The 57671-nt window shown below is 34.8% G+C and carries 39 protein-coding genes (2 of these 39 cut by a window edge); 18 read left to right on the top strand and 21 right to left on the bottom strand.

The window, feature by feature from the left end:
• Positions 1-356, top strand: partial view of a 4-hydroxyphenylpyruvate dioxygenase gene (hppD, locus tag T367_RS0120490; protein ID WP_027421498.1) — the final stretch only. The gene continues 808 nt to the left of window position 1, outside the view; the window shows 356 of its 1164 coding nt (coding positions 809-1164); the start codon falls outside the window, past its left edge; the stop codon is at positions 354-356.
• A gap of 75 nt (positions 357-431) precedes the next feature.
• Here the strand turns inward: hppD and T367_RS24400 are convergent, their stop codons facing one another.
• On the bottom strand, positions 432-1070 hold the full coding sequence (locus T367_RS24400; RefSeq protein WP_027421497.1) for a YceI family protein: 639 nt from the start codon (positions 1068-1070) through the stop codon (positions 432-434).
• Between the two features lie 116 nt (positions 1071-1186).
• On the opposite strand from T367_RS24400, the gene T367_RS0120480 reads away from it, so the two are divergent.
• The 7 genes from T367_RS0120480 (at position 1187) to T367_RS0120450 (ending at position 9388) form a co-directional block, all read left to right on the top strand.
• Entirely contained in the window at positions 1187-2071 is an 885-nt protein-coding gene (locus tag T367_RS0120480) for a cell division protein FtsX (RefSeq protein WP_027421496.1), read from the top strand.
• 19 nt (positions 2072-2090) lie between these two features.
• Complete coding sequence (locus tag T367_RS0120475) at positions 2091-2327, top strand: DUF3098 domain-containing protein (RefSeq protein WP_027421495.1); 237 nt, start codon at positions 2091-2093, stop codon at positions 2325-2327.
• Between the two features lie 6 nt (positions 2328-2333).
• A complete protein-coding gene (locus tag T367_RS0120470) occupies positions 2334-3128 on the top strand; it encodes an undecaprenyl-diphosphate phosphatase (protein WP_027421494.1) in 795 nt (264 codons plus the stop codon).
• Positions 3129-3131: 3 nt separating this feature from the next.
• The gene (truB, locus tag T367_RS0120465) at positions 3132-3845 is read left to right on the top strand and encodes a tRNA pseudouridine(55) synthase TruB (RefSeq protein ID WP_027421493.1); all 714 of its coding nucleotides are present in this window, start codon (positions 3132-3134) and stop codon (positions 3843-3845) included.
• Between the two features lie 54 nt (positions 3846-3899).
• A complete protein-coding gene (locus T367_RS0120460; RefSeq protein ID WP_027421492.1) occupies positions 3900-4877 on the top strand; it encodes a polyprenyl synthetase family protein in 978 nt (325 codons plus the stop codon).
• A 6-nt stretch (positions 4878-4883) separates the two neighbouring features.
• Positions 4884-5300 carry a toxin-antitoxin system YwqK family antitoxin gene (locus T367_RS0120455; RefSeq protein WP_027421491.1) on the top strand — a complete coding sequence of 139 codons (417 nt, stop codon included), beginning with the start codon at positions 4884-4886 and terminating at the stop codon, positions 5298-5300.
• Positions 5301-5578: 278 nt separating this feature from the next.
• Complete coding sequence (locus T367_RS0120450; protein WP_211252740.1) at positions 5579-9388, top strand: DUF7948 domain-containing protein; 3810 nt, start codon at positions 5579-5581, stop codon at positions 9386-9388.
• A gap of 941 nt (positions 9389-10329) precedes the next feature.
• On the opposite strand, the gene T367_RS0120440 is transcribed toward T367_RS0120450, so the two are convergent.
• From T367_RS0120440 to T367_RS0120425, 4 genes are all read right to left on the bottom strand, one after another.
• Positions 10330-10863 carry a 3-hydroxyanthranilate 3,4-dioxygenase gene (locus T367_RS0120440; protein ID WP_027421488.1) on the bottom strand — a complete coding sequence of 178 codons (534 nt, stop codon included), beginning with the start codon at positions 10861-10863 and terminating at the stop codon, positions 10330-10332.
• Between the two features lie 108 nt (positions 10864-10971).
• Positions 10972-12966, bottom strand: a complete 1995-nt coding sequence (locus T367_RS0120435) for a T9SS type A sorting domain-containing protein (protein WP_027421487.1) — start codon at positions 12964-12966, stop codon at positions 10972-10974.
• 420 nt (positions 12967-13386) lie between these two features.
• Positions 13387-14139, bottom strand: coding sequence for a hypothetical protein (locus T367_RS0120430; RefSeq protein WP_027421486.1), 753 nt, complete (start codon positions 14137-14139; stop codon positions 13387-13389).
• 116 nt (positions 14140-14255) lie between these two features.
• Positions 14256-17600: a VCBS repeat-containing protein gene (locus T367_RS0120425; protein ID WP_027421485.1), complete on the bottom strand. Its 3345-nt coding sequence runs from the start codon at positions 17598-17600 to the stop codon at positions 14256-14258.
• A gap of 62 nt (positions 17601-17662) precedes the next feature.
• Between T367_RS0120425 and T367_RS0120420 the strand changes: the two genes are divergently transcribed.
• Positions 17663-18448, top strand: coding sequence for an SDR family oxidoreductase (locus T367_RS0120420; RefSeq protein ID WP_027421484.1), 786 nt, complete (start codon positions 17663-17665; stop codon positions 18446-18448).
• A gap of 177 nt (positions 18449-18625) precedes the next feature.
• Here the strand turns inward: T367_RS0120420 and T367_RS24395 are convergent, their stop codons facing one another.
• Positions 18626-21265 (bottom strand): serine hydrolase domain-containing protein, encoded by a 2640-nt coding sequence (locus T367_RS24395; RefSeq protein ID WP_157454339.1) that lies wholly within the window; start codon positions 21263-21265, stop codon positions 18626-18628.
• Positions 21266-21299: 34 nt separating this feature from the next.
• Complete coding sequence (locus T367_RS0120410) at positions 21300-23711, bottom strand: choice-of-anchor L domain-containing protein (protein WP_084274509.1); 2412 nt, start codon at positions 23709-23711, stop codon at positions 21300-21302.
• A 210-nt stretch (positions 23712-23921) separates the two neighbouring features.
• On the opposite strand from T367_RS0120410, the gene T367_RS0120405 reads away from it, so the two are divergent.
• The 3 genes from T367_RS0120405 to T367_RS0120395 all read left to right on the top strand — a co-directional run bounded on the left by T367_RS0120405 (position 23922) and on the right by T367_RS0120395 (position 28475).
• Positions 23922-24782 carry a M23 family metallopeptidase gene (locus T367_RS0120405; protein ID WP_027421481.1) on the top strand — a complete coding sequence of 287 codons (861 nt, stop codon included), beginning with the start codon at positions 23922-23924 and terminating at the stop codon, positions 24780-24782.
• Positions 24783-24857: 75 nt separating this feature from the next.
• Complete coding sequence (locus T367_RS0120400; RefSeq protein ID WP_027421480.1) at positions 24858-27479, top strand: efflux RND transporter permease subunit; 2622 nt, start codon at positions 24858-24860, stop codon at positions 27477-27479.
• A gap of 24 nt (positions 27480-27503) precedes the next feature.
• Complete coding sequence (locus T367_RS0120395; protein ID WP_245593083.1) at positions 27504-28475, top strand: polyprenyl synthetase family protein; 972 nt, start codon at positions 27504-27506, stop codon at positions 28473-28475.
• On the opposite strand, the gene T367_RS0120390 is transcribed toward T367_RS0120395, so the two are convergent.
• Genes T367_RS0120390 through T367_RS0120375 form a run of 4 tightly spaced genes read right to left on the bottom strand, consistent with a single transcriptional unit; the run spans position 28472 to position 39176 of the window.
• The gene (locus T367_RS0120390) at positions 28472-28942 is read right to left on the bottom strand and encodes a GNAT family N-acetyltransferase (protein ID WP_027421478.1); all 471 of its coding nucleotides are present in this window, start codon (positions 28940-28942) and stop codon (positions 28472-28474) included. The genes T367_RS0120395 and T367_RS0120390 overlap by 4 nt on opposite strands.
• Positions 28943-28951: 9 nt before the next feature.
• Entirely contained in the window at positions 28952-36325 is a 7374-nt protein-coding gene (gene sov, locus T367_RS23405) for a T9SS outer membrane translocon Sov/SprA (protein WP_051568712.1), read from the bottom strand.
• Positions 36326-36330: 5 nt separating this feature from the next.
• Positions 36331-36906 carry a Holliday junction branch migration protein RuvA gene (gene ruvA, locus T367_RS0120380; protein WP_027421477.1) on the bottom strand — a complete coding sequence of 192 codons (576 nt, stop codon included), beginning with the start codon at positions 36904-36906 and terminating at the stop codon, positions 36331-36333.
• Between the two features lie 2 nt (positions 36907-36908).
• Positions 36909-39176: an NADP-dependent malic enzyme gene (locus T367_RS0120375; protein ID WP_027421476.1), complete on the bottom strand. Its 2268-nt coding sequence runs from the start codon at positions 39174-39176 to the stop codon at positions 36909-36911.
• Positions 39177-39266: 90 nt separating this feature from the next.
• On the opposite strand from T367_RS0120375, the gene T367_RS0120370 reads away from it, so the two are divergent.
• Positions 39267-39974, top strand: a complete 708-nt coding sequence (locus tag T367_RS0120370; RefSeq protein WP_035846879.1) for a Sir2 family NAD-dependent protein deacetylase — start codon at positions 39267-39269, stop codon at positions 39972-39974.
• A gap of 75 nt (positions 39975-40049) precedes the next feature.
• On the opposite strand, the gene T367_RS0120365 is transcribed toward T367_RS0120370, so the two are convergent.
• Complete coding sequence (locus tag T367_RS0120365) at positions 40050-40796, bottom strand: T9SS type A sorting domain-containing protein (RefSeq protein ID WP_169736097.1); 747 nt, start codon at positions 40794-40796, stop codon at positions 40050-40052.
• Positions 40797-41029: 233 nt separating this feature from the next.
• Here T367_RS0120365 and T367_RS0120360 point away from each other — a divergent pair, with 233 nt between their 5' ends.
• The 5 genes from T367_RS0120360 to T367_RS0120340 all read left to right on the top strand — a co-directional run bounded on the left by T367_RS0120360 (position 41030) and on the right by T367_RS0120340 (position 46729).
• Positions 41030-42892 carry a T9SS-dependent choice-of-anchor J family protein gene (locus tag T367_RS0120360; RefSeq protein ID WP_027421473.1) on the top strand — a complete coding sequence of 621 codons (1863 nt, stop codon included), beginning with the start codon at positions 41030-41032 and terminating at the stop codon, positions 42890-42892.
• Between the two features lie 202 nt (positions 42893-43094).
• Positions 43095-43610 carry a TlpA family protein disulfide reductase gene (locus tag T367_RS0120355; RefSeq protein WP_027421472.1) on the top strand — a complete coding sequence of 172 codons (516 nt, stop codon included), beginning with the start codon at positions 43095-43097 and terminating at the stop codon, positions 43608-43610.
• Between the two features lie 35 nt (positions 43611-43645).
• Positions 43646-45298, top strand: coding sequence for a DUF6029 family protein (locus T367_RS0120350; protein WP_157454338.1), 1653 nt, complete (start codon positions 43646-43648; stop codon positions 45296-45298).
• Between the two features lie 15 nt (positions 45299-45313).
• On the top strand, positions 45314-46237 hold the full coding sequence (locus tag T367_RS0120345; RefSeq protein ID WP_084274508.1) for an Omp28-related outer membrane protein: 924 nt from the start codon (positions 45314-45316) through the stop codon (positions 46235-46237).
• 303 nt (positions 46238-46540) lie between these two features.
• Entirely contained in the window at positions 46541-46729 is a 189-nt protein-coding gene (locus T367_RS0120340) for a hypothetical protein (protein WP_027421469.1), read from the top strand.
• A 36-nt stretch (positions 46730-46765) separates the two neighbouring features.
• Here T367_RS0120340 and queG read toward each other — a convergent pair whose 3' ends face one another.
• The 9 genes from queG to T367_RS23380 all read right to left on the bottom strand — a co-directional run.
• Positions 46766-47689, bottom strand: a complete 924-nt coding sequence (gene queG / locus T367_RS0120335; RefSeq protein WP_394331582.1) for a tRNA epoxyqueuosine(34) reductase QueG — start codon at positions 47687-47689, stop codon at positions 46766-46768.
• Entirely contained in the window at positions 47686-48705 is a 1020-nt protein-coding gene (gene ruvB, locus T367_RS0120330; protein WP_027421467.1) for a Holliday junction branch migration DNA helicase RuvB, read from the bottom strand. Before ruvB ends, queG begins: the two co-directional genes overlap by 4 nt.
• Before the next feature lie 245 nt (positions 48706-48950).
• The gene (locus tag T367_RS0120325) at positions 48951-50741 is read right to left on the bottom strand and encodes a cytochrome c oxidase subunit I (protein WP_027421466.1); all 1791 of its coding nucleotides are present in this window, start codon (positions 50739-50741) and stop codon (positions 48951-48953) included.
• Positions 50742-50783: 42 nt separating this feature from the next.
• Positions 50784-52079: a cytochrome c oxidase subunit II gene (locus T367_RS24390; RefSeq protein WP_169736096.1), complete on the bottom strand. Its 1296-nt coding sequence runs from the start codon at positions 52077-52079 to the stop codon at positions 50784-50786.
• Between the two features lie 34 nt (positions 52080-52113).
• Positions 52114-53340, bottom strand: coding sequence for a quinol:cytochrome C oxidoreductase (locus T367_RS0120315; protein ID WP_245593082.1), 1227 nt, complete (start codon positions 53338-53340; stop codon positions 52114-52116).
• A 23-nt stretch (positions 53341-53363) separates the two neighbouring features.
• The gene (locus T367_RS24385; RefSeq protein ID WP_051568711.1) at positions 53364-54500 is read right to left on the bottom strand and encodes an OmpA family protein; all 1137 of its coding nucleotides are present in this window, start codon (positions 54498-54500) and stop codon (positions 53364-53366) included.
• 66 nt (positions 54501-54566) lie between these two features.
• Positions 54567-55112, bottom strand: a complete 546-nt coding sequence (locus T367_RS0120305; RefSeq protein ID WP_027421463.1) for a DUF3341 domain-containing protein — start codon at positions 55110-55112, stop codon at positions 54567-54569.
• Between the two features lie 8 nt (positions 55113-55120).
• Complete coding sequence (nrfD, locus tag T367_RS23385) at positions 55121-56893, bottom strand: NrfD/PsrC family molybdoenzyme membrane anchor subunit (protein WP_084274507.1); 1773 nt, start codon at positions 56891-56893, stop codon at positions 55121-55123.
• Positions 56894-56932: 39 nt separating this feature from the next.
• A protein-coding gene (locus tag T367_RS23380) for a TAT-variant-translocated molybdopterin oxidoreductase (protein ID WP_051568710.1) crosses the window boundary here: on the bottom strand, positions 56933-57671 show its 3' end. The gene runs 2630 nt beyond the window's last position; 739 of the gene's 3369 nt are visible here — the last part of the coding sequence; its start codon lies off the right edge, out of view; it ends in the stop codon at positions 56933-56935.

Here is a 57671-nt window from a genome sequence, read left to right as displayed (position 1 = left end):
AACACATTGCCATGGCAACAGATGATATCATTACTACTGTTGCTAAAATGAAAGCTAGAGGAATTGAATTCTTGTCTACACCTCCTGAAGAGTATTATAATGCTGTTCCTGGTAGACTTGAAGAACATAGCCATGAATTAAAAGAAGATATCGAGAAATTAAAAGGCCTTGGTATTATGATTGATGCGGATGAAGAGGGATATTTACTCCAAATTTTCACGAAGCCAGTTGAAGATCGTCCAACATTATTCTTTGAAATCATTCAACGAATGGGAGCAAGAGGATTTGGAGCTGGTAACTTTAAAGCATTATTCGAATCAATAGAAAGAGAGCAAGAAAAGAGAGGAACGCTTTAGTTCTCTTTAAAATACAAAACAAAAAAATCCCGTCTCGGCTAAGCCAAGACGGGATTTTTTATTTAATACTATATACTATTGAGGTTCTGTAGCCTTAATAGTTGCAGAAAATTGAATTGATGCATTGTGCCATTCAGCTTCTGGTTTTTCAGCTTTTTCAGTAACAAAGAAAGGCATTTCTAAAGCACCAAAATCAGCTTTAAATTCACCAACATTAACAGTTAACGCACCTTCAGTAACAATAACTTCAGCAGGAGCTTCAACAGCCAAATCTTTACCTAAAACATTTACTGATCCGTAAATCATTCCATTTTCATGTCTATCAAATGTGAAAGATGAAGTTGGGTATGTTTCCAATGCAAAGAAATCAGGAGAACCTAAATGTCCAACTAATTTTTCACTTTCTTCTGAGATTGAATTCATGTCAATTACTAACGTAGCTGCAGTAATAACCGCTTCTTCTCCTGTAATTGTAACTTCAGCAGTACCATTTAATGCACTTACTGTTCCTTGGTGATCAACTTCTCCTTCAGAAAAATTTGCCCATGTAATAACTGTTGCAGCAGTATCAACGTTAAACGTTTTTACAATTGACTCAACAACAACTTCAACTTCTGTTGAATCTACTGCTACTTCAGAACCTTCGCTAGCTCCACCACATGATGCGAATAAAAGTGCTACTGCACCTAAACCTAATACTATTGACTTTTTCATTGTTTTTCTCCTTTTATTTGTTAAAACATGCAAATGTAAATATTTCCTAAAAACTATCACTTCAATTCCTAAAATTTAATGAATTAAAAATTATTATACCTACTTTTAGCGATTGAATGGCAAAGACCAAAACAAATACTAAAAAAGGACTCCGAACGGCTTATATTGCTACGATAATTGGCATCGTAATGGTGCTTTTTATAATCGGTATCATTGCATGGTTATTATTAGGCCTGAACAACATTAAAAACTCAAAAATAGAGAGCTTTGAAATTGATCTATTTTTTGACAATGATGTTAATACGCTTGAATTGGGTTTAATTGAGGAAGAATTACAACATCAAACGTATGTTCACAGTGCTTTTTATCGTTCTTCGGATGAAGCTTGGGATATAATAAAGGATGATATCGGTGGCGACTCAGCACTTTCAGTTTTAGAGAATGAAAATCCATTGAATCAATCAGTCATTATTACTTTAGAGAGAAATTACTTTAACCTCGATAGTATGCGTATTATTGAGCAAGAATTAAAAACGGCTTATGGTGAGCGTTTAATAGAGGTGTCTTACCAAGACGAACTATTTGCCGACTATAACACAGGCATTCAAAAGCTTGTTTATTTTGTGTTATTCTTAGCCGCTTTATTATTATTTATCGCCATCGCTATGATCAATAACACCATTCGTTTAGCCCTGTTTTCTAAAAGATTTTTAATTAAAACGATGCAGCTTGTTGGTGCAACACCACGTTTTATTCGTAGACCATTTTTTTGGAGCGCGGTTGGACAAGGAATTTTATCTGGCATTATAGCGGGAATAATGATACTTGGTTTGATCGCTGTTCTAGAAAGATACTATCCCGTCTTTTTAAATATGACGGATTTAAAACTCTATTTTATTGTGCTGATTGGTATTATTATATTTGGCATTTTAATCACGGTCACATCAACCTACTTTGCATTGCGCAAATATTTAAGGTTAAATTTAGATCGACTTTATTAAATTAATAACAAATTCAAAAATGAGTAATAAAGAAAAATTTGTATTCGGCACAGAGAATTATAAACTAATCATCGCTGGAGTTGTACTTTCGTTAGTTGGTTTCTTTTTAATGATTGGTGGTGGATCAGAAGATCCTAATGTATTCAATGAAGAAGCACTTTTCAGTCACCGACGAATTACATTGGCTCCTTTGTTGGTAATAGCAGGTTATGGTGTCGTTATTTTCGGCATTATGAAAAAAAGAAAAGCCAAATAAATTTAAATGAGCATTATAGAAGCGATCATTCTTGGAATAATTCAAGGATTGACAGAGTTTTTACCAGTCAGTAGTAGCGGTCATTTAGAATTAGCTAAATTCATAATGGGGGACGATTCTGTTCCGAAAGAAAGTATGCTAATGACAGTTGTCTTGCACTTTGCCACTGCTTTGAGTACCGTTGTTATATTCAGAAAAGATATTCTTGAAATTATAAAAGGTCTGTTCCAGTTTAAGTGGAACGACGAGTTTAAATTTTCATTAAAAATAGTCCTATCTATGATTCCAGCAGCAATTGTTGGCATCGTATTTAACGACCAAATCGAAGCCTTTTTTAGTGGGAATATTTTATTGGTTGGATGTATGCTTATTCTTACTGCATTCCTCCTATTATTTGCAGATCGCGCTAAAAACACCAATCAATCAGTAGGTTTTGGACATTCAATTATCATAGGTATATCACAGGCTATTGCAATTCTGCCTGGTATATCTAGATCAGGCGCTACTATTTCAACTTCGGTTTTACTTGGAATTGATAGGGAAAAAGCTGCTAGATTCTCCTTCCTTATGGTTGTGCCACTAATTTTTGGTAAAATGGCAAAAGATGTCATGAGTGATGAATTTGCCGCATCATCTGTAAGTTCAGCCGCTTTAATTATAGGCTTTATTTTCGCTTTCTTAGCTGGACTTGTCGCATGTAAATGGATGATTGCACTCGTAAAAAAAGCTAAATTAACTTATTTCGCAATATACTGTTCCGTTATAGGTGTTGCCGCTATTATATATTCATTGAACCAATAATTCATGAGCCTCGTTCCTACTCCCGAAGACTTTAAAGAAGGTCAATTAATTCTAGTAAATAAACCATTACATTGGACCTCGTTTGATGTGGTGAATAAATTGCGATACGAATTAAAACAACAATTAGGCATTAAGAAAATTAAAGTTGGTCATGCGGGAACGTTGGATCCTTTAGCTGATGGATTATTGATTATTTGCACAGGTAAAAAAACCAAAGAAATAAACGACTATATGGGTTTGCCGAAAACCTATTCAGGCACGATCACAATAGGCGCTACTACCCCTTCATTCGATTTAGAAACGGAGATTGACAAGGAATTTGATATCAGTCATATTTCTGAAGATGATATTCGCAAAACAGCTGCGAGTATGATCGGAGAGTTTGATCAGCAGCCACCCATTTTTTCAGCAAAAAAAGTCAATGGTAAAAAGGCATATGATTTAGCTCGCGCAGGAGAAGAAGTCATTCTAAAGACAAAAAGGGTAACAATCTCTCAGTTTGACATAACTGCAATAGACTTTCCCAATATTACATTCGAAATTACTTGTTCTTCTGGTACATATATTAGAAGTATAGCCAATGATTTTGGTGAATCATTGAACAATGGAGGATATTTATCATCCTTACGACGAGACAAAATTGGAGATTTTGATCTTAAAAATGCCAAATCTGTTGAAGAATGGATCGCGGTAATTAGAGATGGAAAAATTAGTTAAAAATTGATCCAAAATAATGCGATAATAATCAATCAAACCGTATCTTTGTAAAACATGCTAAATGTCAAGGAAATAAAGGCTAATGTAGCTGAAGAAATGAAAATTTTTGAGGTTAAATTCAAAGATGCGCTCAAATCTGATGTGGCCTTACTTGATAAGATCACCAATTATGTTGTAAAACGTAAAGGCAAGCAGATGCGACCAATGTTCGTTTTCTTAACTGCAAAAATGATCAACGGAAGTGTTGAGGAATCGAGTTATACAGCTGCTTCATTAATTGAACTATCTCATACAGCATCATTAGTGCACGATGATGTAGTAGATGATGCCAACGAACGTCGCGGTGTTTTCTCTGTAAACGCTTTATGGAAAAATAAAATTGCTGTATTGGTTGGTGATTATTTATTGGCACAAGGATTAAGACTTTCTGTTGATACACAACAATTTACTTTACTGAAAATAGTTTCCGACGCCGTAAAAGAAATGGCAGAGGGAGAATTATTACAGATTGAGAAAGCGAGAAGACTAGATATTACCGAGGAGATTTATTATGACATTATTCGTCAAAAAACAGCTTCATTAATTGCTTCTTGCTGTGCTGCAGGTGCTGCTTCTGTAACACAAGATGAAAAAACAGTTGCGGTGTTTAAAAAATTCGGTGAATTGGTTGGTATGGCATTCCAAATAAAGGATGATATTTTTGATTATGGAGATGGGGATAAAATTGGCAAACCAACCGGGAATGACATTCGCGAAAGGAAAATGACTTTACCTTTAATTTATGCACTCAATTTAGGGGATGTACAACTTAAAAGGACATTAATTAATATTGTTAAGAATCACAACGAGAATCCTAAAAAAATTAAAGAGGCAATAGATTTAGTAGTGAAAAGTGGCGGCGTAAAATATGCGCATACCAAAATGTTAGGAATTAAAGAAGAGGCTTTAAAACTTATTGAGGATTTCCCTGAAAATGATGCTAAAAAAGCGCTAATTGGACTCGTAGAATATACCGTAAATAGAGATAAATAAATCAATATGAAAACAATTTATATTTTTATTTTTTCAACTTTATGTTTAATCAGTTGTAATTCCAAGCAAAGCACAGTTGAAAAATCAGAGGAAACTACAATTCCTAATCAACAAACAACTTCAAAAGAAAATCCTGCATCTAGTGATCCAAATAAATATAAAGAGTATCACGATAATGGTACTTTAAGTATAGAAGGTCAGTTTGATGAAAACAAATTGAGACACGGACTTTGGACATCTTACTATGAAAATGGAATTAAATGGAGTGAAATGTATTATATCCATGGTAAAAAACACGGCCATTCATTAGCTTTCTATCCAAATGGAAAACCTCGCTATATCGGTGAATATCAAAATGATAAAAAAATCGGAGATTGGACTTTTTACAATGAAAAAGGTGAGAAAATAAACGAAAATAAGTAAACAAGCATTATTCCAATAAATAGGATCCTCATATTTTTATTTTTCTCAGACCACCTTTTGCCCTTCAGAAACGTCTATAATTAACTGGACTTTATCTTGTAACGGATAATAAAGGAAATACTTCAACAATATTAACCCTTTTCAGTATATTTAAATGTTGATTATTTTCAAACCAGTTGAAACCTCGAATTATTTTCGGGAATTATATGACAAGAAAATTGCTCACATACATTCTTTTACTTTCCAGCTTTTATAGCTTGGGACAGAATGAAATTTGGATGCGTCCCAACAAAGGGCAGTGGCATGAAAATATTGAATACAAAATTGACATTCCAGGTGGTAGAATGTACCTCGAAAAAAATGGTTTCACTTACTCTTTCGATAATGCCGGCGAAGTATATGACGAAGCACATGGACATAATCATCAAGCGCCTGCAGAAGGACATGCCGTTAAAGTTAATTTTTTCAACTCGAACGGAACGGTAGATTTTAATTCACTCAACCCTTCCCCATTCTATGAGAATTATTTCTTAGGAAATGATACTACTAAATGGGCTAGTAACATTCGAGCGTATACAGAGGTTGTCTACCAAAATCTATATGACAATATTAATTTGCGGATGTATGAGTCGAACAATACACTCAAATACGATTTAATTTTAAGTCCAGGTGCCAATCTTAGCCAATTTGTAGCCATTTATAATGGTCAAGAAAGCATTACACTTGAAGATGGTATGCTACAAGTAAATACGCCATTTGGTAACATTACAGAGTCAAAACCTATTGCTTATCAAATTATCGGTGGTATTCGACGTGAAGTGAATTGTGAATATCGATTAGTTGAAAATAGAATGTCCTTCGTAATGCCTGATGGATATGACGAATCAAGCATCTTATATATTGATCCAGAATTAACGTTCTCAACATTTACAGGCTCTACTTCTGACAATTGGGGAATGACAGCATGCCCAGATATAGATAAAAAATTAATTGCTGGAGGTGTTGTATTCGGTTCAGGTTATCCCACTTCTCCAGGTGCTTTTGAATTAGATTTTAATGGAGGAACAGTAGATGTAGGGATTACAAAATTCAATGAAGATGGTGGTGCAATTGTGTACTCGACCTATATTGGAGGGAACAGTAGTGAAACGCCTCACAGTATTATTGTCAATGAAGCTAATGAGCTCTATTTAATGGGCGCAACATCATCAAGTGATTTTCCCATTCGACCAGAAGGCTACCAAACAGTATATAGAGGAGGGCCGGCATTGGCAAGTGTTGATGGTATGGCTTTTAATAATGGATCGGATATTTACGTTTTAAAATTATCTGCTGATGGTACAACGCTAGAAGGCGGTACTTTTATTGGTGGTGATGGAAACGATGGCATTTCTGAAGCAGGTGTTGACGATGATGATTTAACCGTTGCCTATAATTACGGTGATTTATTGCGTGGTGAAATTATGTTAGATGCAGAATCTAATGCTTATATAACTTCTGTAACGCGTAGTTCAAACTTCCCAATTGTTGGAGGTTTTGATGCTACCTTAGGCGGCGCTCAAGATGCTGTAGTATTTAAAATGAATCCTGATTTAACAGAATTATTGTGGAGTACTTATTTAGGTGGTGACAATTTAGAAACCGGTAATTCGGTACAATTATCTTCAACTGGTGATATTTTTGTTGCTGGTGGAACGAGCAGTTTAAACTTTCCAAATACGACAGGTGGTATGAAATCTACATATAGTGGAGGAACAGTTGACGGCTATCTAATGAAATTTCCGGCACCTACTTATGCTGCCCCAAATGGAACATACTTAGGAACAAATGAATACGACCAAGCCTATATGGTTCAACTCGATCCTGATGATTATGTATATACTTATGGTAATACCAATGGCAATTACGAAATTGTTGGAAGTGCGTATATCAACGTGAACAGTGGTCAATTTATTCATAAACTGAGCAATGATTTATCAACAACACAATGGTCGACAGTTTTTGGTGCAAGCACAGGAAACTCTGAAATTTCACCAACTGCATTCCTTGTTTCTGACTGTTTTGAGATTTATATCGCCGGTTGGGGAGGTAGAATTAATAATGACTCTGGCCATCCATCATTCGGAAGTACAACTTCTGGTTTTCCAGTTACATTTGATGCATACCAGCCGACCACTAGCGGAAGTAATTTTTATCTAGCAGTATTTACAGCCAATATGGCGGCATTAAAATATGCAACATTTATGGGTAATACTGATTTCTTTAGAGATCATGTTGATGGTGGGACGAGTAGATTTGATAAGTCAGGTTCTATCTATCACGCCGTATGTGCGGCATGTGGTGGTGTTGATGCTGGCTTTCCAACTACACCAGGTGCTTTTTCACCTACCAATCCTGCTACGAACTGTAATATGGCTGTTTTTCAATTCGATTTAGCAAAAATTGAAGCTGTATTGAGTACTGGAACACCCGTTATTTGTATTCCTGATCCTGTAGATTTTGAAAACGCAAGTGAATATGGAGATACTTACGAATGGGATTTTGGTGATGGTGTAGGAACTTCTTCCGAGTTTGAACCATCTTATTATTATGAAGAACCAGGCGAATATATCGTTCGTTTAGTGGTGACAGATTCTGAAGGATGCTTCTTGCCAGACACTGCTTATATAACCGTAACTATCGCATTATTTGAAGGCTTGGCAGGATCACTTGAAGATACAATTTGTCCCGGAACTTCGGTAGAATTATTTGCTGTTGGCGGTACTACCTACTTATGGGGGCCTCCAGAGTTCTTTGAAAATCCAACTTTAGCCGAACCTGTGGTAACAATTACCGAAGAAACAACATTTATTGTAACAATTGAAAGTGTTTGTGGATTGTCTGAAGTGGAGGTTGTCGTAAGTGTATTTGATGTCGATGCTGGCGCTGGTCCAGATACTGCAATTTGCATAGGAAACGATGCCATGTTATTTGCATATGGCGGAGCTGAATACGAGTGGACCCCACCTGATGAACTCGATGATCCAACTATACCAAACCCTACACTTTCGCCTTTATTTACTTCTACTTACACTGTAATTATTATTACTGAAGATGAATGTGTTGTTGTCGATTCTGCAAAAGTGCTTGTAGACCTAGGCTTGCCATTTCCGAATATTACAGGACCAGAGAAACTTTGCCTTGGAGATACCACAAGAATTACAGCAAGTGGAGCAACAAGCTATCATTGGTCTCCAGCATACAATATAAGCGATATTGAAGTGTATAATCCGCGAGTATGGCCTAGCGTCGATACAAGTTATAAGGTTTCATTTAATAATGCCTGTGGTGTCGTTTATGACTCTATTTTTATAGATGTAGTTGAAATACTTGGATCAATATCACCTGATACAACAATTTGCCCAGGAGATACAATAAATTTATGGGCCAGCGGTGGAATAGCATATAGCTGGAAGCCACGCAGTTTTTTACTGACGCCTAACGTTTCTAATACACTAGCCTTTCCGAAGCATGATATTGAATATATCGTAGAAATAACTGACGAAAATGCATGCCATTTAGAAATGTCGACTTATGTGTATTTACACTCCCTACCTTCAATAAGTGTTTCACCAGAGGCATACAACATTATTGGTGACACTGTTCGCATTTGGGTTGAAGCTGAAGGTGATATCCTTTGGAGCCCTCCATATAATATTGACTGTATCATTTGTCCAGAAACTTTTGTTTATCCAGAAAAAGAAACGACCTATACCGCTACGGTCACTGATATTAACGGTTGTAAAATATCTGCACACGTACCCGTTAAATTCGATCCTTTAATTTTTGTGCCAAACGCTTTTTCTCCTGACGGAGATGATTTCAACAATGTCTTTAAAGCTATCGCACACAATGTAGTTGAATTTGAAATGATCATTTTTAATAGATGGGGAGAAGTGGTTCACCGATTAGAATCAATAGATGATTATTGGGATGGCAATTATAGAGGCAGCCTCGTGAAAGATGATGTCTATATTTGGCAAATCGTATATACCGACATTAATGGTATGAGCAACGAAATGAGAGGACATGTAACAGTGTTGAAATAATCAACTCTCAAGAAAACATCCACTTACAAAGATTCGCTATTGCTTAACTTATTTCTCAAACACATACTTTCACTCGCTACTGATAGTGACCTATTAACTGTAAATAAAGCTTTGAATTAATATAATTATACACTTATTGATATATTATTATTACAGAATTCCTTTTTAAGTGTTTAACCAGTCGAATCTAAAGCCCGCCAATACCTTTCCTTTACCGAATAGACACTTATTATGCCTAATAAGAGATCAAGACTAATTCTTGAGGACGAGCAAAATATTTGAGTTAATCTTAATATGATTAGCGCAACATTTTTGAATCATCAAAATTTTATTTTGAATTTTTTGGTTACCCGATTTGCTTTTTAATTTTATGTAACCTCTTCTTCCTTTTTTACTCCCGAACACTTTCGGGAAAGAAAAGGAAGTAGAGCCTCCGCTATAGCCTTCGCTAGAAGCTTCGGTCATCGAAGATAGCTTCAGCGCACGCGGAAAAAAGGCTCTGGCAAGGTCTACAAACAATAGCCCGCTTTTACTCACTAACTATTGTGACTGATCCTTAACAAGTAGCCATTTATCTAGAATTAGTAGAATTGCTAATACATATAAACTTAAATTTACTTAAATACTTGCTAATAGATTAAATCCGGAAATTGAAATAAAATGTTTTCCAAAACCCTATTTTATAAAATATTTAACATCCTCAAACTTGTTATTCAAAGTGTCAAATCGGATGAGAAAAATCGTTAGGCTTTTCTTTAACTTTAACAACGATATAAATTGGTTAATTCTATCATCAAATACAAAATATTCATACGATTAATATAAAGTCGCGATTGAGGATTTAAATTTATCAAAGCTAGATAATGAGATATTACATACCCCTATACAAAAATTATATAGTTCGTAACGACTGTGTTAATCAAAAGAATTTATAATGGAACCTAATCCACAAATCTCGGATCTATCTCCATTACCGTTCCGCAAGCCTTACACGTACGTAAATCTTCTGATTGGTAAAAAGCCTTGAAGCGCGGTTGAAAGTCCTTCTCAACGTTGTGTAATTCGAAATAGGTATCATGTAGCTTATTATTACAGTTATCGCAGAACCACATTAACCCATCTCTATGGCTAGTTCCTTTTCGTTTTCTTTCAATTACAAGTCCAACTGAATGTGCTGGTCTTACCGGATTATGCGGGGTGTTAGCAGGCAGAAGAAACATTTCACCTTCTTTTATTGTCACCTTTTCGGCCTTACCTTCATTCTGAATTGTTACAACAATATCACCTTCTAGCTGATAGAATAATTCTTCAGTTTCATTATAGTGATAATCCTTACGTGCATTTGGACCTCCTACTACCATAACAATATAATCACCAGATTCAGTATACAAATTTTTATTCGACACTGGCGGTTTCAATAAATCACGATTAGAGGTAATCCAATTCTTTAAATTAAAAGGTTTCGCTATAGACATAATTTGGCATTATTAAATGAGGAATAAAATTAACTAAAATAGCAGAATAGCTAACAAAAAAAAGGGGTGAATCTTTCGATCCACCCCTTCAACTTAGTTATAAATTTATTATTGCTTAACTACGCGAGTCTTTTGAACAGCGCTGTCAGAAGTTACTTTAATAAAGTAAACTCCACTTTCAACGTTAGACATATCGATAGTATAGTTACCAGTCAAGTTAGCAACTTGGTTAGATAATACTAATTTACCATTTACATCTAATAATTCAATTACAGCATCACCTTCAATGTTAAGGTTTTGAATAGTTACAACATCTAACACTGGGTTAGGGAAAACGATCATAGCATCAACACCATTCTCATCAACACCTAAACAGTTGTTTAAGATAATTGTTACGTAAGCTGTATCAGATGGACAATATGTGCTAGTTACGATATATCTAAATTCGTAAGCATCAACTGCCATATCAAGTGGTCTAAACAATCCACCTCTAGTTACAGCTACTAAAGTATCTTCACCTAAGTACTCCCAGATACCACCAGCATCAGACATTCCAACTAAGTGGTCAGAAAGAATGATATCATAAGTATTACAAGCAGTATAGAATCCGTCACCACCAGCAACTGGACGAGGTACAGTTGTAATAGTAGTACTAGTCATATCAGTAGCACAACCGTTATCAGCTACATAATAAGCTTCATACGTATAAGAACCATCAGGGAAAGTAACATCGCTATCAACTCTGTTGATTGGATCAACTCCACCGATATACCATCTTCCTTCTGCAGACTCACCTGCTACTGATTCAAACATGTCATACATTCCACCTGAACAAATTGTTGGATTTAATCCAAAACCTGCATATGCATCTTCAATTGAACTTAATTCGATTGAGAACATTACCTCAGGCTTAACAAATGAAACTGGATTAACCATTACATAATACTCAACTCCAGGAGTCAAACCACACAATGTAAATTCTGAACCATAAGGTCCAACTTCACCATCAGCATCAGGTGCTAAAGTGTTTGCAAATTCTAACTCAAAGTTATCAAGGATTAAACAATCACCTGTAGAATACATTGCAACTTCAGTTGGTCCGTTAGTAATACAAGCATCATCACTATAAGTAGATAATTTAGCTTGACCAGAACCTGGAGCGATAAATTTGAACCAAACAGTTCTATCAACACCATCACCAGAACACCAACCTTCGTTACCATAACAATCAGTAAGAGGAGGAGCTAAAGTAGTTTCACCAGGTAAAACAGTAGCATCAAAATTATGTCTTCTTAAAGCTGGACCATCTAATACAAGCGTTTCAGCATCACAAGGATTATCATTCGCTATATCAGTTCCAAATAAGTAAGGACCTGCCCACGCAGAAGTACCATCAGCACCACATTCAGACTGAACATAAACTTCGTAAGGAGTTGAATGCTCTAAACCTGTCATGTAGAAAGGATATTCATCAGTTCCTGATTCAGAACCAATAGATTCACCAGCACCAGGAGTGAAACAAGGCGCACCCCATTCGAAATTCCATTCGTCAGTTCCAGGAGCAAAGAAAGTAACGTTAGCTGCAGTATTCGTAATGTTAATTACATTCATTGCAATTGGAGTTACACAAATCTCTGGTTGTACCCAACAGATTGGTCCAGTCCATGAAGAAGACATCCACTCTTCGTGATCTTCACCATCTTCAGTACAGTTTCTTCTAACATAGTAACAATATCTTTGACCAGGGATCAAATCATCTAAATCCCAAGTTCCGAATGGTGGTGGAGTTTCATATTCACCTTCACCGCCTTCAAAATCAAATCCTTCAGGACCCCAAACTAATGTCCAATCAAATGGTGCATCGTCTGCAACCCATCCCAAACGTGCACGTGTTGGATCATCTAAAGCATCAGGATGAGGACCAGCATAAGCACCAGCTGGCTTATCACAAGTAACAGGTGTTGTAAAACACTCTAATCCAACCCAATTTGAAACTTCATCTTCAGCACAAACTGCTTGAACGTAGTAACAGAAAGTTCTACCTCCTGGTAATTCAGTCAAAGTAAAAGGATTTGAAGGTACACCAGTTACAGTTGTTCCCATTCCTAATGTAAATCCTGGACTACCATATTGAATATTCCACTCAGTTTCTTCTGGATCATTATTTGCAGTCCAACCTGTAGTCGCACTATTCTCTCCAACAGTAATTACTGATAAATCACTAGGATCTAAACAGTTTTTCTGTGTACAAAATTCTATTGGCCCTACCCATACTGAACGGAAAGTACCATCTTCTAATTCACAAATAGATCTTACATAAAAATCATAACATTCATCAGCCTCTAAACCAGTTAAATCATAAGATCTAGAATCGTGAAAAGGAATATAAGTTCCTGAACCTAATAAAAACCCTTCAGGACCCCATTCGATATCATATTGGCCTTCATCAGCACCACGACCCCAATTAAGTCTAGCATTTTCATTCGTAATACCTGTTACAAATGGAGATGTAGGCGTTGGACATTATGCCGGAGTACAGAAAGTAAATGGTCCACTTAAGAAACAACTTTCTAAACCTTCTTCGTTACATATCGCACGAACATAGTAATCATAACAAGTGTTTTCAGCTAAACCTTCTAAGGTCATAAAACCCCCATCATCATAATCACCATCTTCACCATCTAAGACACTACGTCCACCAACTTCTGGATCAAAACCAGTTAATCCATAAACAACCTCATAATCAAGTCCTGGTCCATACCAACCGATATCAGCTGTTTCGTAAGTCATTGAACCAACATCCAATGAGTTTGGTTGAGGACAAGCAGGGTTCTCAAATTCAATATCAAAACGATAATCACCATTGTCATTATCACAACTCCACTGCTCATCAATTTCAATAAATACAGTTTCACCAGCCTCTACAGCCACATCTGCAGATGTACATACAGTCCAAGCAGCTGTTGTTTCAAGACGCAAATCATCACAACCACCTGAATGTATTCTTCTAATATTACCATAAGTCCCATTAAATGGCAAAGCATAATCACGTAATCCACCGTCACCACAATGGTTTACTTGTAGATTACCATCACAGGGCGCTGTAAAAGCATACCACCCTGCATCACATACAGTACTGATATAATTTTCGCCCACAGTAATTGGAACTGCAGATCCACAATCTTCACCTCCATCGAGATAAACATCTTGGGCTGAAGCACCATTCACAAAAACCACACAAAAGAGCAGTTTTAGCATTAAGTCAATTTTCTTCATAACTAGTTTTTAAATTATTATTTAGATTTAATTGTGCTAATGTAATAAAACAAGTTGAATAAACAAATATATTTTACTTGAATTATACATTACTGTTAATTAATTAAAAACACATGTTATTTATTTAACAAGAACGTTTTAGATGCCCCCCTATTATTAACAGTTATGAGAACATTGCCTATGTTCTTAATATTCATCAATTCCATATCTTTCATGTCAAAATTTTCAAAAAAGCCTGATTGCAAAGGAGATAACTGATCAAAACCACCACTACCGTTACCCAATAATACAACACCTCTACTACCATCATATTTTATCGTTTCTACTTCCACTGAAAAATTATTCCCCGCTGCCACAACATCAAGGTTTCCATCTTTATTCAGATCTAAAATTATTGACTTGTTAATTGGTCCAAACTGTGCAAATGAAGGAAGATTTACTGATTTAAAACTCCCGTTATCACTCAATAAAATAACCGAACTGAAAACAGTTGCTGAATAATGTAACGCATTATCTAAAGCTTCTTCGCCGTAAATGGTTTTAAGATCCGCAGTTGCAAAATCGGCATAGGAAGGAAATTTATTCACGATAAAAGGCATTTGATCTGACGAACATTGTCTACCTCTCACTGGGTAACAAATATTGTTTTGATATTTCGCTAAAACGATATCATAGGTTCCGTTCTTGTCAAAATCACTACAATAAATTTCCAGTGGTTTTTTATCTGTTGGGTGAAATTTATTATTCTCACCAACATTTCCAACAACATAATCGTTTACTCCATCACCATTAAAATCACCTTTAGCAATTGAATACCACCAACCTACTTCTGCTGAAGGATTGAATTTTTTTGTCACATCACTAAAAACTCCGTTGTTATTCTCAAAAAAGGTAACAGCCATCCATTCGCCGACAACAATTAAATCGAGATCTTTATCGCCATCAATATCATCCCACAATAAATCAGTAATCATACCTGGCCCCATGAAAGATGCTAATTCTTTACCCTGTTGTTGATTGGTTGACTGAACAGTAACATCTGTGAAGTAACCACTTCCATTATTATTTAACAAATAACTTCTTGGTGCAAAAGGATAATACCCGGGTGTTTGACGGCCAGCAACATAAATATCTAAATCACCGTCGTTATCGTAATCTGCAAAAGCGATACTTTGACCTGAAGTAACCATTGGTGGCAATCGATCTGTTGACTCATTTTTAAAATTGCCATTACCATCGTTGATGTATAATTTATCGAAATATAAATTGGAATTCAGACCGAATTCATTACCTCCTGACGACACATACAGATCAAGATCCCCATCGTTGTCAACATCTAAAAATTCACAACCCAATTCTTCAATGTCTAAATCTTTTGACCAAGGCCCATTCTTCTCGGTGAATCCATTTTCGGATTGTAACATTAAATGACCTGTTTGACCTGAAGCTCCGGAAATATAAACATCCTCTAGTCCATCGCCGTTCACATCTCCCTTCGTTATAAACGGCCCAAGTTGGGACATTTTATTCGGTAAAAGCACTTCACTCTCAAAATCATCTACAGTTACCTCTTTGTGAACAAAAGTAAAAATAGAATCACTAATATCTGTAAAAAATTGACCTGCTTTATTTTCGTTATTCAATGTTCCAGCTTTCGCATCCGTATAGGCTATTGTATGTACTTTATTTACATCCAAGTTTGACGCAGTGTAAGATTTACCATCTGGGAAATTAACAGTTATTTTCTTTATTTTATCAACTTTACCTAAACCAAAATGCACGATATTCTCCATTGAAGATTCGTAACCACGACTCACAAACATCTCGTGGTACTGAATTCCGTTTTCGGTTTCTATCGTCACTTTTGAGCCAATCGCTCCAGGATTATTGGTCGAGCCTTGTACTTTAAAGCGAACATAATTATTACTTGATGATAATTTATTTTCAAGAATTGAAACATTTTCATCCATATTACACATCACTAAATCCAAATCACCATCCATATCTAAATCAGCAAAAGCAAGCCCATTAGAATTAATTGGAATCTCCATTCCCCATTCCGCTGTTTTATTAATAAACTTTAAATCACCACTGTTTTTATACACATAATTGTAAATTTTTGAAGTTGGCATTAAGTCCAAAACCTCTTGAAAATTACTATCAATCCCCTGCTCATTCTCTATTTTTGAATAAATTCTTGTATAATCATTGTCCCGTGCTTCTCTTTTATAACCATTTGTTACAAACAAATCTTTATATCCATCATTATCAAAATCAGCAAATAATGGAGCCCAACTCCAATCTGTATGCGAAACACCTGCAAATTGAGCAATTTCTGAAAATGTACTATTCCCATTATTTAATTGTAGAGCATTAAACATGTATTGGTAATGAAATCCTACAGTGACAAGATCCCAAAAGTTTTTAGAACTCATACCTCCCATATTTCTTTTAGACCTCACATGGTCTTCTGCTGCCATATCAACAGTCATAATATCTACAAAACCATCATTATTAAAATCAGCAGCATCATTACCCATTGAATAATTAGAAATGTGACTTGTTGTCTGCTTTATTTTTTCCGTAAATGTTCCGTCCCCATTGTTCATATACATAAAGTCAGTATCTTGATAATCGTTCGATACATATACATCTGTAAATCCATTCCCATCATAATCACCTGTCGCGACACCTAAGCCGAAACAATTACTTGCAATCCCTACCTTTTGCGTTACATCTACAAATTTTCCATCTTGATTTTCTAGAAACACATCTGCATCTAGACCAAATTTCTTTAATCTTAAAAATTCAGAAACCGAAACAAATTTTTCTCCTGGGGTTTTAATTGGGTGATTTAGTATATATAAATCTAAATCTCCATCATTGTCATAATCAAAAAATGCAGCATGTGTTGTTCTTGCCAAAACATCTACACCGTATTCTTTCCCTTTTTCCGTAAAAGTTCCATCTTGATTATTGACGAATAGCATATTTCTTAAAAGCTCTTTATCCTTCGGATCACCAGATCTACAAACATAAATATCCAACCAACCATCGGCGTTAATATCTACCATGGTTACACCTGTATGCCAACCATCATTTGCTGATTCATCAAAAGAAGTTGCCGTAACATCTTCAAATTTTAAATCTCCTTTATTTAAGTATAGTTTATCTTGAATTTGATTTCCTGTTAAATAAATATCAGTTAACCCATCATTATTTACATCACCCAGTGCTACACCTGTACCATTATAGATATACTCATAAGTATAAAAATTAAAGTCAACGTTTTCCGTTACTTTATTTACAAAATTAACGCCACTATGATCGGAGCTAACCATTTCAAATTTCATTGACTCCGAAATCGCGTTTTCTTCATTTTTCGTATTTTCTTTCTTAGCCTCACCTCCACAAGAAGTAAGGATAAAAACGACAAGGGCAATTAAATAAACATTCTTCATATTTAGAACTTTCAAAATTTACATTCTAACAAATATACTAACTTTGCCCCAAATTATTTATTATGGATATAAATCTAAAACATAAAACAGCAATTGTGTGCGGAAGTACACAGGGAATTGGACTAGCAACGGCTAAAGAATTAGCAAAACTAGGCGCAAACATTATACTTATAGCAAGGAATCCTGAAAGACTGGAGTCTACTATGAAAGCGTTGGATACGAGTGCTGATCAATCACATGCTTTTATTGTTGCAGACTTTACTCAACCAGAAGAATTAAAGAATATGCTGGACATATCTTTAGGGAATAAATCGGTTGAGATTCTAGTTAATAATACAGGCGGACCGGCTGGCGGATTGATTCATGAAGCTTCAACTGATGAATTTATCGCTGCATTCAACCAACATTTAATTTGTAATCACATCCTTGTGCAAGCAGTTAAAGATAAAATGATCGCTGCTAAATATGGACGAATTATAAACGTTATTTCAACTTCAGTAAAACAACCTTTACCGAATTTAGGTGTTTCTAACACGATAAGAGGAGCCGTTGCTAATTGGAGTAAAACACTAGCGAATGAATTGGGACAGTATAATATCACTGTTAATAATGTTCTTCCTGGCGCAACAAATACTGCAAGACTTCAATCTATCATTGAAAATAAATCAGAAAAAACAGGTAAAGCTTTTGATTCGATTAAACAGGACATGGCTAATGCTTCGCCAATGGGTCGCGTTGCAGAACCAGAAGAGGTTGCGAATGCTATTGCTTTCTTAGCTTCTCCTGCAGCGAGCTATATCAATGGAATTAATGTTCCTGTTGATGGTGGCAGAACGAAGAGTTTATAGGGCTTAGTTTTTAGTTCCTCCTACGCTATGGCTTCGAAGGACGAGGGGTTATGGGAATAGATATTAGTCGAGAACGCTAAGGCTTGATGATAGTTATATGCAACCTTTTTACTAAATATTATACAATTACCTTAAGAAAAGGAGAGCAAGTTGACCATTAATAATTGATAGATAGAACTAATCTACATAGCAAGCATCATAAGCGATTTGGTGAATCTTTTTTCGAACGCCATATTGGTAAATTCGATTGTTCACTTTTGGTGTTACACGATTGGATAGGAAGATAAATGTTAAACCATTTTCTGGATCAATCCAAAAACAAGTTCCAGTAAATCCTGTATGACCAATAGTTGCTGGTGAAGCATCACCTGAACAACCAAATGCCGACACATTAATCGACGGCTTGTTAAAACCTAAACCTCTATGCGAATTAGGTTGGGTAGCAATAAATTTATTCACTGTTTCAGCCGCTAAATATTGACGCCCTCCGTACATTCCTTTTTGTCTAATCAATTCGCAAATAATAGCAAGATCATTGGTTGTTGAAAATAATCCTGCATTTCCCGCAACACCACCCAATAATGCAGCATTAGGATCATGAACATGGCCTCGTAAAGTTTGTTTTCTCCAATAATTATCCGTTTCAGTCGGCACGATTTTTTCCTTAGCAAATTCCTTGCGAGGCATGTATCGCGTATGATCCATTGAAAGTGGTTTAAAGTAATAATTCAAAAGGAATTTATCGAAATTATTCGCAGTTGTTTCTTTCGCTTTTAAATCAAATTTTTCAGGATTTTTATCCAACATACTTTTAAAAAGGACATACAGCGTATTCATATTGACATCACTGTACTTATAAGGTTTGTCGGGATCTAACCAAATTTGATTTAAGGTCAACCACATCGAATCAAGATATTCATTTTCCAAATAGAAATTCTCAGCAACCTCTACATTAAAAAATTCGCTAGGTTGATCACAAAAATATTTGTCAAAACGCTTCACTGAATCCTTCACATACTGCATATATCTCAATATTGGAAAACCAGCAGGCATTCCACTTTTATGCGTTAATAATTCAGAAAAAGTAATATTTCGAATTGTACTTGGAAATTGAAGATGATCTTTTAATGAGTCAGGTAAAAATTTAGATAAACTATCTTGAAGTTTAAATGTTCCTAACTCATATAATCGCATAGCGACCATTGTAGTCGCAATCACTTTGGTTAGAGACGCTAAGTCATATAGGGATTCACTATTTACTTTACGAACGCGGTCATAACTATGATAACCAAAAGATTTATCGTAAATAATACAACCATTTTTAGCTATTAAAACTTGACAACCAGGAAATGCTCTTCCGTTTAAAGCGGATTGAACTGTAAAATCTATTCTTTTAAGTGTATCAGCATTCACTCCGACAAAATCTGGTGACGTTCGTGCTAAATATTTTTTCTTGATGGACAATCCTTTTATAACAGTATCGTTAAGAGAGAAATCACCTTTTAAAGGCAGTCGCGCAGCGAATTGTTGAACCAAATATTCAAATTCTAAATCACTTGTAAACACGAGGTTCTTTTGATTTGATAAGTATTGATATTGTTTAGGATCTGCAAAACAAACAAGGCTATTTTTTGTATTTACACTATCTTTAATATAACCCAAAAGTGCAGCTGATAAATCCGTAGGAATAATCAAGACATTTGGGTCTTTGAATTGATTTAATTTTTTCAAGAAAATACTGTCTAAAATCACCCTTTTGAATTGAATATTATTTTCTGATCTAATTCTTGAATTGATACTGATTTCATCAGCATGATAAACAGTAGTTTTTTTCGAAATCGCGACGAGTTTATTTTTATTATTTAGTAGGCTTGTACTATTTAACTTGAAATTTAAACTACTATATTCTAACTCTTTATTTGAGTCGTGAGAAATAGTATCGTATATTATACTAAGTTTTTTCTCTAGAATTCTTCTCGTACTTTTTTCGTATTCATTAAAATCTTCCTCCCTCAATTGCCAGTTATTAAAACTCAAAACATCTGTTAAAGCAGTATCCAAAGTAACCGTTATTAAGTCTGCTCCGTTTCGCAATAACCATTGTTTCATTTTATCCTTGGGATGCACAATAAATAGGCCCTCAAAATCATACAAATCCCTGAATTGATTAAAGACAACAGAATCGATATAAGTAAGGTTAATTTTGATCCCGTTTTTAACCTTTTGAAGGCTTTTAATAAATTCTGGGTAATCTGACTCAAAATTTTGATCGGAATAATTGGCTTGAATAAAACTGCTGCCATTTAAAGATTGCCATTTTTTTAACCATTCCTCACCTTGGTCTGACCAATTTAAGTTACCTGCAAACTCAATTAAATTATACCCTATATTATTAAAGGGTTTGATCAAATCTAAATTAAGGTTTGCTTTATTTACATCCCAAAAAGGGTAAGGATCGGAATTTAAAACATCAAAAAATTCAGCTGTATAAAAAGGTGTAATTGGCAATAGTGTATCAAGGTCTAACTTCAACTTTTTAATACTGTCATTTTGCCAATTTACAAACTTTAAGCCTCCAGGCTTACAATCAATTAACCATGTTTTTAATGCTGGAATTTTATCTTGATACGCTGCAGGAATTTCGATGATAAAATGCTGAGCATATTGATCCTTTGCCGACAACAAACCAAAAATAGAATCAGATATATCGTGATTAGAAAATTCAATTTCTTGACTATTTTTCTTTGGTTTATCTGTCTTACAAGATTGTAACAACAGGCCAATAAAAAGGAATAAAAGGATTTTTTTCAGATTCACAACCAATTGATTACAAAAAAACAAATGTAATCAATTACCGCAATATTGTTATTGTTCCTTCATATTCATTCACTTCCCCTTCAAAATTCTTTATAATAGCCTTATAAACAAGGACAGCGTCTTGCACAAGCACATTGCCATAATCACCATTCCATTGAAATGAAGGATTATAAGATTCAAATACAATTTCACCCCATCTATTAAAAATACCGAAGTAAAATTCTACCGCACCAATTGTACTAACTGAGTAGGAATTATTGAACGAGTCTCCATCAGGCGTAAATGCGTTAGGTGCATAAAAATAATATTCAGGTTTTATATAGATTGGTTTTGTGATTGTATCAGGACAACCCAAGTAATCATAAGCAATTAGGGTAACATCATACCATCCGTAAGGTGAATAGACAGTACTTGGTGAGTGCAGATCAGAAAATAATCCATTGTCAAAATCCCACTCCCACGCGACACTTCTTTCTGAAGAATTAAAAAAGGATACCGGTAATCCATCCATCGGATCTTGAGAAATAATATTAAAATTCGCTAATGGCTTTATCACTTCAACTGTCGATTTACCTACAATTTCGTAGGTATGACAAGCATCTTCAACAGCAACATAATAATCAGTTGTTTCCCAAGGTGCTACTTTTACGTTACTTGTAGTTTCTCCGGAATGTAACCAATAATAAGTGTAATCTCCTAATCCTTCCGATGCTGTAACGAATAAATTCGTACTATCCCCAGGGCAACTCAATTGGTCAGGTCCCATTTCTAATTGTAAAACTGAAGCGGTAACGGTAACCATCACATCACCTTCTATTGTCTCTCCACAGCCATCAGTTACGGTTACAATAAACGTCTTCGTCACCATTGGAGAAACAGTTACAAAAGGTCTTTCCGTCAAAAGCAATTCATCCAAAGTCCAAGCATAACTATATGTACCTTCCCCACCTCCAGCTTCAGCCGCTAATACCATCGGCGTATTTGGACATAAAACAGTTGTATCATCACTAGTAAAAACCACTAGTGGCGGATAAACCGGGACGGTAACTGTTCCAGAAACCGTAACAGGAATACCAATACATGCATCATTAACAGTAACAAAGAATTCAGCCGTTTCTTCAGTTTCAATTGTTACTGTAGGCGCATCTCCACCTATAGCCCATTCATAAGTATAATCAGGCAAACCTCCTGTAACAATAACTTCTAATTCCACTTCATCTCCAGCACATCGCACCATTTGATCCTCAACTGTTGCCACCAAATCATCGACATCGCTTATATCCAAATCAATCGTTACAAAATTGTCTTCTCCACAAGGATCAGGATGATTTAATTCGATTGTTAAAGACTCAATACCTTCAATTAAATCATCATCGTAAACATCAAAAGAAAAAGTTTTACTATTCTCTCCGATCGCGAAATTTATTGTTTCTGGCAAATCTTCATAATCAACACTCTCAGTTGCTGTACCATAAGTAACAATAGGAATTGATAAAGCCTCTGAGATATCTCTTCTTGTTACTGTAATTGTTGCTTTTTCACACCCTTCCCCCATTGTTTTCCCATCTCCATAACCGTCTAATTCTAAAGCCGCCGACATTTTTAATGGTAAATAACTTTCTAAACTATTCGCTTCCAAAAATATTCCAGAATCGTACGCTTCGTCACCTGCATCAGCAATTGCGATACTTAAATGATAAGTTTCACCACATTGAACAGCAGCTCTTGCTTCCATTACAATTGTAAAACCGTCATACTGAATATAGAAATCACTTGCATCTTGAGGTGCCGTATTACCGAGACCATTATTCACGTAATAATCACAATTTCTGCAAGGACCTTCGTTAGAAACACCATTATTAATATTATCGATAGAAACAGGACCTCCGATTAAAGGTATTTGCGCCATGTTTACCGTCCCTCCAAATCCGGGACCGGAAATATAAAAAGCGAAAACATCATTAAATCCTTCACCAACGAATTCGGGATATTCATCCGAACCAAACACATATCTAAACCTAACTGAATCACTTTGTGGAACGAAATCAAATTCTAGAATCGCAGCATTTTCGGTTTCAACACCTGCTAAAGTAGTTAAAGGTCCATATCCAGGTGCTCCATTAGCCTTGCCGGCTGAAGATGTATTGTTCGGACCAAAAGGGCCACGTTGTTCACGAATCAGACCTCCAATTTCATTCTTTACTGTTCCGGTTGTTAAAATAATTCCACTCGCCAAACCTAAATTTGTTGCGACACCGTTAAAAGAACCAATTGCTTCGGGAAAACCAGTATATCTTACACCAGAAACTGCTACTCCATCACCAACTAGTATATCTTCAACCAAAGTTGTTGGAGCAATACCCGTTGTTGTAACCAGCTGTCCATATGACAAACAAGGCATTACGAGGAGGCTAAGAACAATAGATATTTGTCTGATATTTCGCATTCATTTCTTATCAACTATATAGCTATTGTTGAATGATTTATTTTGGATTGGTTTAAAAATTCCTTAAGCACTTATAAATATAACGTTTTTCAAGATAACAAAGTTGTCTTTAACGTTGAATTAATGAGTTAACTGTAGGAATAATTGATTTACTAATTTTTTATAAAATTATTACGAACGTTAATTTATAACCTTAACTTTGCACGTCTAGTGGCTATCAGAGAAAACATAAAGAACTATTTTCGTCGAATTCGGGTTAAACATAAATTAACCTTTATTAACGATTCTAACTACCATGAAAAATGGAGTGTTCGTGTTTCGTCAATGAACTTATTTACCCTCGTAGCACTTTATACCATTGTTGTTGTAGTAGCATTGCTTTTATTATTGAACTACACTCCGCTTAAGGCAATTATTATTGATGATGACATGTATGCAAGTCAAGCGCAAATCAATGAAAACACCAAACAAATTGGCTCGATTAGTAAAGCTTATAATCAACAAACTAAATACATGCGTGACCTCAGGAGCATACTGAGAGACGAGCCAATTGAAGATGAACTAAAAGGCGAAATGGGCGACAGTTTAGTTGACAACTATTTACCAGATTTTAGCAAATCGAAAGAAGACTCAATTTTGCGTGCTAAGGTGGCAAAAGAAGAACAAGCACGATCAAAACATGTCGAAAATGTAGGTTATGAATTTTTCTTCCCGCCAGTTGTTGGAATAGTATCACAATCATTTAATATTGCAGACGAACATTACGGTGTTGATATAGCTACTACAGAAGATGCTCCAATAAAGGCTTGCTTAGAAGGAACTGTTATTTTCACCGGATGGGTTTTGACTGACGGAAACACCATCACTGTTCAACATAAAAACAACTTAGTATCAGTCTATAAACACTGTTCTCTCATCTTAAAAAAACAAGGCGAAAAAGTTCAATTAGGTGATCCGATAGCGATTGTTGGAAATACGGGAGAAAACACATCCGGTCCACATCTTCATTTTGAATTGTGGAAAAACGGCAGATTCTTGAATCCTGAATTATACATATCGTTTAATGAATAATACTATTCTTATCGATAATAAGCCGATTCAGTTTCGTTTTATTACATTTGTACTCGATTTAAAAACTAAATTTTAATGTGGTTTAAACTTTCACAATTTATCCTAAGAAACAGGATTCTTATTTTATCTTGTATCCTAGCGATTACAGTATATCTTGGATATTTTGCGTTGACAAATCTTAAAGTTGACAATACTTATGGAACAATGCTTCCAAAAGATTCACAACCAAAAAAGGATTACGAACTACTTAAAAAGTCGTTTGGTGGAAGTGAATCATTGCTAATTTTCTCTGTAAACCCAGAAAACCTATATAGTTTAGAACAATTTCAAGCATGGTATGACATGGGCGAAGAAATTTCTGCTTTTGATGCTATTGATTCTGTTTTTTCTGAGGCGCATATCTATAATCTAGAAAAAAATACAGAAAATAAAACTTTCTTCTTTAATAAGACAGTTAAAAATCGTCCTGAAACACAAGCAGAAGTAGACAGTCTCAAGCAAGAAATTCGTAACAACCCTATTTTCGAAGACTTCTTATACAACATAGAGAGTAAGGCTTCATTGATGATGGTTTTTGTCGATGAAGAAATCATGAAGGACATGAAAAAAGCCAATATCTTATTTGATGTTGAAGATGTGGCTAGGTCTTACGAAGATATATTAGGTCCTGTTCGAATTTCTGGAATGCCTCACATTCGTGTAGCCGTTGGAGAAAAACTTAAAGGGGAATTAGGCTTATTCATTGGGCTTTCCATTGGTGTTACATCATTACTATTATTCATTTTCTTTAGATCAATTAAGATTGTATTAATAGCATTAGTAGTTGTTGTTATTGGCGTGATATGGTCTTTAGGTAGTATCGGTGCATTTAATTTTCAGCTTTCAATTTTAATGGTATTAATTCCACCATTAATTATTGTGATCAGTATTCCAAACTGTATTTTCTTGATCAATAAATTCCACCAAGAGATTAAAGATCACGGAAATAAAGTAAAAGCATTATCACGTGTCATTCAGAAAATAGGGAATGCTACATTCTTAACGAATTTAACAACCGCGTTAGGATTTTCTACTTTCATTTTTACAAATTCAGGTCGTTTATCTGAGTTTGGTAAGATTGCATCATTAAATATTTTATTGGTTTTTGTATTGTCAATTACCATCCTACCAATCATTCTAAGTTATTCTAAAATCCCTAAAAGCAAGCATTTAAAACACTTAGAAAAACAATGGTTGCATTTTACTGTTGAGAAACTAGAATCTTTAAGTTTGAATAAAAGAAAATACGTTTTTATTGGATCTGGAATTGTTGTTTTAATCGCAATTATTGGTACACTTCAAATTAAAGCAACGGGTAATGTCACCGGAGATCTTCCTCAGGATGATCAAATAACACTTGATCTATTATTCATTCAGGACGAATTTGGTGGATCTATACCTTTTGACATCTTAATTGATACCAAAAAGAAAAATACATTTTACACTCGTTTTGATGAAATTGATTCTGCTCAGGTTCTATTAGAAAATTATGGGCAATTCTCTAAATCTATCTCTATTTCCGATGCCATTAAGGTTGCGAACATGGCGTATAGTAATAATAACCCAGATAAATTTGAGATTCCTTCTACTTCCAAATTACAAAAAATTGGAGAATATATTTCAAATTCAACTAATGCAGGTGGAACGAATGGATTTGTAGATTCGACACGGATTTTAACGCGTATAACAACACAAATTAAAGATATCGGCTCATACGACATTCAAGAAATAATTGATAGTCTAAACCCTTTATTTGTTCATATTATCAACCCACATAAAACGTATGTTGATAGTATGGTAAGTTTGATTGATGGTCAATCTGGCGCTGAGAAGGATGCCAATCTAAAAGAACTTTATGCTAATTTCCCACCCATACTTAGCGACCTTAAGAAGCATTATGCAGGTGAAAATGAATCATTAAGAGACGAATTTGCCTTGAATGAAAGTTCATTCTATAAATTACATAGCGATAAAAACTTTAATCAAAACTTAAAAGAGGCTGCTGCACTTAACGAGTGGGGCGTGACATTTACTGGCACTTCTGTTGTTGCTTCAAACGGTACGCAATATTTGGTAACCAATTTATTAATATCACTTGGTATTGCCATCGTGCTTATTGGAATTTTGATGTCAATCTTATTTAGATCTTGGAGAATGGTACTTGTGTCCCTTGTTCCGAATTTTGTACCACTATTATTCACTGCAGGTATAATGGGTTATACTGGCATACCAATTAAACCTTCAACATTATTAGTGTTTAGTATTGCCTTCGGTATTTCTGTAGATGATACGATTCACTTTTTAGCTAAATTCCGTCAAGAGTTAAAAACGCATGAGCATGATTTAAGATATTGTATTCTTTCAGCCTTACGAGAAACAGGTACGAGTATGATTTATACATCAATCGTTCTATTCTTCGGATTCTTAATGTTTACTTTCTCGGAGTTTGGAGGAACAAAAGCTTTAGGTATTTTAGTTTCATTAACGTTACTTGTCGCTATGTTCGCTAACTTGATGATCTTGCCAAGTTTATTGTTATGGATGGAAAAGAAGATCTCTAATAAGGCGATTGCTGAACCATTATTCCAATTATACAATGAGGAAATTGATATTGAATTAGATCAGTTAGAGATTGACAGTGAAAATAGAAATTCATAATCAAAACCTTATTTCGAACAAATTGTGACTGAAAGCATTCTTAAATACCAGCGTTTTATTGAAGAAAAATTAGCCGAATTTGAATTACCAGATTCTCCTAAAAATTTATACGAACCGATTCAGTATTTTTTAAATATCGGTGGTAAAAGAATGCGTCCTGTAATTACGTTGATGGCTTGCGAAATGTTTAACGACGATTATTCATCCGCAACTGAAGCTGCTTTAGCGATTGAGCTATTCCATAATTTCTCGCTCATACATGACGATATCATGGACAATGCACCTTTGAGAAGAAATCAGATGACCATTCATGAAAAATGGAATGAAAACATTGGTATTTTAAGTGGAGATGCCTTGTTAATCGAATCTTATAAAAAATTAGCAACTTATTCGCCCGATTTATTGGTTCAATTATTACCATTATTTAACGATACTGCTAGTCTTGTTTGTGAAGGCCAGCAATTAGATATGGATTATGAATCTGCCGATAATGTTAGTATCGATAATTATTTGGAAATGATTCAAAATAAAACCGCTGTACTTTTAGCATGTAGTTTAAAAATGGGTGCATTGATTGGTGGTGCTGAATTGAATACTGCGGATAAACTATATGGTTTTGGACTCAATTTAGGTCTTGCATTTCAATTACAAGACGACATTTTGGATGTATATGCAGATCAGAATAAGTTTGGCAAACAAATAGGTGGTGACATCATCGCAAATAAAAAAACCTATCTACTTTTAAGCGCTTTTGAAGCGGCTTCTAGCGCTCAAAAAGAGGAATTGGTAAGATTGCTTAATGAAACTGATACAGGCGCTAAAATCAAAGGTGTTATGGATTTATATGCAGCTTTAAATATTCAGGAGAAAACTTTTTCTAAAATGAATAGCTACTATAATGTAGCCATGGAAAATCTTAACGCTATCGACTTCCCTGATGAAAAGAAAATTCCTTTAGAAAACTTAGCGAAGTACTTATTAAATCGTGAAGTTTAAAACCTGATCGTCACATTCAACCAATCCGATTCAAAATTGGCCTTATATTCCTTGTAGAAATCAATCGCCGGAGTATTCCAGTCTAATACTTGCCATTCGAACCTTTTAACAGCCGATTCTTTAACAATTGAATGGAGATGATCAAAGAGCAATTTACCAATCCCTAAACGTCTATATTCTTTCGTTACAATAAAGTCTTCTAGATAAATTGTAGGACCTTTCCAGGTTGAATAACGTGGATAGTAAAGTACAAAACCAATAATCTTTTCATGATATTCTGCAACTTCAACTTCGAACAAGGGATTGGTTCCAAAACCATCTTCAATTAGTTGTGCTGGACTCGTAATTACTTCGTTACTGGCATGCTCGTATTCTGCAAGCTCACATATTAGCTCAAACACACCAAACATATCGTCAGCTTTACCCTTTCTAATAGAGAGTTTATTTGAATCAAAAGAATTAGACATGATATAGGATTATTGCGCCAAATTAAAGATCAATGAGATACCAGCCCTTGTATTTGCAGTGTTGAAAGCTGTTGACAATTTAGGTTTGTTTACTACACGATCAAAGTACAATGCAATATTCAAGTTTGGTCCGATATTATAATCAACTTTCGCTTTTATAGAGTACATTTTCTGTCCTGAAGTAAACTGTCGACTATCTTCAATTATATTTCTACTTAAAGAAACGTTATCACGAATAGAAAGATCTAATCGCATTGTTAAGTCGCTTTCTGGAGTTTTTCCCGAAATTTTTATTGGCAGTTTAACTTTAGAGAATTTATAACCACCTCCAATAACATATTCAGTACCATGCATTTCAATTATTTGCAAGTTACTTACATTTAATGCCATTGATCGATCTCGTTTGTATTCGAAATTTGTAATTAATCCATTCTTACCTACTGTCCATGTAGCATTTACACCAATTAATGGAGAAAATTGCTCTGAAATAGTTACACTTTGCATTTGAGTTTCCGAGATAAAGTTCATCGATGCATCTCGTTGCTGCAATCCATCAAAATCAAATGCCCCTAGGTTAGTTTGAAAGCTAGCTACAGATACATTAGATCTATATGCATGCGATAATGTAAAATTCTTAACGCGGTCTTTTAAGAAAGACATTTTTGATAATCCGTCATACCTTGCATCCCAATTAGGCAATGGTAATGTACTGAATAGATCAACCAATTTATTGCCTGATGAACGACCGGTATATGCAGCAAGGAAAGAATTGATCAATACATCTTGTTGATTTTCACCAAAGCCATCATAATAACCATTGTCCTGCAAAGTTGTTCCGTATTCTTCACCTAATAATTTAGATGCTTGCGTACGATAAGCTCTCAATTCTTGAAATGCTTTCGATCCATCTTCATCATCATACGATTGAAATGCCGTTTTCCACGTAATGGTCGTATAACTTATCGATCCTCCATTTACAACATTCTGATACTCCCAATCACCAATTCCACCATCTGTTATCAACGTATCATTATATCGATAATAACTGTTTTCGTTTTCCGTATACTTTCTATCAACTGTTAAATTAATTTTTAAATCTTTAAACGGCTCGAAAGCAGCTCTTGCATTTATTGATTGCGTATGTGAGATTGTATGTTGAATATTCAAACCTGAATTCTCAACCAACCAACCTCTACTTGCAGCATAAGGTGCATATGAATCAAATTCACCCCAAGCATTATTTTGTCTGCCCAATAAATCTAAATTTTGTTGTCCTGCAGTAAAAGCAAAGGAAGGCGCACTAAAATTATCCATCCCAAATAGAGATGTCTCTCCAGCATAACCAGGTAATAACATCCCATCATTTTCACTATAATTAAAAGTGAAATTTCTAAATGACATAATCAAACGCCCAGTAGTTTTTACAATAGGATGTAGACCTTCACGCTCTTTTTTCTTCTTTTTCTTTCCATCTTCGTCTTCTTCACTATCCTCTGTTTTCTCTTCGTCGTCTTTCTTAGAATTCTTATCTGGTTGATTTCTATTCGCAGTTTGTCGACCACCTCTATTATTACCGCCTCTACCATCATTATTGATTTTTTCAAAGAAACCAATCTTATTGTAAAGTGTCACCATATTGAATTGGCTGTTGATTGTAAAATTTCTTGAATTTTGAATCGTATGACCAATCTCTGGAACAGCCAATGGCGCTCTACGCCAATCATAACTTCCTCTTAATTTTGCGTTTGCTGAAATCCAATCTGTTAATGGTAATTTATCTAATGGTAACTTATAACTCAAGTCATAACTCTGCCCATAATTCAGCGAATAACCACCAAATTTAATTGAATCGCCGTCAAATGGTTCAAAAGCACTACGAATGCTACTTTTATAAAGTTGATAATTTTCATAATCCTCAGTACCTTGATTAGCATCTTTATTTATTGCGCCACCTGGTTCAAGAATAATAGCACTATTATTTGCAGAGAAAGTAAACTTGATATTCTTTGAAAGATCATATTTCAAATCATAATTTCTATTCCAAGTAAAATTCTTTAAATAAGTAGGTTTAAAAATAAAGTTGGTATCAAGTGCATTTCTATTTTGACGCTCATTATACATTCGAGATAAATCAGTATTAAAACCAACTGACTTCGGTCCTACATAGAAGTTAAAATCTTTAATGATAGAAAACCATTTCGATTTATTTAAGAAACTTACCTTTTTAAATGGCTCGACCAAAATCGGTTTAGCAGAGTAATTATAAACTAGTCCACCTCTATATGTTTTAGTTATATCATGATCGGTATTGATATCCCTTTGATATAATTCGTTGTAAGAATAACTAGCCGACCAGTTTTCTATATTCCATGGTAAAACTTTCTTACCAGATGGCCGTTCACGCCTTACATTGGTGAAATTGTATGATTTTCTTCTTGTTATATCTCTTGATATTTTTGCGCGTTCTCGTCGGGTCTCAAGATCATATTCTTTAAGCGGAATATCTGGTGCTAAAAGGTCATATTGTGGATCAACTGCAGAGACAGAGTATCCTACATAAAACGGTATCTGTAATTTAATTTTATTTCCAAAAAATTGACCCAATTCAATATTAGAGGATGCATCAAAGGACATCTGTGTTTCCCTTTGTCTATCACTAACTTTAGATTCAAGTGCTCCCCAACCAGGAGTAGAATAGTTACCTGCTAAATTAACATTTGCAAAATCAGCCAACTGCATATTTACTCTCGCCGTAGAAGCCCATCCACCAGTTTGATCAAAGTCGGTTAATCTTAATTCGTTCACCCAAATTTCTGCACATTTCTCTTGGCCATCCTCCACATTTTGCCAAGGATGGTCGTCGGCAGACGATGGATTCCTAACCCCAATCATAATCACTTTCATGCCTTGAAGATTAGGATTACCCTTGACTTTAATTCGTGTTGATACACCATTATCATTTGGTGGTAAATCTCGTACATATTCACTTGTCGTGGATATATCGAACCTATCCCGTTCCATTTTCAAATTCAGTAACGAATCGAAAACAATTTCCATATCATTGGCTATCGGCCAAATAATTTCAGCCGTCAATGCATTTGCCGCAGTCCCCCATGGCGTAAGTTTAACAGGCATCTCATATTCATAATAATTTTCGTCAAAATCAGTACCTAATCGAATAAACGTGGTCAATTGATCACTCTTTAAAAGACTGGAGTCACCCCTAGCTTCGCCATGCACAAACATTTTCAATTTTTTGTAGGACCTGACATCAAATTGCACATTTTTATACGCTGCTCTCGCATCTCCATCTTGTAATCCACAAATCTCAAGTGATAAAGACTGCTCATTCAACTGTCTTAAATTTAATGATCCCTGATCTTGTTCTCTGACGATGTTTGGAGGAATAATATATCCAACTGGAGATTTACCTGCGTTTTCTTCTAAGTTGACTGCAGCTAAATTAAACTCTGTTCCGTTAGGGTCACCCGGAATTTCTTCACCTGGACCAGTCAAAGCATCTTGATACTTTCTCCATTGTCCTCTAATTAATTCTAATTTTGCAAATCTTAATACAACTTCATGGTCAAACCCTTGTAAGAACATTCTCATAAAACGAATTGAACGAAAATCAGCTATTCCATTTACGATATCGTCTGGATTTTCAATTGGAATTTTAAACTGGTACCATTTTTCAGTTTTACCAGTTTCTTTGCTTACTTCTACAATTTGCTCATTGGTAATATAATTTCTACCTACTTGCATATCTGTAGGTTTTAAACTTACCTTATACTGAAAGTAACTTTCTGTTTCACTTAAGTTATTATCTTGATTTAAATCTTCAATATCAGGCGTCAAAGTACCTGCTGTTGGATAACCTTCATCATTTTTATCTGCAGAGAATTCAGATGTTGCTGAATTCCCTTCCATACCGTTAAAATATTTATAACGACGCAAAATATTATATTCGTTCGTATCATAAATATCATCTCGATAATAATTAAAATTATCACTTGAAGGATCATTTAATAATTTCGCTTTAGCATCTACCGAAAGTGAACTTGAATTTACCCAACTAACGAAATTACTGAACTTTACACGCTCCATTTCATCTCCAAATCCATCCAATCCAACATCTTGGAAGGTTCTTGTAGTACCATCATTATCGAATGCATTTACAATAACTTGTTCGTTAGACACAGCTGCCCATGCAGTTGTATCATAATCTTTAGGATCTCCTACACTCGGCCCAGTTGGTAAGCCACTTTCAAAACTTTTTCTTGAATCAGGTAAAACGTCCTCTGATATATTACCCAAATTGAAATATAAATCACCCCCACCGAGGTTAGTCGTCATAGAATCAGTTGCGTCGTCATTAAATGGATCCAACATCCAGAATTGAATAAACTGAACATTCGCAGTTTCAAAATTCGTTGTACTTAAGGCACGCATAATTCCACCCCATCGATCTTCTGGATTGTTGAACTCTCCATTTTCGTCAATAAAAGCAGCTGTAGTATCATAATTATATGCACCCCTTTCTTTTGGATAATAAGCCAAATCTAACACTGATATATTATTCAATGTACCTACTTGAACGTCATTGTTTGGAAATAATTGATCTTGTGCTAGTTGATGGTATTGAGAATTTAATAAAATATCTTCGTCATCTTTTAAATGATCAGGAGTTGCACTTGAATTTTGATAGAAAGTAGAAAAATCAATTTGATACCAAGCCAATTGACTCCTATTAAACCCTGCTTGTGTACCAGTTTTTATAGCTGACTCTGGAAATAAATCGGCCTGTCCTTGTGGAACTGATGCCAATCTCCATGAACCATACAATCGTAAATCAATAGAACTTTGACTTCCTTCAAAACCGTCGATATAAGAAACGCCTTCTTTACTAATTGCTCTTTGCGTACCTGGAATTAAATATGCAAATTCTCCATAAGCTGTAATACTCGACTTTTCTTTGGTACTAATGAATGGTAAATAATCAACCAACTTGGTTAAAAAGGGTGCATCCGTCCGGTAACTAATATCCGTACCAATAACAGTATTACTCATTGGTTCATCACCAATATTAACTTTAGTAGTAAGCGGTTTTTCAGTTAAGTTCATAACTGTTGCTCCCCAGTTAAAGTCCTTATTAAATTCGTAATTGAAATGGGCTCCTACAAGTGATTTTGACTGAATACCATAATAGGAATTACTTTCTAACTGTACTTTAATAGGCGTTTGCGACTCAAGAATACCTTGATTCAAGATACGAACTCTACCCAAGTTATAATCTACGGTATAATCTACACCCTCTGTTAGTTTTGCCCCACCAGCGGTTACACTTACACTTCCTTCAGGCACATTTAACGCATTCAAAGAAATTTCAGAACTGACTGAAGATTTATAACTACCTTTTATCAAAAACCTATTCTTACTCGGTATTTGCTGAGCAGCTGTTTTAGTTGAGTCATACAATTCTGTAAATGCAATTCTATTAGCCTCAGTCACCGACATTTCCTTAGCTCTCAGTTTTTCATACAATAAATTACCAAAAGGTTCTACCGTAGTAAAGTAGACTCGTCCCGTCCGGGGATCAATAGTACCACCATTGGTCGCCCTATTACCTTCATAGACTATTGGAACAAAATCAAATCGTCCATCACCGTATAATTGTTGATTTAAATTCAATCTATCCAAATCTAATTGTTGCATCAAGAGAACATCATTAACACCTTCATATGGCAGATAATTAATATTTACACTCGTAGAAGGATTATTGTACCAAATGTCAAATGTAAAATCTGCTGCACTTACTTGGTATGCACCAATTGAATAAACGTTCTTCATCATTAAATCCCAAGTTTTATTACTTGGATTAACAACAGTTGCTTTAAGTAATTTTAGAATCAAACCACTTTTCGATCCTTCTTGTACAGGAACATCATTCGTAAATTCCCCTACTTGGTATGTTCTACCGTTTAAAGTATATTGATATGCAACACCTAAAACTTCATCTTGATTTAATGGTGAACGTAAGGATACAAAACCTAATTGAGCATTATAAGTAAATTCTTGTTCACTTAATTGTCGTGCATTTTCTACTTTTTCATAATGAACAGATTGAACGAATGGTCCTGGTGATCCCGCATAAGAAGCTAATTTAGCAACTGCACTTGAAAACTCGCGAATTTCTGAGGCCCCAGATAGTTCTGCATATAATGAATTGGCATCATTGTTAGGTAAGTCACTTGTTGGACTATTATCGATCGGAAAACCTTGAAAATTTGAAGGATTACCTTCACCTAAATCTGTAAATGCAATAAAGTTTCGTGTATCCTCCACTCTATTAATACGATTGGTAACCCAAACCTCAATTTTAGTAATAAAAACACCCGAACTTACAATAGGCATTGTACGCATTGCAGAATCGTAATGCTCACGATGATAATAGTTTAAGAAATAGTGTTTATTCGCTTCATAATTATCTACCTCTACTTCGTAATCTTGAACTTGAGCACCTCCGGCAACATTAATTTCTTGTCTTTGTGCTTTTTGTTGTGATAAAATTGTTTGCGCTGTTAAACGACCAAATTTTAAATCCGTTCGAATTCCAAATAAACTTTGTGATCCTTGAATTAATGTCGTGTTTAATGGTAAACTTACGTTACCTGCCTCAATTTTTTGAATAATTTCATCTTCATATCCCGTATATTCAATTTTAACTTGATTCTGGAAATTAAAGGTTGCTTGCGTATTTTGACTAATGGTTAACTTTAACTTATCACCAATTTGTCCAACCATATTCAATTGAATTTGTTGTTGAAAGTCGAAAGTAGCAACACGTCTTTGTTTTTCTGGAAGCGCTGGATTATCATAACGCGAAACGTTCACACCGAACGAAAGCTCAGCCGTACCTTGTGGCCGAATACTTATTTCATCACTACCAAATATATTCTTAAACGCCTCACTTTTAACACTTACACTTGGTTGAAGAATATTATTTTCTTCTTCGTTAGTTTCGTCAATTTTATTACTTAGATGCTCTTCTAAAGCCTTTTTTCTTTGATATTCTAAATACTCTTCCCTTTTCATTGAAGTAGGGTATCTATAATAACGATCACCAATTTTTTGAATTATTTCGTAGGAGTCCGTTTCAGGATTATAAACAATATCTGTTTTAATGTTTGAAGGATCGGCTAGATCAATTCTTGATTTTTTTCGGTTTGTATAATCCGTATAATCGTAAATTGGAAATGGTAGTTCAACTCGCGGACTATCATCAGCCATATTTAGCATCTGATTATCCTCAGATATTCCACCTACTCCAGCCAATAATTGCGAAGTAAAACCAAGTAAGAGTATAAATAAAATTCTTTTCACGTAAGCTATAATACCTTTAATGCATCTTTTATCAATCCTTCTACAGTTTGCCCTTCTGTAGCTACTTTTTTAATTGCCTTTTCTGCACGCGGTTTATCAAAACCTAAAGACAATAGAGCATTTAACGCATCATTTTCATTAGTATTGTTTATCGGTATAAAATTTTCTTGATTTTGATCGAAGTTTCCGACCTTGTCTTTCAAATCAATGATCACTCTTTGAGCTGTTTTAGCACCAATTCCTTTAATACTTTGAATCAATGCTACATTGTCAGTAACGATTCCAGTAGCGATTTCAGACGGTGTTAATGCAGACAACATTAAAATAGCCGTATTTGCACCAATGCCTGAAACAGAAATCAATAAATTAAACATTATACGCTCAGTTGTTGTATGAAAACCATATAATGTATGTGCGTCTTCACGAATTTGTAATTGCGTATAAATTTTAATTTGCTCTTCAGGACCTAATTGAGAGAAGGTATTTAAACTAATTTTTACAAAATAGCCAACACCATTACATTCAACAATAATATTTGTTGGTGTTTTCTCAATTAATCTACCATTTAAATGCGTAATCATAATTATTTTGTTTGGGCATCTAACACAGCTACTTTCACCATATTGGTAATTTCACGGACAGTACTACCTAATTGTAAAACGTGGATTGACTTTTTTAATCCCATTAATATTGGACCGATAGCCTCAATATCATCACCCATTTCTTGCAATAATTTATATGCAATATTACTAGATGATAAATTAGGAAAAATTAATGTATTAACATTTTTATTAGCCAAAGTAGAGAATCCAAATTTCTCAGATCTCAACTCACTATTTAACGCAAAATTCGCTTGAATTTCACCATCGACGATAAGGTTAGGATATTTTTCTTCGATTATTTTGACGGCCGCCTTCATTTTTAGAGCATCTTTTCCTTCAGACGATCCAAAATTAGAATACGTGATCAAAGCAATTCTAGGCTGCACATTTAAGCGTCTAACTTTACGCGCAACCATATTCGTGATTTCCGCAATCTCTTCCGCTGTCGGATCGAAATTAACTGTTGTATCCGCCAAAAATAAAGGACCTCGTTTGGTTGCCATAATATGCATTCCAGCAACCTTATCTACACCACTTTGTTTTCCAACCGCTTGTAAAGCTGGTCGAATAACATCTTTATAATTCCTAGTTGCACCTGAAATCAATGCATCAGCATCTCCTGACTCAACCATCATTGCTCCAAAATAATTTCTTTCTCTCATTATTTTGATTGACTCGAACAAAGTAAAACCTTTTCTTTTTCTTTTCTCAAAGAAAATCTTACCATAAGCTTCACAACTACCATACATCTCCTCTTCTTTAGGATCAATAATCGTAGCGTTTTCAAATTCAATCCCTATCTCTTCAATTAATTCTAGGATTTTTTGTTTTCTACCCAATAAAATTGGAATAGCATAACCTTCTTCTTCAGCTAAATATGCTGCTTTTAATATTTTATAATTATCTGCTTCAGCAAAAACAACTTTTTTAGGGTTCTTAATAGCTTTTTCAGTTAAAACATTCAGTAACTTATTGTCTAAACCTAATCGACGTTTTAATTCTACATCGTACGCATCCCAATCTTTAATTTGGATGCGCGCAACACCAGAATCCATAGCTGCTTTAGCAACAGCCGGAGAAACAGCAGTAATCAAACGAGAATCAAGCGGTTTAGGAATGATTTGTTCTTTACCGAAAGAAATATTTTTTTCTCCGTAAGCCTCATTCACCTCTTCTGGAACAGCCTCTTTGGCTAAATTAGCAATGGCATAAACTGCTGCTAATTTCATTTCTTCGTTAATCGTTTTTGCACGTACATCTAACGCACCTCTAAATATAAAAGGGAAACCTAAAACATTATTCACTTGATTTGGATTATCAGAACGACCAGTAGCCATTATAATATCCTTACGCACACTTGTCGCTTCTGTATAAGAAATTTCTGGTTCAGGATTTGCCAATGCAAAAACTATAGGGTTTTTAGGCATCGACTTAATCATCTCTTTTGAAACAATGCCACCTTTAGATAAGCCAATAAAAACATCAGTAAATTTCATGACATCTTTAAGTTCAACATGCCTTTCTTGAACAGCATAAGACGATTTATATTGATCCAGGTCATCTCTATCTTTCGATAGCAAACCTTTACTATCATACATATAAACGTTTTCACGTTTTGCACCCAAAGCCACATATAAATTCGTACATGAGAATGCCGCAGCACCAGCTCCTACAACTGTAATAATAACTTCATCAATCTTCTTTTCAGCCAATTCTAATGCATTCAATAATGCAGCACTAGAAATAATTGCAGTACCATGTTGATCGTCATGCATAACAGGAATATCTAATTCCTCTTTTAATCTTCGCTCTATTTCAAAGGCTTGTGGGGCCTTTATATCTTCTAAATTAATTCCACCAAAAGTTGGCGCAATAGCTTTTACTGTTGCAATAAATAATTCGACATCATTTGCGTCTACTTCAATATCAAACACATCAATATCTGCAAAGATCTTAAACAAAAGACCTTTTCCTTCCATCACAGGTTTTGAAGCAGCAGGACCAATATCTCCTAGTCCTAAAACAGCAGTCCCATTCGTTATAACACCAACTAAATTTCCTTTAGCGGTATATTTATAAACATTCGATTCATCTTCATAAATTGCCATACAAGGATCGGCAACTCCCGGCGAGTAGGCCAAAGACAAGTCTTTTTGTGAACTATATGGCTTTGTTGGTACAACCTCAATTTTACCAGGTCGACCACTTGAATGATAATCTAACGCGTCCTGTTTTCTATATTTCGCCATTCAATTTTTCCGTTTTAATAAGCTGGTAAAGTTAAAAACTTTACTGAGACAGACGAAATTAATTATCTTGGTTCGAGCAAAATTTATTTAATGAGCGAAAGAAAGTTGAAAAGTCGAAAAAAATTAGTCATTCTAAGTGGCGCAGGCATCAGTGCGGAAAGCGGTTTAGGAACTTTCCGGGACAGCGATGGTTTGTGGGAAAAATATGATATTAATGATGTCGCAACCATAGATGCTTGGTATAAAAACAAAAAGTTAGTCCTTGATTTTTATAATGCTCGTCGTATTCAGAACATTGCCGCTCAACCTAATTTAGGTCATTTAGCGCTTGTAGATTTAGAAGATTATTTTGATGTTTATATCATCACACAAAATATTGATGATTTACACGAAAGAGCTGGATCTTCAAACGTGACACACCTTCATGGCGAAATTATGAAGGGCAAGAGTGAGCATGATGAGGGTTTGATTTTTGATCTAAAACATCCAGAAATACAATTGGGTGACAAGGCAGCAGACGGACATCAAATGAGACCACATGTTGTTTGGTTTGGCGAAGCGGTGCCGATGATGAATAAAGCGGAGGAAATAATGGTTGACGCCGATATAGTTCTTGTAGTAGGCACATCACTTAATGTTTATCCTGCAGCCAATTTAATTTATTCTTGCCCGACCGATGCTGTTAAATATATTGTAGATCCAAACGACATACCAGTGAATAGCGAATTCACTCATTTAAAAGGAACAGCGACCTCAATACTCCCTAAATTGAAAACCATTTTAAGATTCCAAGAGTAATATATAGTTTTTATATTTTATTAACAAAAAAAGGAGCCAGTAAACTGACTCCTTTTTAAATAATATCAATTTTAACTAGTGTTTTATCACTAATTTTTTTGTTTCAATAATATCATTGTTATTTAATATAGAGTAAAAGTAAATACCATTTGAGAAGTTACTTACATCAACTTTATTCTGCCCGTTAACAATAGTCTGTTCTAAAACTTCTTCACCAATAACATTGAATAGTTTAAATGTTGATATAGTGTTCGATGGGTTATTGATATCAACAGTTACAAAACTATTTGCTGGATTTGGAAAGATATTCATTGTTACATCCCCTTCGTCTTCAACATTTAAATAACCACAGAATTTCAAATCGATTGAATCAATTTTAGCACCTCTGTCATCTAGAACGTGGTATCTATAATGCGTACAACCAACCTTATCATAAGGTAAATAATAAGTCACCATCCAAGCCGTGTCACTAGCAGGCAATGTAGCTTTTGCACCATCACCAGTGGTAAAAATAATATGCGGAGAGACCGTTGAAACCGGATAACAAAGTCCATCTAAGGGATTTGCACCCCAACAGAGATAATCTTCAACACCTTCAGCTTCATCTATTTTAACACGTTGTAATGACAAGTCTACTAAATCACCTCCTGATAAATTTACAACATCAAAGTGATACTCTGTTGTTGGACCTACAGAAGTTTCAATGGTTGTACCTGATAAATCTTCTCCATCGCCATGTTGAAGAAAAAACCCTATCGTTTGTCCATAACTAAATGTTAATCCTATCGCGTATACACTTAAAATAAGTACTAATTTTTTCATATTTAATAATTTATTGAGAACAAATCCACAATGGATCATAATACAAACAAATATAAGGAATAATGCTGGTGTTTACAATGTATTTGTTCAAAGTGGTTCAATACCAAGAATTCTGTTATTATTAGGAATTCAATAATAACATATAATTAATATGTATTTGATTATATACAATGATAAATTAACGTTATCTTAGCCCTAATTAGAAATTAGTGTACAATTAAAAAATAAAATCTATGAAAAAAATTACTATGTTGTTAGCTATGACGACTTTGTTCGTTTCATCTGCTAACAGTCAAATATTCTCGGAGGACTTTTCTTCGGGTATTCCTGCGTCATGGACGATACATGATGTAGATGGACTTACATGTATTACTGCTCATTCTGCATTTGCAAGTTGGGCTGCTACGGCAGATGAAAGAGCAGCGAGTACTTCTTGGTATGACAATTCTGGAACAGGACCGACAAACGATTGGTTAGTTTCTCCGGCAATTAGCTTACCAATGGTTGGTGTTACTGAATTACATTTATTTTATGATGCTGCGTCATTATGGAATGATTTTAAAGATGAATACAATGTTTTACTTTCTACTACAGGAACTGATCCGGAAGATTTTGATGTTGTGTTGGCAGAAATTATAAATGAACCAGCATATTTAAATACTCACAGTCTTAATTTAACAGCTTATGCGGGTAGTACGATTCACATTGCATTTCAACACGTATCTGATGATGAAGGTTTAATGTTTATTGATAATGTTATTGTTAAAGAAGTTTTCGCTAACGATATTACATTTATCAGTTCTACTACACCTTCAGTTGTTGAAGCAGGAGATGTTACAATTACAGGTGTTGTAAAAAACAACGGATTTGAAACTATTACATCATTCGATCTTGACTGGAATGATGGAACAGCTCATATTGAAACTATCGGAGCAACTATTGCACCGGGTGCGACTTATACATTCAGTCACCCAGTAGATTTAAGTGCTGCTTCAGGTGAATCTTTTGATATTGATATCTGTGCTACTATTGATGATGATGGAAACGAAGATGACAACTGTGGTGAAGATTATGTTTCTGCTGTTTCTTCAGTAGTTGACAAATATGTTGTTGGTGAAGAGAAAACAGGAACATGGTGTGGATGGTGTCCAAGAGGTACTGTTGCATTAGAAGGAATGGAAAGTGTTGAGAAATTTATTGGAATCGCTGTTCACAATGGTGACCCAATGACTTTAGCTCCTTACGATAGTGGAATTAATACTTATGTACCTGGTGGATATCCTGGTGCTGGTGTTGATAGAGTGCTTACTGGAGATCCAGGTAACTTTATGGATATGTTTAATACTAGAAAAACACATATTCCAGCTGCTTCAATTAGCGTTGATTACGAAGTTGTAGGATCAAATGTTGAAGTTACAGTTACTGCTGATTTTGTTGCAGGATTAAAAGGTGATTATCGTTTAGCTGCTGTTGTAATTGAAAACAATGTAACAGGTACTGGCGCAGGTTGGCCACAAGTAAATTATTATGCTGGCGGTGCTAACGGAGTTATGGGTGGTTATGAGTCTTTAGCTAACCCAGTTCCAGCTGAAGATATGGTTTACCAACACGTTGGTAGAGCATTAGGTGATAATGAAATTTTAGGAGCATCAGGTTCGTTACCAGCATTGGTTGCAACAGGATCTTCTTTATCTCACACTTATACAATTGCTTTAGGAGCTGATTGGAATGTTGATTGGTTAAGTTATGTAGGAATGTTAGTTGATGGAAATACTGGTGAAATTATGAATGCTGGTTATTTACCAACTGCAAAAACTAGTTCTATTGAAGAAGTAGCTTTAGATTTTAACGTAAACGTATTCCCTAACCCAGCAATTAATGCAGCTAACGTTCAGGTAAGTACACAATCTGATGCTGCTGTATCAATTGAAATTTACAACTTAATGGGTAAAAAAGTATATCAAACTCCAGCATCAAATGTTAATGCTGGTACTTATTACTATACTATTGACGTTACTGATTTTGCTGCTGGTATCTACAACGTAGTTACAACAGTTAACAATTCAGTATCTACAACAAAATTATCTGTTCAGTAGTTTATTGAATTAAGTATAATCTTATTATTAAAACCAGTGATTTTCGAATCACTGGTTTTTTTTATTTATAGTGTTAAAACATTATAATTTAAGAAATCAATAATAGCCTAGTAATTACCTTGAACAAACTGATATTAATTCCTATTTTTGAAAAGAAATTAGTTTTGGTCTAATTTTTGAAACATTAAGTAATAAAAACTATATGAAAAATCTATTTTTACTAAGTATCGCAATCGGAATAATGGGCGTTTTTTCGTTTACAGGTGTTAATGATGGCGGAGTCGATAAAAAAATGCCAAGTGTTACGCTAACTGATATGTATGGTAAAACAATCAACTCTGGAGACATCTCTAATAATGGAAAACCAATTATCATTTCATTTTGGGCTACTTGGTGTAAACCTTGTCGTCAAGAATTAAATACAATTGCAGAAGAGTATGACGATTTAGTTGAAGAGTACGGTATTAAATTAATTGCAGTTTCTATAGATGACGAACGTAATAAAAGTAAAGTAAAACCGGTTGTTGACGCTGCAGGTTGGGAATATGATATTTGGTTAGATACAAATAGTGATTTGAAAAGAGCAATGGGAGTTAATTATCCTCCGCAAACATTTATTATTGATGGTGATGGTAATATAGTTTATTCGCATGTAGGATTTGTTCCTGGTGATGAACAAGACTTATATGATGCATTACTAAAATTAATGGAAGAATAAATTCCATTTCTAATAAAAAACCAATCCCTATACCTATGAAGAAAATTTTACTTACCTGCTGTTTATTAGCAGGAGTAATAAGTTACTCGCAAAATCCTATGCAAGGTGGCAATGTTACTGGTAATGCAGAAACAAATATTCAATATTTAAATACAGATACGGTAATTGGCGCTTTTGCTCCTGAAGAAAAAATCGTAATGAATTCATATATGAACGTTAATTATAGCCTAGGTAAGTTTAGAGCAGGCGTTCGATTTGAAAGTTATTTACCCTCTACAGCTGGATACCCTTCTTTTTATACAGGATCAGGTATTGGTTATAGATATGCGCAATATGCAGGTGATAGAGTCACTGTTACCGCTGGTAATTTCTACGAGCAATTTGGTAGTGGAATGATTTTAAGAGCTTACGAAGAAAGGGCTTTAGGTTTAGATAATGCTTTAGACGGTGCTAGTATTAAATTTAGACCCGTTGATGGAATAGAAATTAAAGGATTAATTGGTAAACAAAGAGTTGATTTTGCTGATGGTCGATTAATTAATTCTGAAGGTATTGTAAGAGGAATTGATGGGAGTATTAACTTGAACGAATTAATTCCTAGATTAGATACCAGCGATTTAAGAATATCTATTGGTGGTAGTTTAGTGAGTCGTTACCAAAGTTCAACAAATGACACTATAATCCTTCCTGCAAACGTTGGATCTTACGGCGCAAGAATTGGCATTCAATACAAGAATTTTTACATCAATGGTGAGTATGTGATCAAAGACAATGATCCAAACGAACATAATGGATATATTTATAATAAAGGCCATGGTGCTTTAATAAACCTTGGCTATTCACAAAAAGGTCTAGGAATATTATTGACGGCTAAGTCGATCGATAATATGTCTTTTCGATCAGATAGAACTTTTGAAGGTAATCAAGCTTTCATCAATTATCTACCAGCTACTTCTAATAACCATACTTATAATTTGGCAGGATCACTTTATCCTTATGCAACTAACCTATACGGAGAAGTTGCTTATCAATTAGATGTATTGTATAAAATTCCAAAAAAATCATTCATAGGTGGTAAATATGGAACAGATTTACATTTAAACTTATCGGTTGCTACGGATCATGTAAGACATACTTCTGATTTAGATTTCGAAACAAATAGAATTTCTTATGTCGGAAAGCCATTTGATATGACCGATAGTTTATACAATTTTGATTTCAATATTCATGCGAGTAGAAAACTGAATAAAAAATGGAAAGCAAGTTTACACTACTTCCACTTCATCTATAATAATACAGTGAATAAAATTACCGATCACGAGAAATTTATCAAGTCGGAAGTAGTTGTTGGCGAAGTTCTTTACAAAATAAATCGTAAGCATTCCATTCGAATTGAAGCACAAGCACTTTTTACAGAAGTTGATCGCGGTAATTGGAGTACTTTTTTAATAGAATACACTATTTCTCCTAATTGGTTCTTTACAATTATGGATCAATATAATTATGGTAATCCTGATGAGAGTTTACGTCTACATTATTTACTAGGTTCGTTTGGTTATACACATAATCGTTCAAGATTTATGTTCATGTATGGTAAACAACGTGCTGGAATTTTATGTATTGGCGGCGTTTGTAGACCAGTTCCAGCTACAAATGGATTAACATTTACATTTACCCAATCATTCTAACTTAATTTTGATATTATGAGAACTTCTTTTCTAATCCTATTTTCTCTTACCCTTTTCACTTTTAATTTCGTGTCTTGCGATAAAGTAGCCTACCCATATATCATTAAAACGAATTTGGATACGACACTTTACCCTGGTAATTTTAGAGATTATGATTTTCCTACTTTTGAATCGAATCCAAACACATTAAGGAATGCGCTTATTGAGGACTATACAGGCCATAGATGTACGTATTGTCCAAACGCAGCAATTGTTGCACACGACATTGAAGAAGCTAATCCAGGTCGTGCTTTTGTAGCAAGTATCCATGCTGGTTCATCTGCAAATGGAGTGACTTCTTTTCAAGAGGTTCTTTTACCTGATTACCCAACAAATTTTATGAATGACCAAGGTTTAGATATGGGAGCGACATTCTTTCAAGAAGAAGTTGGCTTCGCTGCCAATCCGATGGGTAATATTAATCGTTTTAAAATGGATGCATTAGCAACAGATAACTTTTTCTATACTGCTGGTAACTGGACGCGCATCACTGATTCTGTTCTAACAACGACCTTAGATGTTAATATAACAGCAAAATCCTCTTATTTTGAAGAATCACATGGAATGTTTTTACATACAAATATTGAATTCTTAAATAATTTAGAAGGTACTTATAACGTTGTTGTTTACGCCATCGAAAACGAAAGATATGCACCACAATTAGACAATGGTGAATATATTCCAGCATATAAACATCACAATATTCATATCGGTAATTTATACGATGAAACTTGGGGTCGACTTGTATCTAGCGGTTCTACTGCGGCAGGTACAGCAATTAGAAATGACTTTTCTTATAAATTACCAGAAACGCTATCTAAAGAAAATATGCATTTCCTTATCATGGTTATTAATCGTGAAACATACGAAGTAATACAAGTGATTAAGCATGAACTTTAGGCAATAAATTCTATACTTTATTAAAAAGGTCCTTTTGTAATTCAGAGGGACCTTTTTTTGTTAAAGCCTTCTCCGCCTATATAAATTTTACTTTCAACACTTTTACTTATTGTTTTCTTAAACTTAAATACCACTTAATTTTTAACAAATTTTAGTTCCTTTGTGGACAATATTTACAAAAAATATTCGTCTCTTTATAAGGAGAATATCGATAAGGAGATGTTGATAAGTTAAACGTTAAAAAGTTTAATTATTTAGTAAATATTTCGTAATTTTAAAAAAAACCTATAATACAAAGATGCTATGTTAGAATTGTGCAAAGAGATACTAACAAAGGTTAGTTTTGACAAAGTTTTATTCCAAAAGGAATTAAATAAATCTCTTAAATGGATTAAGTCTGATGAAATTGAAGGATTTAAATCATGGTGTTTAAAAACCTTCGGCACTAAGTACCCAACGGTACTCAAAATTGCTTTTAATAAATCAAAGTAATATTTAATTTAGAGACGGATAGGATGTGAAAGCATCCTATTTTTTTTTCAAAAAATCTATATTCCGCATCAAACCATCATATTTAGTTCGCTTGATAGCAGAGACCTTAAAAAGGGTATTAAATGCTTCTTTTGACAGATCTTCTAACTCAGTTTTTTCTAAATCTTCATGCGGATTAAATTCCTCAATTTGATGTGCCAAGGAGAACCTATTCCACGGACAAACATCTTGGCAAATATCGCAACCAAACGCCCAGTTCTCCATTTTATCTTTAAATTCAGTTGGAATAATTTCATCTTTCAATTCGATTGTTAAGTAAGAAATACATTTTGACCCATCTATTAAATTAGGCTGAACGATGGCATCAGTTGGACACGCATCGATACATTTAGTACAAGAACCACAATGATCGTTTACAGGAGCATCATAAGCTAAATCTAAGTCGATAATTATCTCACCAATAAAAAAGAAAGAGCCGACTTGTTTAGAAAGTAAATTACCATTCTTACCTACCCAACCTAAACCTCCTCTTTCAGCCCAGGCTTTATCCATTACAGGAGCTGAGTCTGTAAAACATCGTGCATTCACATTTCCTGTTAACTCTTCAATATACTTCAGTAAATCTTTTAACTTGTACTTAAGCACAAAGTGATAATCCTTGCCGTAAGCATATTTGGAGATTTTAATACCTGAATCTTTAAATAAGTCCTTCTCTGGATAATAATTTAACAGCACAGATATGACGCTTTTAGCATCATCCACTAATAATGATGGATTAAGCCTTTTATCAAAATGGTTTTCCATATAGGACATGTTTCCATTGTATCCTTTTTTTAACCATTCTTCCAAATGTCCTGCCTCTTTCTCTAAGAATTCAACTTTTGAAATACCGCAAGATAGAAAACCAAGTTCTACTGCTTTTTCTTTAATCAATCGGCTGATTGTAGCCTTGTCCATCAAAAAAGTCCACTTTGATGATACCCTAAATCTCTCCCTAAATGTTTATACGTCTTTTCTGTAGCTTTCCTACCTCTTGGTGTTCTCATTAAGTAACCTTCTTTAATCAAAAATGGTTCGTAAACTTCTTCAATCGTTCCAGGGTTTTCCCCAACTGCAGTTGCTATTGTTGTCATTCCAACAGGACCACCATTAAATTTATCTACAATCACTGAAAGAATTTTATTATCCATTTCATCAAGCCCATTCTGGTCAACATTCAGCGCTTCTAAGGCTATATTGGAAATTTCTAATGTAATTACACCGTCACCTTTAATCTGTGCGAAATCGCGCACTCTACGCAATAATGCATTTGCAATTCTAGGTGTTCCTCTACTTCTTCTTGAAATTTCTACAGCAGCATTTTCATGTATCTCAACTTTTAAAATTCCAGCTGCCCTTGATACAATTTTAGTTAATGTTTTAGTATCATAATACTCCAACCTAGAATTTATTCCAAAACGAGCTCTAAGGGGCGCTGTAAGTAATCCTGAACGTGTCGTTGCACCAATTAATGTAAAAGGATTTAAAGAGATCTGTACCGTTCTTGCAGAAGGTCCTGTATCAATCATTATATCAATCATAAAATCCTCCATCGCAGAATATAAATATTCTTCAATCACAGGACTTAGTCTATGAATTTCATCAATAAATAGTACATCTCCTTCCTCAAGGTTAGTTAAGAGACCTGCCAAATCACCTGGTTTATCTAAAACAGGACCACTCGTGATTTTAATACCTACAGCCATTTCATTGGCAATAATATTAGCTAACGTAGTTTTCCCTAACCCTGGAGGCCCATGTAATAATACATGATCCAAAGATTCACTTCTTTGTTTAGCAGCCTCGACAAAAATGGAAAGATTGTCTGTCACCTTTTTCTGTCCTGAAAAATCACTAAACATTTTGGGGCGCAAGACCGTGTCGATCTCATGTTCTTCAGAAAACTGCTCCTCGTCTCTATAATCGAATGATTCCAATGTAAACTTATTTATTGTACGTTACTTTAATGTAAAGATAGGTAATAGATGATAGTTATTAGATAATAGTTTTTAGTTTTTAGTAGTTCGGGATTAGATAATAATTATTTGTTTTTAGGGAATAGAGATTAGGCCATAGTTTAGGATTAAAAAAAGCTCAGTTGTGTAAAGGGTTTAAGGTCGAAATAGAAAATAAAAAAAGCCCATTTAACTAAATAAATGGGCTTTTTTGAATATTTTTTTGACTAATGATCTTCTTCTCCTGGAGCTAAAGGCACCGTTTGAGGAATAAAATCTTCTTCAGCACCTGGCTTAGAATAATCATAAGGCCATCTGTGAACTTCAGGAATTGCTCCTGGCCAGTTACCGTGAATATGCTCAACTGGAGTAGTCCATTCTAATGAATTTCCTTTCCAAGGATTCTGTGTCGCTTTTTCACCTTTAGATGTGCTATAAAAGAAGTTGAATAAGAAAATTATTTGTGCCAATGCTCCAATAATTGCAAATATTGAAATTACAACATTTAGGTCCATAATCATTTCAAATTGAACTTTATCAAATAGTTCATAAACACTGTAATCATAATATCTTCTTGGTGCACCACCAATACCTACGAAGTGCATAGGGAAGAATACACCATAAGCAGACACTAATGTCAACCAAAAGTGAACCATACCTAATTTAGAATTCATCATTCTACCATACATTTTAGGGAACCAGTGATAAACACCTGCAAACATTCCAAAGATTGCAGACAATCCCATTACAACATGGAAATGGGCAACAACGAAATAAGTATCATGCACAGCAATATCTAACGCTGAATCGGCAAGTATTATACCAGTTACACCACCAGTAATAAACGCTGAAACTAATCCGATAGAGAAAAGCATTGCTGGCGTAAATCTTAGATTTCCTTTCCATAATGTAGTGATGTAGTTAAATACTTTCACTGCAGATGGAATCGCAATTAACAACGTTGTAAATACAAATACACCACCTAAGAAAGGGTTCATCCCTGATATAAACATATGGTGACCCCATACAATAAACGATAAGAATGCGATTGCTAAGATAGAACCAATCATTGCACGGTAACCAAAGATTGGTTTTCTTGCATTGTTAGCGATAATCTCAGAAGTTAAACCTAAAGCGGGTAACAATACGATATATACCTCAGGGTGGCCTAAGAACCAGAATAAATGTTCATATAAAATTGGAGATCCACCAGATTGCTCTAATATTTCACCACCAATCATTGTATCGTTAACATAGAAACTTGTTCCTAAAGTACGATCCATTAACATTAAAACAACGGCTGATACAAGAACAGGGAAAGATAAAACACCGATAATAGCGGTTACGAAGAACGCCCAAATTGTTAAAGGTAGTCTTGTCATTTTCATCCCTTTCGTTCTTAAGTTCAATACCGTTACGATATAGTTAAGCGAACCTAATAAAGAAGATGCGATAAAAATTGTCATTGAAGTTAACCACATTGTCATACCTGCACCAGAACCAGGTATAGCTTCTTCATAAACAGATAAAGGAGGATAAATTGTCCAACCAGCAGAAGCAGGTCCCGTTTCTAAGAACAAAGAATATAACATTAAGATACTAGACAAGAAGAACAACCAATAAGAGATCATGTTCAACAAACCAGATGCCATATCACGTGCACCAATTTGAAGTGGAATTAAGAGGTTACTAAAGGTACCTGATAAACCACCAGTCAATACAAAGAATACCATGATGGTACCATGTATTGTAACTAGACCAAGATACATACCTCGATCCAAAATTCCTTCGGGTGCCCATTTGTCACCTAAAAAGAAATTTAAAACACTGTTACTCTCTCCTGGCCATGCCAATTGTATTCTAAACAGAACCGAAAGGATAACCGCTACAACCGCCATAAAAATCGCAGTAACCAAAAATTGCTTACCGATCATTTTATGATCCTGAGAAAAGATATATTTCGTAATGAAACTTTCTTTATGATGATGTCCGTGTTCAGTATGAGCTGCTGCTGACATAATTTATTCTTTTATTAAATATTATTTTATTAACCTAAATTCTTAATGTGCACTATCGTGATTATCATCACCGTGATCTCCGTGATCACCATGTCCACCACCGTGAGCATTTGCTCCAGGAAGAGGTTTTGGTACCAAGTTAACTTCAGGTGCTACTAACGAATCATTCACTACCATCGTAATGTTTCCTTCATCCAAGTTAGCCCATTGATCATACTCTTCTTGCGTACCTACATAAACCATCATTTTCATGTTAGAGTGAGAAACACCACAAATCTTATTACACATTAGAATAAAATTAAATTCCGGATTACCAGTAATTTCACGCATTTCTTGCGTAGTATGAATTGGCGTAAATTTCAAATTAGTTCTCATTCCAGGTACACAGTTCATTTGCGCTCTAAAATGAGGGAAATAAGCTGAGTGCAATACATCTTGAGAACGTAAAATTATTTGATATTCTTGATCTTTAACTAAGAAAAGTTCTTTGGTCATATAATCATCCATTGCATAAGTATCAATAGAATCACCGTACATCAAATTCATACGTAATAATCGTTCTTTGATTCTATCTAACTTTTCAACTTTGGCAACCAATTTATTCACATTCGCCACACTATACATTTCTGTACCGTGCGCTTGCGCATCTAATTGTTCGTGTATAGTTTTCATTTGGTTATCCAAAGAAGCTACTTGCCATTTTACATGCTTTTCAGTAATAACACCTAAAGGATTACTATAGTCTCCATAAGCACCTACCAATTTGTAATCTGCAAATCCTAATTTATTATCATCTCCAGCATATCTAGCTGTCCAATCAAATTGTTTACCGTAGATCTCAATTATTTTAGCATCATCAGAAGGTTTACCAGTTATATCATTCCAAGTCATCAAACCTAAAATGATTATTACAGCAAGTACACAAGCTGGAACAACTGTCCAGATCATCTCTAATTTATTATCATGAGGAAACCAGTGCGCTCTTCTTTTTGGATCGTAAGCATATTTCCAAGCAAATACAAAAAGTAAACTATTTGTAATTACAAAAACAAGAATCACTATAACCCAGTTGACGTTATATAACCAATCAACTTCTAAACCTAATTTAGATGAAGCGTTTGGCAACATACCTCTACCATATGCGAATAGCATATAGAAGAATGAACCGAAGAATAACGCTAAGAATGCCAACATTAATCCAGCATTAATATTATTCGTTCTCAGATCAATATCCGCTTCACTTTTGCCTCTAATTTTTTTCGAGAGCTCATAAACACGCATTATCTGTGCAACGGCAATTACAACCAATACGATTACGACTAAAACTATAAATTTCATTCCCATTTCTATATTCTTTTGATCTCTATATTAATTAAATGTCGTGATGTTTACTTTCATCTAAGTAAGGATGATTCTTAGGCATCAACGGAGCTTTTGAAATGGTTGTTAAAACAGTATATGTAAACAAACCAGCAAAAACCATAAATAATCCAATTTCCAAAAAGCCAATATTTCCAAATTCACCCATTGTTCCTGGCATTACTAACATAAATACGTCAGCCCAGTGTCCTAAGATAATCACAAGACAAACAAACATTAAGATTCCTGCGTTTCTTTTGGCATCTCTTGACATTAAGATTAACATTGGAATAATAAAGTTGATCATAAACATACCCCAGAAGATAAGTTTATAATTTTCTATTCTCGTTACATAGTAAATTACTTCTTCAGGAATGTCAGCATACCAGTATAACATGAACTGAGAGAAGAATAAGTACGACCACAAGAAACTAGTTGCAAATATCCATTTACCCACATCATGAATATGACTATCATTAACCGCTTGTAAATGTCCTTTTTTCTTCAAATAAAGAATCAATAACATGATAGTCGTCATTGCCGTACACCACATTCCACCGAATACATACCATCCGTATAAAGTAGAGAACCAGTGTGCATCAACCGACATAATCCAGTGCCATGAAGACGTTGAGCTGAAATATCCAAATAAAACTAAAAACAATGCTCCTTTAGCGAAGTTTTTGAAGTGAATTTTAGTTCCACCTTCCAAATCTTCTTGCAAACTTCTTTTTCTAAATCCTTTATAAAATAAAACGTATACACCAAGGTATAAAACAGTAACACCCCAGAAGAACCCTTTAGTTAAAAAAGGAGCTTTATTCTGAATAATTGTATCATGTTCCACAACTACAGGATCCATCCAAGCATAGATATGACCAGTATGATGTCCATGATTTGTTAGTGCTCCAAACCATCCACCATCAGTGAAAGTTAGAACTAAAAACAATACAACTAAAATGATTGCACCTACAACTACATAAGAAGAAACACCCTCTACGACACGTTTAATTGCTACTGACCAACCTGTTTCAGTTGCATACTGTAAAGCAAGGAAGAATAATGCTCCCAATGCGATACCCATGAAAAACAATCCATCAACTAAGAAATTAGATAATATTCTAGTTGGCAATTGTGGTGTCTCCGAATTTTGGAATATACCAATGATAAAGGCTACTAAACCTACACCGATAACTCCGAAAATTGTCTTTTTAGCCTTTGCTGAAATTTGAAATTCCATTCCTTATTTATTAATTCTTATTATTAATTATAGATTCTGAACTCAACTCTTCTATTCTTCTGTCTACCTTCTTCAGTTGCGTTATCAGCGATTGGTTTACTTTGACCATAACCTACCGCATTAATTCTATTCTTCTCAATTCCTTTATCTGCCAAATACGCCTTTACTGATCTAGCACGCTTATGTGACAACCATTGATTAGGTAACCATCCACCAATATTATCAGTGTGACCGTTAATAATCAATTTATGATCAGGATTAGCTTCCATTAAAGCAACAACTTTATCAATTGCTGTGAATGAACTTCCTGCAATAGCATCTGAACCAGTCTCGAATACTAATCCTCTTATAGCATCAGATAAAACCGTTTTAGTTTCAGCAGAAACATCAGGACAACCATTATTCTCTTTAGAACCTGAAATTCTAGGACATTCATCCAAATTATCCATTACACCATCACCATCAGTATCCGTATTCGCATCGTATAATAATGGTTCTTCAATTTCCTTTTCAACACCTGCTAATTTCTCAACATAGTGTGTTACTTTCCAACGTTCGATTGGATTCAACTGAGACGCATGAGATCCCATTGCTCCTTTACCATAAGTTATAGTATAGAATATTTCACCAGGAGTTACTTCTTTCTTGTAAGCACCAGGCGAAGGGAATTTATCTCCACTGTTTGTAACAACAGTACCTTGGCCATCACCTTTTTCACCATGACAGTGAATACAAAAACGACCGAAAATAACTTTACCTTCATCAGCAACCTCTTTTGTATATGGTATTGGATTGATATCATTTTTTGCAGCATCACGTCCTTCAACACTTTGCGCATAACCATAAAGACCATGAGTTTTATCAGAATTAACTGGTGCACCATGATTATAAGGATACATTACATCTGCATTTTCACCAGTCCAATAAGGAACAGTTCCAGCCGGTGGTAAAAAAGAAAATTTTTCTTTTACCATATCTTGTGCTGCCTCATCGTATCTTCCTTCTACTTCACCATTATCTACATACGCCTCAACAGCTGGTGAGCGGTACATATCAGGCATATATTCTAATCCTGGAGAATTGTCATCAGCAACACAGGAAACCAATCCTGAAAAACTCAGTGTTGCAATTGCACAATATTTAAAAGCCTTCAATTTCATGTTTAAACTTTGTTTGTTTTTCAAAAAGAATCGTTTTGTAAATTCACAATACTATTCAATTACGTATTATTTAACAACTACGTAATCTTTCTCTTCAATTTCAATTATGTCTGTTTCCTTAATTTTTGCTTGTAATTCTGTTCCCGAAAATTTCGAATTTTCAGAAAGTCTAATTTCCATTACAAAACGATCATCCGTTGTACTTGGATAAGGGTTGTCAGCAGGCATTCCTGGTAACGTTTTATTTCTTATTAAGTAAGTTATTGCCATTCCGTGCGCAGCAAATAACACCGTTAATTCGAAAGTAATTGGAACGAAAGCCGGGAAATTCTGTAATAGTGTGAAATTCGGTTTTCCACCGATATTCATTGGCCAATCAACGATCATGAAAAATTTGAACCCAACAACAGCTAAGGTCATTCCTAATAATCCAAACATGAAGGCTACAATCCCTAAACGTGTATGTTTAACACCGATTATAGGATCTATTCCATGGATTGGAAAAGGAGAAAATACGTCAGAAATGTGTACACCTTCAGCTACTAATTTTTTAGCGCTGTCTTTTAGGACATCATCATCGTCATACATTGCATAAATTACTCTATCTGCCATGTGAAATTTTATTTATTCATTAATGTTTTAGCTTGTTCAGCCCAATTATCACGTTCTGCACGTCCAGGAAAAGATCCAGTGATCGAATCAAGTAAATCATATTCAGACTTTGTCATCTTACTTACTTGTTCGAATGTAAATATTCCTATATCATTCAAAACGCCTTCTAATTTCGGCCCAACGCCGCTTACTAATTTCAAATCATCTTTTTTACTAGGATCAACTGTTCCTAATTTCTCCATTAAAGATGAAATACGGCTCTGTTTCTCTTCGTGTGAGATTTCAATTTTTTCTTCGGCAACAATGTGTACCTCTTCTGTAATTACATTCTTCTCAACATCTACAGTTACTTCTTCAACAACACTTACTACCGTTTTCTTCGGAGATACTGGTTGTTTTGGTCTCTTTGGTGCAGTATCATTTTTATAAGACTCACCAGAAGATTTTAATATCGTTTTTAACTCAGCAATTGGAAGAACTGGGAAGTATCGAGCAAAGGCTAAATAGAAAACAAAGAATAAACCAATTGTCCCGATGTAAATTCCTATATCTGTCCATGTTGGATAGAACATACTCCAAGAAGATGGTAAATAATCTTCGTGAAGAGAAGTAACAATAATTACAAATCGTTCAAACCACATCCCAATATTTACAACAATTGAAATAAAGAAAGTGAATAATAGACTTGTTCTTAATTTTTTGAACCACATTAACTGAGGAGAAACAACATTACAAGTCATCATAGCCGCATATGCCCACCAGTAAGAACCAGTTGCACGGTTAATAAATGCATAAGATTCATATTCAACACCTGAATACCATGAAATAAATAACTCAGTTAAATAAGCTACACCAACAATAGAACCAGTAACCATTATTACAATGTTCATATATTCGATATGCTTCGTATGTAAATAAGCTTCTAATTTTAATCCTTTTCTTACAATCAACATGATCGTTTGTACCATTGCGAAACCAGAGAATACCGCTCCAGCAACGAAGTAAGGAGGGAAAATAGTTGTATGCCAACCAGGTATAACCGATGTTGCGAAATCAAATGATACAATCGAGTGAACCGAGAATACCAATGGTGTTGCTAAACCTGCTAATACTAAAGAAACAATTTCAAATCTATTCCAGTGTTTTGCTCTACCAGACCAACCAAAAGAAAGAATTGAATACATTTTCTTTGAAACTGGACTTTTTGCTCTATCTCTAATTGTAGCGAAATCAGGAATTAATCCGATATACCAGAATACAAAACCAACTGATAAATAAGTTGAGATCGCAAATACATCCCAAAGTAGAGGTGAGTTAAAGTTTACCCAAAGTGAACCAAATTGATTTGGAATAGGCATTACCCAGTAACCAACCCAAAGACGTCCCATGTGTATTAAAGGGAAAAGACCTGCCATAAATACGGCAAAGATAGTCATCGCCTCAGCAGCACGGTTAATCGCCATTCTCCATTTCTGTCTGAATAGTAATAGCACGGCAGAAATTAAAGTTCCGGCGTGACCAATACCTACCCACCAAACGAAGTTAGTAATATCCCATGCCCATTGAACAGTCTTATTAAGACCCCAGGTACCAATACCTGTTCCTAATAAATATAAGATACATCCTACTCCGTATAAGCCTAATAAAAGGGCTATGCCGAATAAAACATACCAAGCTTTTGGAGCCTTACCTTCAATAGATCTACAAACGTCTTCAGTAATATCATGATACGTCTTGTGACCTAAAATTAGTGGTTCTCTTATTGCAGATTCCTTATGCATTCGTTGTTAGTTTTAGTATTATCTAAAATAAATATATTCTTAATGTGCCGCTTCTTCGTGACCATCAGCATGTCCGTGATCATCACTTCCATGTTCTTCATGACCACCGCCATGAGATGTTTGTATTGCCTCAAGAGCTTCATTATGTTCGTTTCTAACTTTTACTTTGTACCAGATATTTGGTTTTACACCAATTTCTTCTAGTGCTTGGTAAGCTCTCTTATCTCCAGAACTTTTTCTAACTGTTGATTCTGAATCGTTCCAATCTCCGAAACTAATTGCATCTGCTGGACAAGCGTCAGCACAAGCCGTAGTCACATCTCCATCTACCACTTTTCTATCAGCTTTCTTTGCAACCAATTTGCCTGATTGAATTTTTTGAACACAGAAAGAACATTTCTCCATTACCCCTCTTGTTCTAACAACAACATCAGGATTTAATACCATTCTACCTAAGTCATCCTGTGCAGGATTTACTTCAGTGAATTTTCTGTATGAAGGATAGTTGAACCAGTTGAATCGACGTACTTTGTAAGGACAGTTGTTTGCACAATATCTCGTTCCGATACATCTATTGTATGCCATCATGTTTAAACCTTCGTTCGAGTGCGTTGTAGCAGCAACTGGACAAACAGTTTCACATGGTGCGTGATTACAATGTTGACACATCATAGGCATATGTACAACTTTAGGATTAGATGCTGGCTTTTTAAGACCTGTAAATCCTTCTTCGTTGAACTTGTCTAGATCTCTAGTACCAATTGTAGGTTCTACATGT

It is taken from the genome of Crocinitomix catalasitica ATCC 23190 (assembly GCF_000621625.1).
Lineage (GTDB): Bacteria > Bacteroidota > Bacteroidia > Flavobacteriales_D > Crocinitomicaceae > Crocinitomix > Crocinitomix catalasitica.
This window is presented reverse-complemented; position numbering and strand designations above follow the sequence as displayed.

Bases quoted from the DNA above. Each gene is read 5' to 3' on its own strand.
- nrfD (WP_084274507.1), bottom strand. From the start codon at position 56,893: ATGCATAAGGAATCTGCAATAAGAGAACCACTAATTTTAGGTCACAAG.
- T367_RS0120365 (WP_169736097.1), bottom strand. From the start codon at position 40,796: ATGAAAAAATTAGTACTTATTTTAAGTGTATACGCGATAGGATTAACA.
- T367_RS0120460 (WP_027421492.1), top strand. From the start codon at position 3,900: ATGCTAAATGTCAAGGAAATAAAGGCTAATGTAGCTGAAGAAATGAAA.
- T367_RS0120325 (WP_027421466.1), bottom strand. From the start codon at position 50,741: ATGTCAGCAGCAGCTCATACTGAACACGGACATCATCATAAAGAAAGT.
- T367_RS0120450 (WP_211252740.1), top strand. From the start codon at position 5,579: ATGCGTCCCAACAAAGGGCAGTGGCATGAAAATATTGAATACAAAATT.
- T367_RS0120425 (WP_027421485.1), bottom strand. From the start codon at position 17,600: ATGAAGAATGTTTATTTAATTGCCCTTGTCGTTTTTATCCTTACTTCT.
- T367_RS0120355 (WP_027421472.1), top strand. From the start codon at position 43,095: ATGAAAAATCTATTTTTACTAAGTATCGCAATCGGAATAATGGGCGTT.
- T367_RS0120435 (WP_027421487.1), bottom strand. From the start codon at position 12,966: ATGGGAACAACTGTAACTGGTGTACCTTCAAATCCTTTTACTTTGACT.
- T367_RS0120375 (WP_027421476.1), bottom strand. From the start codon at position 39,176: ATGGCGAAATATAGAAAACAGGACGCGTTAGATTATCATTCAAGTGGT.
- ruvA (WP_027421477.1), bottom strand. From the start codon at position 36,906: ATGATTACGCATTTAAATGGTAGATTAATTGAGAAAACACCAACAAAT.
- T367_RS0120360 (WP_027421473.1), top strand. From the start codon at position 41,030: ATGAAAAAAATTACTATGTTGTTAGCTATGACGACTTTGTTCGTTTCA.
- T367_RS0120475 (WP_027421495.1), top strand. From the start codon at position 2,091: ATGAGTAATAAAGAAAAATTTGTATTCGGCACAGAGAATTATAAACTA.
- T367_RS0120455 (WP_027421491.1), top strand. From the start codon at position 4,884: ATGAAAACAATTTATATTTTTATTTTTTCAACTTTATGTTTAATCAGT.
- T367_RS0120480 (WP_027421496.1), top strand. From the start codon at position 1,187: ATGGCAAAGACCAAAACAAATACTAAAAAAGGACTCCGAACGGCTTAT.
- T367_RS24390 (WP_169736096.1), bottom strand. From the start codon at position 52,079: ATGAAATTTATAGTTTTAGTCGTAATCGTATTGGTTGTAATTGCCGTT.
- T367_RS0120390 (WP_027421478.1), bottom strand. From the start codon at position 28,942: ATGTCTAATTCTTTTGATTCAAATAAACTCTCTATTAGAAAGGGTAAA.
- T367_RS0120345 (WP_084274508.1), top strand. From the start codon at position 45,314: ATGAGAACTTCTTTTCTAATCCTATTTTCTCTTACCCTTTTCACTTTT.
- T367_RS0120400 (WP_027421480.1), top strand. From the start codon at position 24,858: ATGTGGTTTAAACTTTCACAATTTATCCTAAGAAACAGGATTCTTATT.
- T367_RS0120440 (WP_027421488.1), bottom strand. From the start codon at position 10,863: ATGTCTATAGCGAAACCTTTTAATTTAAAGAATTGGATTACCTCTAAT.
- T367_RS0120315 (WP_245593082.1), bottom strand. From the start codon at position 53,340: ATGGAATTTCAAATTTCAGCAAAGGCTAAAAAGACAATTTTCGGAGTT.
- T367_RS24385 (WP_051568711.1), bottom strand. From the start codon at position 54,500: ATGAAATTGAAGGCTTTTAAATATTGTGCAATTGCAACACTGAGTTTT.
- T367_RS0120305 (WP_027421463.1), bottom strand. From the start codon at position 55,112: ATGGCAGATAGAGTAATTTATGCAATGTATGACGATGATGATGTCCTA.
- T367_RS0120430 (WP_027421486.1), bottom strand. From the start codon at position 14,139: ATGAAGAAAATTGACTTAATGCTAAAACTGCTCTTTTGTGTGGTTTTT.
- T367_RS0120350 (WP_157454338.1), top strand. From the start codon at position 43,646: ATGAAGAAAATTTTACTTACCTGCTGTTTATTAGCAGGAGTAATAAGT.
- T367_RS0120420 (WP_027421484.1), top strand. From the start codon at position 17,663: ATGGATATAAATCTAAAACATAAAACAGCAATTGTGTGCGGAAGTACA.
- T367_RS0120410 (WP_084274509.1), bottom strand. From the start codon at position 23,711: ATGCGAAATATCAGACAAATATCTATTGTTCTTAGCCTCCTCGTAATG.
- T367_RS0120340 (WP_027421469.1), top strand. From the start codon at position 46,541: ATGTTAGAATTGTGCAAAGAGATACTAACAAAGGTTAGTTTTGACAAA.
- T367_RS0120470 (WP_027421494.1), top strand. From the start codon at position 2,334: ATGAGCATTATAGAAGCGATCATTCTTGGAATAATTCAAGGATTGACA.
- T367_RS0120370 (WP_035846879.1), top strand. From the start codon at position 39,267: ATGAGCGAAAGAAAGTTGAAAAGTCGAAAAAAATTAGTCATTCTAAGT.
- truB (WP_027421493.1), top strand. From the start codon at position 3,132: ATGAGCCTCGTTCCTACTCCCGAAGACTTTAAAGAAGGTCAATTAATT.
- T367_RS24400 (WP_027421497.1), bottom strand. From the start codon at position 1,070: ATGAAAAAGTCAATAGTATTAGGTTTAGGTGCAGTAGCACTTTTATTC.